Source organism: Pseudomonas sp. P1.8 (assembly GCF_001269805.1).
In the GTDB taxonomy this organism is placed as follows: domain Bacteria; phylum Pseudomonadota; class Gammaproteobacteria; order Pseudomonadales; family Pseudomonadaceae; genus Aquipseudomonas.
This window is the reverse complement of record NZ_LHVM01000023.1, coordinates 285460-342746: the sequence shown is the minus strand read 5'-3', so window position 1 is coordinate 342746 and position 57287 is coordinate 285460. Positions and strand designations below refer to the sequence as shown.

The following is a 57287-nucleotide window of genomic DNA, read 5'->3' as shown; positions in this document are numbered from 1 at the left end:
CGATGGTTTTCGCCCTAATGTCGGGATCATTCTGACGAATGACGCCGGCCAGGTGCTATGGGCTCGCCGTATCAATCAAGATGCCTGGCAGTTTCCGCAGGGGGGAATCAACCCCGAAGAGACGCCGGAAGACGCCTTGTACCGCGAGCTGAACGAAGAAGTTGGCCTGGAGCGCGAAGATGTTGAAATTCTCGCCTGCACCCGGGGCTGGTTGCGCTATCGTTTGCCGCAACGTCTGGTGCGTACCCACAGCCAACCGCTGTGCATCGGCCAGAAACAGAAGTGGTTTCTCCTGCGCCTGGTCTCGAACGAGCAACGGGTGCGGATGGATTTGACCGGTAAACCGGAATTCGATGGCTGGCGCTGGGTCAGTTATTGGTATCCGTTGGGCCAGGTGGTGACATTCAAGCGCGAGGTGTATCGACGCGCTCTCAAAGAGCTTGCCCCGCGCCTTTTAGCGCGCGACTGACGACGGAGTTCGACCCCGAGCCATGCTCAATACGCTGCGCAAGATCGTCCAGGAAGTTAACTCCGCCAAGGATCTCAAGGCGGCGTTGGGGATTATTGTGTTGCGCGTCAAAGAGGCCATGGGCAGTCAGGTCTGCTCGGTCTACCTGCTTGATCCCGAGACCAACCGGTTCGTATTGATGGCCACCGAGGGCTTGAACAAGCGCTCGATCGGCAAGGTCAGCATGGCCCCCAACGAAGGTCTGGTTGGCCTGGTCGGCACGCGTGAAGAACCCCTGAACCTCGAAAACGCCGCGGATCACCCGCGCTACCGCTACTTCGCCGAAACCGGTGAAGAGCGCTACGCCTCCTTCCTCGGGGCGCCGATCATTCACCACCGCCGCGTCGTCGGCGTGTTGGTCATTCAGCAAAAAGAACGCCGTCAGTTTGATGAAGGCGAAGAAGCCTTCCTCGTGACCATGAGCGCGCAGCTCGCCGGGGTTATCGCCCATGCCGAAGCCACCGGTTCGATCCGTGGCCTGGGTCGTCAGGGCAAGGGCATCCAGGAAGCCAAGTTCGTCGGTGTGCCCGGCTCACCCGGTGCAGCGGTCGGTACCGCGGTGGTCATGCTGCCTCCGGCCGATCTGGATGTGGTGCCCGACAAGACCGTCACCGACATCGACGCCGAACTCGGGCTGTTCAAGACGGCCATCGAAGGCGTGCGTGCCGATATGCGCACGCTGTCGGCCAAACTCGCTACGCAGTTGCGCCCGGAAGAGCGCGCGTTGTTCGACGTCTACCTGATGATGCTCGACGATGCCGCGCTGGGCAGCGAAGTCACCACCGTGATCAAGACCGGCCAGTGGGCCCAGGGCGCCTTGCGCCAAGTGGTCACCGATCACGTCAACCGTTTCGAATTGATGGACGACGCCTACCTGCGCGAGCGCGCTTCGGACGTCAAAGACCTCGGCCGCCGACTGCTCGCCTATTTGCAGGAAGAGCGTCAGCAAACCCTGGTCTATCCCGACAACACCATTCTGGTCAGCGAGGAACTGACGCCGGCAATGCTCGGCGAGGTGCCGGAAGACAAGTTGGTGGGTCTGGTGTCGGTACTGGGGTCGGGCAACTCCCACGTCGCGATCCTGGCCCGGGCCATGGGCATCCCGACGGTGATGGGCCTGGTCGACCTGCCGTATTCCAAAGTCGACGGCATCGGCATGATCGTCGACGGTCACCGCGGCGAGGTCTACACCAACCCCAGCGATGTGCTGCGCAAGCAATTCGCCGAGGTGGTGGAAGAAGAGAAACAACTGGCCCTGGGCCTCGATGCATTGCGCGATCTGCCGTGCATCACGGTCGATGGACACCGCATGCCGTTGTGGGTCAACACCGGCCTGCTGGCGGATGTGGCGCGTGCGCAGAAGCGTGGTGCCGAAGGTGTTGGTCTGTACCGCACCGAAGTGCCATTCATGATCAACCAGCGCTTCCCGAGTGAAAAGGAACAACTGGCGATCTACCGCGAACAACTGGCGGCGTTCCACCCGCAACCGGTGACCATGCGTAGCCTGGACATCGGCGGCGACAAGGCGTTGTCGTATTTCCCGATCAAGGAAGACAACCCGTTCCTCGGCTGGCGCGGCATTCGCGTCACCCTCGACCACCCGGAAATCTTCCTGGTGCAGACCCGCGCCATGCTCAAGGCCAGCGAAGGCCTGAATAACCTGCGCATTCTGCTGCCGATGATCTCCGGTACTCACGAACTCGAAGAAGCCCTGCACCTGATTCACCGGGCCTGGGGTGAAGTGCGTGACGAAGGCACCGACGTGCCAATGCCACCGGTTGGGGTAATGATCGAAATTCCGGCGGCGGTCTATCAGACCAAGGAACTGGCGCGCCAAGTGGACTTCCTCTCGGTCGGTTCCAATGACCTGACCCAGTACCTGCTGGCCGTGGACCGCAACAACCCACGGGTGGCCGACCTTTACGATTACCTGCATCCGGCAGTACTTCAAGCGCTGCAGAATGTGGTGCGTGATGCCCATGCCGAAGGCAAACCTGTAAGCATCTGCGGCGAGATGGCCGGTGATCCGGCGGCGGCGGTGCTGTTGATGGCGATGGGTTTCGACAGTTTGTCGATGAACGCCACCAACCTGCCGAAGGTGAAGTGGATGCTGCGTCAGATCAACCTGAGCAAGGCCAAGGAATTGCTCGCCGAACTGATGACCATCGACAATCCGCAAGTTATCCACAGCTCGTTGCAGTTGGCGCTGAAGAATCTCGGGTTGGCGCGGATGATCAATCCGGCGGCGGTGAAGGCACTTTAAAGATTTTGATCTCGACTTCCCCCAAATGCCCGCCAAACGGCCCGAAGCTGCGCTCGACCATATGCCGCGCCCCATCCGCCTGCACAATCAACGCCGTACTCGCCCGTGTCCCATAACTTTGACTGGCGATAAATACACTCGACAACAACGTCTCGGTCGCCAACCCGACACCGGTATCCGGAAGATCGGCAAACGGCGCCGTCTGTGCGTCGCTCAATAACGCCAACAGCGCCTGGGGCTGCGGGTCCAGCAGCACCTCGCTCAGGGCAGCCTTGGCCTTGAGCAGTTTCGGCCATGGCGTGTCCAGTCCGGCGTTCGACAATCCATAGATCCCCGGTTGCAGCATCACAGCCTCAGAATCGCGTGCATTGAAGTGCCAAAGCTCATGACTGTTGCCGACCAGCAAGTTAAAGCCGGCGTATTCGAGCGAACGTCGGACAACGTCGCTTAAATAGTCATCAATCGATTGGTCTCCACTGAGAAAGCCGGCCACCAGTTCGCCGCGAGACTTTCGTGAGGGCGGTTGATGGGGGTCGCGAATATTGGTCAAAGCGGCAAAGCGACCGTTGGCACCGATACCCAGCCAGGTACCGCCGGCTTCCAGGTCGCGACCGGCATGCACATGCGGTGCTTCCGGCCATGGCGCGAGCGGCAGGCTGGGGCGGGCGTAGAATTCATCGCGGTTGGCCGCGACAAGCAGCGGCTGGGCATGACCCGGTCGCCAGGCAAAAACAATCAGGCACATAAGGGCGTCCTAGTGTGTTTTTTGCCCACTCTACGCAGACATCGCTCATCGATCCATCGTCTTGCACAGTGGAGGTCGAGGCCATGCATCCGTTACCATGCCGCTCGGTTTTGGGATCGGCGGGGATGCAAAATGGAATTTCTGCTCTATCTGGCGCTAGGCGCCTGCGCAGGCTTGTTGGCCGGATTGTTTGGAGTGGGCGGCGGGATCATCATTGTCCCGGTGCTGGTGTTCAGTTTTACCTTGCAGGGATTCGATCAGTCGATCCTGACCCATTTGGCGGTCGGTACCTCGCTGGCGACGATCATCTTCACCTCGGTCAATGCCGTACGTGAGCATCACCGTCGAGGCGCGGTGCGCTGGCCGATTTTTGTCTGGATGACGGTCGGCATACTGGTCGGCGCCGGTTTCGGCGCACTGACGGCCGAAGCGATCTCCGGCCCGAACCTGCAAAAAATCATCGGCGTGTTTGCCCTGGTGATCGCCGCGCAGCTGGCGCTGGACGCCAAACCCAAGGCCAGTCGAACCGTGCCAGGTAAACTCGGTCTGACCGTGGCCGGCAGTGTGATTGGCTGGGCTTCGGCGATTTTCGGAATTGGCGGTGGTTCGCTGACCGTGCCGTTCCTGACCTGGCGCAGCGTGCCGATGCAGCAAGCCGTGGCCACGTCTTCGGCCTGTGGCCTGCCGATTGCCCTGGCCAGTGCATTAAGTTTCATGATTCTGGGCTGGCACGATCCGTTGCTGCCGGCTCATAGTCTCGGTTTCATTTATTTACCGGCGTTGTTGGGCATTGCCCTGACCAGCATGGTGTTCGCCCGCTTCGGTGCGCGGTTGGCGCACAATTTATCGCCAAAGTTGCTGAAAAGGTTGTTTGCCGCGTTGCTGTTCTGCGTCGGCCTGAACTTCCTGCTCTGAAGAGCGGCGCAATCCTGGCTTAATCCTGGCGTGACAGCGTCGGCCGGGACATTTTGAGATTTGAACTCTAACGAGGAGTCGCAATGCTGCCTTACCCGCAGATCGACCCGGTGGCCCTGGCCATCGGTCCGCTGAAAATCCACTGGTACGGTCTGATGTACCTGATCGGCATCGGCGGTGCATGGCTGCTGGCTTCCCGTCGGTTGAACCGTTTCGACCCGACCTGGAGCAAGGAGAAACTCTCTGACATGGTGTTCTGGATGTCGATGGGGGTGATCCTCGGCGGACGTTTGGGTTATGTGCTTTTTTACGATCTGAGCGCCTACCTCGCCAACCCGCTGCTGATTTTCGAGGTGTGGAAGGGCGGCATGTCGTTCCACGGCGGATTCATCGGCGTAATGCTGGCGGCATTGTGGTTCGGTAAAAAGAACAACAAGTCGTTCTTCCAGCTGATGGACTTCGTCGCACCGATGGTGCCGATCGGCCTGGGTGCCGGGCGCATCGGTAACTTCATCAACGCCGAGTTGTGGGGCAAGGCAACTGATGTGCCGTGGGCGATGGTCTTTCCTACCGATCCGGCGCAACTGGCGCGTCACCCGTCGCAGCTGTATCAATTCGCCCTGGAAGGCGTGGCATTGTTCCTGATCCTGTGGCTGTTCTCGCGCAAGCCGCGGCCGACCATGGCAGTTTCGGGGATGTTCGCGCTGTTCTATGGCATCTTCCGTTTCATCGTCGAATTCGTTCGCGTGCCGGATGCGCAACTGGGCTATCTGGCCTGGAACTGGCTGACCATGGGTCAGGTGCTGTGCGTGCCGATGATCGTCGGCGGGCTGTTCCTGATCTGGCTGGCGTATCACCGCGCCCCGGCGACGCCAGCGGCAGCCGTATAAAATTCGAATCCTGGGGCTCTGGCTCCGGGTTCAAGGACACAGGTAACTCATGAAGCAATATCTCGAACTGGTCGCCCACGTCATCAAGAACGGCACCAAGCAAGCCAACCGCACTGGCGTGAACACCATCAGCTTTCCCGGCGCGATGCTGCGTTATGACCTGAAGGAAGGTTTTCCGGCAATCACCACGCGCAAGATGGCCTTCAAATCGGCCATCGGCGAAATGTGTGGATTCCTGCGTGGCGTGAACAATGCCGCCGAATTCCGCGCGCTGGGCTGCAAGGTCTGGGACCAGAACGCCAACGAAAACGCCCAGTGGCTGGCCAATCCGTTCCGTCAGGGTGAAGACGATCTCGGCGAGATCTACGGCGTGCAATGGCGCAAGTGGCCGGCGTACAAGCAAATCCCGGTCAGCAACCCGGCTGCCATCGAGCAGACCCTGAGCCAGGGCTATCGCCAGATTGCCGAAGGCGAAGAAAACGGCCAGGCCTACGTGGTGCTGTACAAAGCCATCGACCAGGTTCGCCAATGCGTCGACACCATCATCAACGACCCGGGCAGCCGTCGAATTCTGTTCCACGGCTGGAACTGTGCCCAACTCGATGAAATGGCCCTGCCGCCGTGCCATTTGTTGTATCAGTTCCACCCGAATGTCGAGACGAAAGAGATTTCCCTGACCCTCTACATCCGCTCCAACGACCTGGGCTTTTTATCGGAGCAAGGTGATACTGCACAGTACGCTCTCGCTGCTTAAAAAAATTTCCCTTTCTCCGACGTTTATCCTGACGACCAGTTTCTGCACATAGTGCATACTGTAAGGCTGATGAATGATGGGGGATGGTATGAAGGTGGTAGTGGCGGCTCGCTCAAAGCTTGATCTGAAGCAGTCGCATTTGAATGATGAGGCCTCAACGGTGACCGGTTTGCGCACTGTGCTGGGGGCGGCCCTGTTCGATGACCAAGAGAGAATCGTTCGATTCGCAAGTGAGTATCTTTCCCAAGGTGCGAAGGACAGCACGCTTTCTTTTGAATCCCTCGAGACATATGCTCGTAACCTCGGCTACTTGATCGAACATCACCAGAAGATTGATGAATACAATCATCTCAGTGCGGATGAGATCTTGTTTCGTCTTAGTAGTAGCTCCTTTAGTCAATACTTCCATCATCTCCGAGAAGTGGAGAAGTTGAGTGGTGCGACCATTAGAAACAGAGATGCGTGCTATCTGGCGTTCTATACAAAGTTTCTTTGCAAGTCTGCTCATGGGCGGGAAGCTTATCGAGCTGATAACCCCTATGAGCTTGGCTTGTTCACCCCTGCGCCTAAGAGGCGGTTAGTTCAGCCGTGCGACCCAGCTGAACTTAAAGAGCTTATGTTGTGTTCCAAATTGGAGCGCGAGCGGTGCGTCTTGCAATTTATCTATGATGCCGGACTTCGTAGCTCTGAGGTCGGTCGCGTGACGCTTGCAGCTGTTAAGGAGTCTCTGCATTTTTCGAACACTAAGTTACTTGGCAATGCTGGTACGACAGCTGCGCTGCCCGCGTATTGCCCAGTCTATATTGAGGGTAGTAAGGGGCGTGGCAATCAGACCAAGCCCAGGTATGCCATCGTCAGCAGGCCAACCTTAGAGCGCATTAGAAAATATCATGCCTCACCGCTGTATAAAAAATATGCCCCTCGCTACAAAAGTGCTGAAGATACCCCGTGCTTCTTCAATGCCCAAGGCAACAAATATACTGAGGATTCCATCGAGAAGCTTCTTGAACGGGTGTCTGAGCGTGGGGTTAAGTCCGGTCGACTGAATCGGATGGTGTCGCCTCATAAACTGCGCCATGGCAACGCCTATGCGATCTTGAACAGTAAAGACTTAGGCGAAGATTTTCTGGATCGTATGCTTATCGCACAGAAGTCATTGGGTCATAATAATATCTCTACCTTGGAAACATACACGTCCATCCCGCAGCATATTTATAACAGCTTGTGCGGCGCGGACTCTGATTTGAAAACTAGGGCTGAGCTGATGGGTCAACTGGTAGCCGACACCCGTAAGCGTATTGATCTGAGCGATAATAAGTAATGAATCACGGTGAAAAAATTGCAGCTTGGTATGAGAAAACTTCTGCTGACTCAAAACTCTTGTTTGATGTGGAGTTTGTTTCAAAGGTGGTTGATGGGGGCTTTACTCTCACTCCATCATATATCGCCACTCATGGCATCGGTGGCTGCCAAGAAACGCTTGCGAAGTATACCAGGCTAATTATTATAGACCTTGAGGATAAGGGGATTCTCCAGTTTGGTGAGCTCTCCTCGACTGCGTGCAACTGGCGAATTAAGCTGTTTAAGTGGTACTCAGTGCTTTCAGCAGGCCAAAAACAGATTCTTCCCCTGAATGGCAATAAGATTTCCGCTCGCTACGTCAGTAGGAACGTGCCTCAGCTAGAAGGCATTGAAAGTCCATCAAGGTATTTGAAAGGCGTTAAAGATGCCTTCGAAACGATCAATGCTGAGCATTTGGATGCTGGTTACGCCGATCCTGAGTATAAGACTACCAAGGAGCGTAATGCACCAACTCCAAAGACAGAGTATCTCACTGAGCCACTCCGAGTATTGAGCTCTCAACCTCTGCACTCTGTCAGCGATTTGGCGGTCGGAACTAAACATTTGCCATTTGCACCATTGCTCCACTTGTTGGCGCAAGTATCACTGCGGGGGAAAAACTCTAAGAAGCTTGGTGTCTACTGGGCGGTATACGACCATCTAAAAAAGATGCTTGTTCAGCAGGGCTTTACCGGCGATGAAACCTATGAGCATTTGCTGGATCCGATGCTGCTGGCTAATTATCGTAAATACCTTTCTGAGTTCGTGAACTCCAGGGTTTTTTCACCAGGCTATGCCACAGACCTGTTGAGTAGGCTTAGGGGTTCCCTGAAGATTGCGCGCACGGTAAAAGGGTTGGATAAGTTCAAGTTCTTTGGAGTTCCCGGCTTTTCTAAGGAGCGAGTGACTGATTACTATCGCCCTTACAGCCCATCTGATCGAACGCTGATTTCTGAAACTGTTGGAGCTGATATTGCCAAGTACAATAGCTTGACCGCTCCCTATGTACTCAGTGGTGTGGGCTGTGATCCTAAGCGAGCCGATGGCAAGTTCTCCTGGGTAGGGAACGTAATCGATAATGCTCGCTGGGTGTTTGAGAATAAGCTCGGATGCGAGCATAGGATTCGGCACGATAATATTCAGAGCGACTATGAGAATTTCTTTGTGAAAGCTCTTTCGCTTGAAAGTGAAAATGGAACACGCGCCGTGTTGGAAAGCTGGGGTATTATTTGGAAGATTGATACTTCGGTTATTGCGCCATACATGGTCAGGTTGGCTCAGGTTACGGGGTTGAATGCGAACTCACTTAAGTGCCTGCGTGTCGGAGACTATACCGACCGTCATCCTTTGACACATAGGCCTTGTCTGCGTTACTGGAAGGAGCGATCTGATGGTGAGAAAGAGTACCACCTCGATATTTTCAACGCTGAGATCACCTGGCTAACCTACGCTCAGTCGGTTGAGGTGAAAAAGATCTTCGATGCAGTTTTGCTGCTAACTGCGGACGTCAGATCTCGTGCTCCTGATGAATTAAAGAGTCATCTATTTATTTGGGATTCGGTTGGGCGTAGGAATTTCGGCGTGATCAAGTCGCTGGAATCGTCTCGTGTTGATGTGGTGACTGATTTGTTTGCCGACTATTCCAAGGCCAAGGGCTTGGTGAGTGAAGATGGCAGTTCACTTTCCATCACCCCTTCGCGGCTAAGGCCGAGCTTCATCAGTGAACTGGTGGAGAAGGGTGTACCGTTGAGGGAAGTACAATACATCCTAGGGCACAAGTATATCACCACGACTATCGACTACCTCGATCAGCTTGACTACAACCGGATTGCACGCGGAAAGCTAACTGCCGAAATCGGTGCATTGCACCAGCGTACCTTGACTAAAGCTGAGCATAAAGTAGGGGCTGATGGTACGAGCTCTGTCCCAGCGCCCCCTGACGCCGGAGGCTCAAATATTATTTTTAAAACGCCATTGGCAAGTTGTAGGAATATTTTTAATCCTCCAGAACATGTAAGGAAATCGGCTTATTACGTTCCTGGTAAACCTTGTTCTATATATAACAAGTGCTTGGGCTGCGACAACAGCATGATCACGGCGCTTAACTTGCCGGATATTTTCGCACTGAAGCGTGATTATCTGAAAGCAATCGAAGTCACACGGGTAATGGATACCCCTTACGGCATGGCAATCGCTGAAAATCTTGCCTTGATTGAGGGTATCGTTGGGCCGGATTCTGATTTTTCTCAAGTGGAACTGGCCAAGGCTGAGGCCGAGTCTGAATTCATCTGCTCTACAATTATCGTAGACGGCGTTGCTCTCTGATTTTATCTAAGGTTTAGTACATTGTTAGGTCAAGAAAGTAAGATACTTCCGCTGCTTCAGCTCGCACAGTTCAAAGCCGCAGCTGGTCAAATTTTTACAGGGTACGAGGCTCAGGCAAAAGATCTTGAGCTAACAGCTGAAGCTTACGCATTTTTTGAGTATCTCAAAACGCTTAAGGTGACAAAGACCTCCTCATTTCTAGATTCGGTTTGGGATTGGAATGGAGATAATCCCAATGTTGCGAAAACTATGCGTGGCTCAATGCTGGTACTCGATTTCAGGCGCTTTTCCTCGATCCCTGCTGCGGTAATTCTTGAGGTGAAAGTGGTTGCCCAGTGTTATGCAATTGCGCCGGGTGTACTTACGCCAATTCACGATAAGACGAAATCTAAAAAGCCGTCGAAGAGCGCTACTATCGCTAGGGTTTTTGCGGCAGGGCTATTATTCATTGATGCACTGTATTCGGTATTGTCCAGGGAGCTGGGAGATGAATTTGTCAACGCTGAAATGAATGCTTTGGCTAAAGTTCCTGGTCGGTACTATGAAGCCGCAGCCAAAGAATTTAAGCATTGCTATTCTTCGAAAATTCGCCAGTTTTTCGCAATCCTGTGGTCACCATTTTTCCGAGATACTGTATTTGATGGGGCTCTCGCAGAGGTAAATCCTAACAATCTGAAATGGCATAAGATTGGAAAAGAATTTAACCCTGATGCTGCTCCTGTTAAGGCAAAGCAAAAGGTGATGGCAAATGAATCCTTCAAAAAGGCTTCAATGGTGGGATCCCTAGTTATTGTAGATTTTTTGGATGCCATGAACGAACATGTGATAGACGTTGCCTCGCTTGATCGAAGGAATGATCGAGGATATTTTGCGTCCATTCAACATGGGCTGACCCCGGAATCGTTTGCTGTTTATACCTACAAGCGTCTTCATGGTGGGGGCCATCCCATTGAAGACATCCGCGCAGCTATTGGCAGCGATGAGTCGTATGTCGATGAAATTCTCTCCTGCTGTACGGTTACGGCATTGAAGCGCCATGAAGAGAAACATGGCTTCACTCCAGACGGGCCCTTCTGGCGTTATCTAAACCTCGTCGGCTATGCGTGTATGTATATCATCGGGCAGTACACCGGCATGCGGACATCTGAGCTAGCTGACCTGGTCGGTAAAACGTGCCTCCAGCCAGATGGGGATAATTGGGTAATTAAGAGCAACGTCCACAAACACCAGGATGAGTCCGCACTTCTTTTTGACGACTATTGGGTTGCAATTCCCATCGTTCGTGATGCGGTTCGTGCCAGTGTTATTCTTTCCAGATACAAGAATAACCCTTACGTATATTGCTCGTCATTCACCGTTCCTTATGGAGAGGTGGGAGAGGCGCTGTCGCCAACGGCTTACAACTCCACACTGCAGATATTTATGAAAGAGGTTCTCTCAAGCGATCAATATGCTGAGCTTAACTTCTATCCCTACATGCTGCGTCATACCTTGGCTTATCAGCTGTATAGGGCAGATGTGGGTCTCCCGTTTATCTCGCATCAGTTGAAGCATTTCAGTGGGATCGTAGGCAACTTTGGACTTCATAAAGGCTTTAGTAAAACGACCTTGGCGTATGGTGAGATAGGAGACATGCTTGCGGGCGCGGCACACCATGATTCGAGTTCGGTGCTTAGACATGCCGCTGAGCTTGAGTTGGTGACGAACGTCTATGACCCAGACAAGGGCTTTGCTGGCTCGAACGCAAAAGACCATGTCGCCAGTCTTCGAAGGACATTCGAGGGGTACATGGCGGCGGGCTACTCAAAGGAAGAGATCTTTGAGGCTATCACCCGTCAAAAAATCGCGGTGATCAGCGTGGGACAGGCCTTTTGTTACGGCAACCGTGCGGAAGACTTTGATGCTTCAATCCCCTGCATTGGAGGTTTACGCTGCAATCCTAATCGGTGCTCCAACGCGGTCATCACAGAGGGTAACGCTCCTGCGTGGCGTTCCGTGTACGACCAGAATAAGCTGATCCTGCATAAGCCAGATCTTGAGCATTTGCATGAGGCCGCCAAGGCTGCGATGGATGAGGCACGGAGCGTCCTGCTCACCTTGGGGCATGAGGTAGATGATGAGTGATCGTAACGTAAGCGAAGGCCAGGCCTTCGCCCAAAAGAATCAGGAAGATTTTGATCGCAACACAGGAGTGCTGACAAATGGCCTCATGGAAATTGCAGGTAGCACTAAGCTCAAGCCGACAATTGCAGAGTTGAGTCGAATTACCGGGATACATCGGAATACTATTCGGCAACGAATTTGGCCTGCCCAGAGATTGCTCGCAATTAAGGAGTCTCGGGTTATTGAGACCCTTCGTAAGAAACTTGCTAAAGGGAAAAAAGTTGATCCTCTAAACGTTCTCACGGAAAAGCTCCAAGCCTCTCGGCTTGAAGTATTGCATTGGTTCAACTATTCAAAAGAACTGGCTGACAAAAACAAACACCTTAAGCAAGAAATAAAGATACAAGTTGAATCTAAGAGTTTTTACATTAACCGTCTAGCTGAGATTCAGCAAAAAAACTTGGAATCAGAGAGGGAAATTGATAAGCTTCGCGCCGTAATTGATGTTCTGGAGAATGCCCAGGCGGAGAAAGATTGATGAAAGTTTATTTGGATTTGTTGAGTGATGTTTTAGCCGCTGGTGTAGGGAAAGGTGACCGTACTGGCACCGGTACTGTTAGCGTATTTGGCCGTCAATTTCGGCATGATCTCAAAAGTGGCTTCCCGCTCCTAACAACTAAAAAACTTCATTTTAAAAGCATTGTTAATGAGCTTATTTGGTTCCTCAATGGGGATACCAATATCAAGTGGCTCAATGAGAACGGCGTTAAGATTTGGGACGAATGGGCCACTGAAGAAGGTGATCTTGGCCCGGTCTATGGCAAGCAGTGGACAGCTTGGCCCACGAAGGATGGCGGCACGATTAATCAGATCGATTACGTCGTCGATGCGATTAAAAACAATCCCAATAGCCGTAGAATCATTTTCCACGGTTGGAATGTTGAGTTCCTCCCTGATGAGAAGGTAAGCCCGCAAGAGAATGCGCGACAGGGCAGGATGGCACTCCCTCCATGCCACTTGCTTTATCAGTTTTACGTCGCGAATGGTAAGCTCTCTTCTCACCTGTACATCCGGTCTTCAGACATGTTTCTTGGGTTGCCCTACAACACGGCTTCCTTGGCTTGCTTGACCCATATGCTTGCACAGCAGTGTGATCTGGACGTTGGGGAAATTGTCATCACCTTGAGCGATGCCCATATCTACTCCAACCACATGGAGCAGGTTCAGACGCAGCTCAATCGCGAGCCTCGTTCCTTGCCCAAGCTCCAGTTCAAGCGTAAGCCGGAGTCGATCTACGACTACAAGTTCGAAGATTTCGAGTTGGTTGGCTATGATCCGCATCCGCACATTGCGGCACCTGTCTCTGTCTGATCTCTCTGGGCTCTCATTCCAATACCGGCCCCAGGGCCGGTTTTTTATGCCTGGGCATAGCAGAAGTACACTTCTTCCTTAAAATGCCACATGCGCAGCGCAGGAGCGCTACTGATGGGTGAAAGCTTCTTCGGCGCATGTAGCTCGTCTCATCCAGCGAATGACTGTCGGGCGTGTCATGGTAGACGGGAGAGATAGCATATGAAGCTGGGTCGAAGGTTGTCGTATGATCGCTATTCCTTCGGCCACCACTCCACGGTAGGAGAATGACTTTGAAGCTCCTTTCAAGCCTCTGGAATCGTTTCTATCCAGACCGCCGCCCCGACTGGGAGAAAGCTCGAGATCGCGACTTCATCGCTGCTGTGAATAAGCTGAAGACGCTGTCGGTGACTGACCGGGGTGGCATGTCCATCGATCCCGAAGAGCTGCGCGATCAGATAGTCGCCTCACGTGAGCAGTTGAAGCATCTTGTCCACAAACCATGGGCGCCTAGCAGGCCTTTCAAGGCAGCGGCAGACATCCAGGTGGAGCAGCAGGAGGCGAGTGCCACCGTAGAGTCTCCAGTGGGGGCCTTGGACTGTATCGAGGTGGTGGGTTGGCGTCGGTTGTCCAGCGGCGCAGTCGTGCGCTACGTATGCCTCCAGTCTACGAGCACGGGTAGGTACGCTGTCGCGACGGCCAGCCTGTTCTCAGGCCTCACGGAGAGTCTCCCGCCTTGGGTTGATGCCAATACAAACAGGCAAGTCGCTAGTGCCTTACAGAACCCTGAACTCCATTGGTTCACGACTGTGAGTGAGGCTATGGATGCTTGGGATGCCGAGCTCTGATGGCAGTGAGTGGATTAATGGCACCACGGGTTCCAAGATGGCGGATTTCTTCAGGTTGGTTTGAAGCTCGACGGTTGTTATGGCGTGCCGCCGTTGGCGGAGGGCTGTCGTGAACCGAGCCGTGGCAAGCCACGTCTTGGCCCTTCGGGCTGACATCCTGCACGCCTGCGCGCTCCGCTTGCCTTATGAGTTTAATCACAGACTGTAACGTAACTTTTGACTTGTAACGTAAGCAGCGTTACAGAGCACAAAATTACGTTACAGACCTTCAATCGCATTGCTGCTGAAACCGGATGAGGGCGTCCGTGATCTCACTGGCATTTGTGTCCAGCGTTTCCATGCCAGCTACCGCGTTGTCGGCGACACTCCCCACTCCATGCCCATAAAACCACTTGGTGCCTTATATGGTCGCAGCCAGAGCGTGCTGGTTGTGCAGGAGCAGTGTGTGGGCATCCGCTGTGGCTATGTGGCTTCAGAGGTGTTTGGCATGGGTATTGCCCTTGAGTAGGCCCGTGCCATTCACAGAACTTTTTCATGCACTCCAAATGACACTGGGCGCCTTGCAGTGCCCAGTGCCGTTAATTCTTGCTCGTTACGGTCTTACTTTTTAATGGAAACGATTGTGGCTTTTCCACCCTCTTGCCTAAAGGAAAACGATACACGGTCTCCGACTATCAGCCCTGACAGCTGTTTCTCCGTTACGGAAAAAGCCATTGTCATTGGCGGCCACTGTACGGCTGGAACAGCTCCGTGGGAGATGGTCACCGTATGCTTCGTAGTATCTATAGCCTTGATCGTTCCGTCGGCGGTGGCTACTGGAGCCTGCTTTGTTTCTTGCTTCATCTGCATGCCCTCCATACCGTCCATTTTCATGCCCGGCATATCCTCCGCGTGGACAGAAAGTGAAAGAGAAAATACGGTGCTTGCAACTGCAATCAGGGTCAGTTTCATACGACTTTTCCTTGAGGGTTGATGGGTTCAACTGAGAGGTGGCGGCGCCGCATCAGGCGATAGGCCGCCGGAATGACAAACAGGGACAGCAAGGGTGCTGTGACCATGCCGCCGACCATGGGCGCAGCGATGCGACTCATTACCTCACTTCCGGTTCCGCTGCCCAACAGAATGGGCAGCAGGCCGGCAATGATGACGGCCACGGTCATTGCCTTGGGTCGAACGCGCTGCACAGCACCTTCACGAATCGCCGCAATCAATCCTCGCTCAGTGTTGTCGCCAAGGTCTTCACGTTCCGCCCAGGCGTTCTTCAGATAGAGCAGCATGATCACGCCAAACTCGGCAGAAACCCCGGCTAATGCAATAAAGCCGACACCGGTGGCAACCGACAGGTTGAATCCCAACAGATAGAGGAACCATGCTCCGCCAGTCAGTGCGAATGGCAGAGTGGCCATGATCAGCAACGCCTCATCGAAGCGGCTGAAGGTCAGGTAGAGCAACACGAAGATGATCAACAGCGTGGCAGGCACCACCAGTTTGAGACGTGCATTTGCCCTTTCTAGAAACTCGAACTGTCCTGAGTAGCTCAGACTCATGCCGGGCTGCAATTTTACTTGTTCATTGACGACCAGACGTAGGTCGGCGACCACCGAGGCAATGTCCCGGCCCCGCACATCGACATACACCCAGCCAGAAGGCCGTGCATTCTCGCTCTTGAGCATCGGCGGCCCGTCACTAACCTTGACCTTCGCCACAGTGCCAAGAGTGATCTGGCTGCCTAGCGGGGTGTAGATCGGTAATCGCTCTAGGCTGCCGACCGAGTCACGCCACTCCCGTGGGTAACGCACGTTGATCGGAAAGCGTGCGAGCCCTTCAATGGTCTCCCCGACGTTTTCACCGCCGATAGCACCGGCCACGATGGACTGCACATCAGCGATATTCAATCCGTAGCGGGCGGCAGCCTTTCGGTCGATATCCACGTCAATGTAGCGGCCACCAGTCAATCGCTCGGCTAATGCCGAGCTGACACCGGGCACGCCTTTGGCCACCCGTTCAACCGCTTGGGTCACAGCATCAATGTCCGTCAGATTGGTACCGGCAACTTTCACTCCAATAGGGCTCTTGATACCCGTAGCCAGCATATCGATACGGTTTCGAATCGGGGGTATCCAAATATTGGTTAGCCCAGGAACTCGTACCACTCGATCCAGTTCCTCCACCAATTTTTCCTGCGTCATGCCTGGGCGCCATTGCTCGTGCGGCTTGAATTGAATGGTGGTTTCGAACATCTCCAGCGGTGCCGGATCGGTAGCGGTTTCGGCACGCCCTGCTTTACCGAAGACGTGTTCGACCTCTGGAACTGTCTTGATCAGGCGGTCGGTTTGTTGCAGCAATTGCGCCGCTTTCTGCGCCGACAATCCCGGCAGGGCTGAAGGCATATAGAGCAGGTCGCCCTCGTCTAACGGGGGGAGAAACTCGCCACCCAAGCGCGACATTGGCCATAGCGCACTGACAAAAACCAATAGCGCCACCAGCAGCGTTAACTTAGGTGAACGCAAGACTGCGTCCAGAGCGGGCTGGTAGATCCGGATCAGCCAGCGGTTTAGCGGGTTCTGATGTTCACTGGGAATTCGTCCTCGAATCCAATAGCCCATCAACACTGGCACCAAGGTCACAGACAAGCCCGCCGCTGCGGCCATGGCGTAGGTTTTGGTGAAAGCCAACGGGCCGAACAGCCGTCCCTCCTGGGCCTCCAGGGTGAACACTGGAATGAATGACAGGGTGATGATCAACAAGCAAAAGAACAGTGCAGGGCCTACCTCCGCCGCTGCTTCCGTCATTACGTGCCAATGACGCTCTCCCTTCAGTTCCTGCCCAGGGTTGGCTGCGTGCCAGGCCTCAACCTTCTTGTGGGCGTTCTCAATCATCACCACGGCGGCATCGACCATCGCCCCGATGGCAATGGCAATTCCCCCCAGGGACATGATATTGGCGTTGATCCCTTGGTAACGCATGACGACGAAGGCAATCAACACACCCACCGGCAAGGAGATGATCGCTACCAGCGATGAGCGTAAGTGCCATAGGAAGACCCCACACACCAACGCGACAACGATGAACTCTTCCAATAGCTTATAGCTGAGGTTTTCCACAGCGCGGTCAATCAGCTTGCTCCGGTCGTAGGTAGTGACGATCTCCACTCCAGCCGGCAAACTGCTTTTCAGCTCCTCTAGTTTCGACTTAACCGCAACAATGGTTTCTTGGGCATTCTTGCCGCTGCGTAAAATCACAACACCGCCAACGGTCTCGCCTTCACCGTCGAGTTCAGTGATGCCTCGCCGCATTTCCGGCCCCAACTGAATCGTGGCGACATCTCCGAGGGTCACCGGCACGCCAGCCGCACCCAACTTAAGCGGGATTGCCCTAAAGTCATTGAGCGACTTCAGGTAGCCGGAAGCCCGCACGATGAATTCGGTCTCTGCCATCTCCAGCACGGCCCCACCGGTTTCCTGGTTGGCCTTGCCGATAGCGTCGGTCACTTCAGCCTGAGTGATGCCAAGGCTAGCCAGTTTCAGTGGATCAAGCTGTACCTGATACTGCTTGACCATGCCGCCAACAGTGGCCACCTCGGCCACATTGGGCAAGGTCTTGAGTTCGAACTTGAGAAACCAGTCCTGCAGCGCACGCAATTGCGCCAAGTCGTGTCCACCACTGCGGTCAACCAATGCGTACTGATAGATCCAACCTACCCCCGTCGCATCCGGCCCCAGCGCTGGTTTGGCGCTGGCCGGCAATCGGCTTTGTATCTGGCTTAAGTATTCCAACACTCGCGAGCGGGCCCAGTACATGTCAGTGCCGTCTTCGAACAACACGTAAACGAAGCTGTCACCGAAGAAGGAATAACCCCGCACCGTCTTGGCCCCAGGAACTGAGAGCATGGTGGTGGCCAGCGGATAGGTCACCTGGTTCTCGACAATCTGTGGCGCTTGTCCCGGATAAGGGGTGCGAATGATCACCTGGACATCCGAGAGATCCGGCAGCGCATCGATGGGTGTGCTCTGCACCGACCAGACACCCCAGGCAGAGACGAAAAGCGTCGCCAGTAGCACCAGAAATCGGTTGGCCACCGACCAACGAATCAGGGCCGCAATCATGGCTGGTTCCCCGATTTGTCCAGCCGTTCAACACGCAAACCATCATCGGTCTGGCTCATCGAGATCCGCACCTTATCCCCCGCTTTGAGCCCTTGCCTTAGAGCAGGGTCAGCCAATGGAAAGGTCATGGTCATGCCAGGCATGCCCAGCGTCTTGAAGGGCCCATGGGCGAGCGTGACTTCTTTGTCGTTGATCTCAACGATCTGCCCTTCCGCCTCATGGAAACTGGAGGCTGCTGCTCTGGGTGGCGACTCTTCCTCCGAGCGAGCAACAATGCCCTTAAGACTGGCCTCGGAGTCGAGCAGGAACTGACCAGATGTAACCACTTTCTGGCCTTCTTTCAGACCTTTTACTATCGCTATCTTGCCATCGCTTTCCTGCCCGAGTTGTACTTCCACCGGACGATAGCGACCGGCATCTTCGGCGAGCATCACCAAGGCACGTCGACCAGTGCGAATCACTGCCTCGGTCGGCACCCACAACACACTTTGCTCAGTAGAACGGTTCAGGCGCACCTGTGCCGTCAAACCCGGTCTGAGGCGCCCGTCCGGATTGGTTAGCTCTACCCGTACGCGAAGGGTTCTGCTATCCGGATTGGTTTCAGGCAAAATTGCGCTGACCTTGCCATTGAGGATTGTCCCTGGAAAGGCTGGGAGACGGGCTTCGACCGCCTGCCCCACGGTGATCGCTCCGGCATCCGACTCTGGAACGGCTACAGCTAGCCAGACACTGCTCAAGCCATTGACGCGAGCCAGAGTCTCGCCAGTCGCCACGGTCATACCCGTACGTACACTCAGTTCTTGCAGAACACCACCAATGGGGCTGGTGAGCGCTAGGTAGGGCTGAACCTTACCGGAACGTTCCACCTGAGCAATCAATGCTACCGGCATACCGGTGAGCCTTAGTCGCTGACGGGCCGCAGCCAACAATTCCGCATCCCCGTTGTGCTTCAGTGCAAGAAACTCTGTCTGGGCAGCGGCCCACTCGGGCACCAGGATATCCGCCAATACCGCATTGGCTTTAAGCACATCGCCAGGAGCATGGGCATAAACCCGCTCGACAAAGCCAGGAGTGCGTGCCTGAATCACAGCGACATCACGCTCGTTGAACGCCAGGATGCCCGTCACATCAATACTGGAGCCAAAGCCCCCACGAGTGACTGTCGAAAAACGCAGACCAAGATTCTGGGTCAGACTAGGATCGATGCTGACTGTCGTCCGATCCCCTGTGTCGTCGGCATACTTAGGAACCAATTGCATGTCCATGAAGGGGGACTTTCCCGGCTTATCGAACTTTTGCTGCGGGGACATGGGGTCGTACCAATACAAAGCCTTGCGCTCATCGGGTGAATTGAGACTCTGCTCCGGGGTGTTACTGGGCACTCCGCTCATGCGCTGGTGAGCGAACCAGTAACCACCGACAACACCCAATGTCAGCGTGACGCTTACCAGCAATGCCCCGTTCCATTTTTTAAGGATCATTGGCTGTACTCCCCATAAGCAAAATACAGACGCGCACTGGTCAGTGCTCGCTGCTCTTCCACATCGACCTGTTTGAGACGGGCTTCAATGAGTTCACGTCGGGCGGCAACAACTGCGTTTAAGTCGCCTTTACCGGCGCGATAACTGGCCATACTGAGCTCGACCTTTTCCTTGGCCAGAGGTACCAGGCTGTCCTGATTTCGGCGTACAGCACGATTCAGCCGCTCATAGTCAGCCAGTTCGCTCTCCAGCTGCTCAGTATGTTCGCGTGACAGTGCTTCGCGTTCAGCCTCAAGTTGGTTGAGTTCAGCCTGCTTGGCGGCGATCTTGGGATTTTGGCGAGAATCAGGAAACAGCGGCAGATCCCATGAAAGTTGCACGCTGACCATGTCGCCGAATTGTCGGTCACGATGCTGATAATCAAGCTCCCAACTCCAGTCCGACTGCTTCTCCGCTTCGGCTTCACGAACCTTGGCTTGCGCTTCGCGGGTCATCGGCCCAAACGCTGCCAACTCGGGATGGTGTTGCAGTTTATGGGCGTAGCTTGAGGTATCGACGGGCCATTCAGGCAAGCGGCCCACAGGCTGGTCGTTGGCGGCGGAACCAATCCAGCGTTTGAGGGCCGCTCGGGCCTGTGCTCTTTGGAGAGTCAGATCGTCCTGTTGCTCCGCCAGTTGGGCCGCTTCCTGCTTGGGTGTCACTGCATCGGCGGGTTGAGCGCGGCCACCGGCAATCTGGGCCCGGACGGTATCGGTCAGCAGGCGATTCTCTTTGTAGAACTCCTGGAACAGCGCATCTTTGCGCTCAACCGAGTAGCTACTGATCCAAGCCAATGCCGTGGACTGTCGTACCTTCACACGTTCGACTCGACGCTCTGCAGTCGCACGATCAACAGCTGCATCGGCGACCTCGATTCGTGCTTTACGCTTGTCTTTGTTGGGCATTTCCTGCATGACCCCGACCATTTGCATGGTCATGAAGTCATCATTGAGGCTCCAACGATCCGGCCCCCCAATGGGGTAGTTCTGTACCCCCAACAGCAGCTTGGGGTCAGGTAATTCGCCGGCTGGAACAGCTGCGCTGCTGGCAGCCTGAATTTTTGCGTCTTGAGCGGTCAGCGACGGTGCATTGTTTTCAGCCAGTCGTAATGCTTCATCGAGTGTCAATGCAGCAGCGAAGCTCGGCAATGCCAGTACGCTAGCCACCAGACCGGCCACGAAAGACCAACCTGTGCAATAGCACTTGGAGTTCATGTTTACGATTCCTGTGATCATCCACTGCAGGCGTCAAAAGACATGCGCGCAGCTAGTTCATCTCGCTAACGCGGAATGAGGCTCAATGTGTGACAGGAATCAAACACGAGGCGGTCGCCATACCCCGGACGGGGTCTGTACAGGAAGGGAATCGCTGAAGAAGGAAAGCACTACGGGGCGGAAGACAGTGACAGGCGGTTTGAAGATCGAGACTTGCAGTATGCCGCCTGTCTTGCATTCCTGGCCCGACTTACAATGTTTGCCGTGCTCGGAAGGGCTTTTCATATCGTTGCAGCAGTCCATCCCCATGTCGTCCACCATCGCCATGCCCATCGCCTTCATTGGGCACGGTTCTGTCGGTGCCTGAACGCCTGCCATCCCGCTGAAGGGAAGCGCCAGGCTGATCATGAAAATAAGGCAAAACCGCAGATAGCGTTTCATGGGCTGGAGTGTAGTCGCTGAAAATGGCTCTTACAATTGGACACGTGTCATCAACAACCCGTCGTCAAAATCCGAAGTAGGCGATAACACCTAAGATGAATTAAGTCAGCATTACGCGAGCTGGAAGAACACTGACAACGACTACTCACGCTGTTTCGCGCCATGTTTGTGGCCTAGACCGGGTATACCTATATCTTGTCGGTAACGTCGAAACAGCAAGCTCGTGAGATTGCGCAAGGCATACAAGCGATCTCTACTTTCACTCGTGATCAGCAGGCCACGCGGGTAAGCGGATCATAAAGGTCGTATGGCCTTCTCTGGAAACACATCCGACGGTGCCGTCATGGGCGTCAACCAGTGATTTGACGATTGCCAGCCCTAAGCCCGCATGGTTCGTAGTGCTCTCTCTCCGTGCGGGATCGACTCGGTAAAAACGGTCAAACAGCCGGGGCAGATGCCCTACCGCTATCTCCTCGCCGGGGTTTTCCACTGACAAGCTGATCATGTCACCAAGGGGCTCGATTTTCACGGAGATCGTACAGTCAGGTGGGGTATACCTGAGCGCATTGGACAGCAAATTCGAGATCGTCCGATCCAGCATCGTCCCGTCACCATTCACCGCGCCGTGCCCAACTACCTGCAGCTTTACCCCTGTGTCGTCTGCCAGAAGCTGGTAATACTCGAACAATTTCTCGACGACCGAACGCAATTCGATTTTCTCTTTGGCAGGTAGAACCAGACCGTTGTCCGACTTTGCTAGGAAAAGCATGCCGTCAATAATGCTGGAGAGTCGGTTCAGATCTTCCAGGTTGGAATAGAGATTCTCTTCATAATCCTCTGGTGCACGTTTCTTTGTGAGGATGACTTCGGTATGTGTGCGCAGATTGCTGATAGGGGTACGTAGCTCGTGCGCGATATCGGCTGAAAAGTTAGACAACCGAGCAAATGACTCTTCAAGGCGAGCCAGCATAGCGTTGAACGAAGTGACAAGGAGCTCAAGCTCGCGAGGCACAGAATCCATCGGAATGCGCTCTTTCAGCGATCCGGCTGACATCGAGGCCGCGACTTTCGTTACTTGTGCGACCGGCTTCAGCCCGCTGAGCGCGACCAACCACCCTAAACCTGCGCTGACCAAGGCGCTAATCGCGAGCCCGATCACTAACCACCAGCGCAGAGTTTCGACGAAATGCGTATGGCTTGTAATGTCTAGACTCAGCCACGCGGTCAGTGGCTCAGCTTCATTCGCCAAATGAACTTGGGCTTTCATGCCTCGGTACTTATGGCTTCCAGCTGTCCACTCCCACATATCTTCCTTCGGGTCACCAGAGGAGGAAGAAGGATGTCCAACTGCATTTGAAGTCGCGAAGAACGTCTTCCCGCCCATCGTGATAATTGAGGCTGAGAGTTCCTGGTGAGCACCAAGGAGTGCTTGTAGCTGCAACACAACTTCTGAAGGGTCTGCGGAGCCAGCTTCGCCATCCATTATTTGCCGAATGGATTCGAGCTTTTCCGTCATCGATTGACGGTCGAGGGCCTTGAAGTGATGTTGGCTGAATCCGTCAAAAGTAAAGCCTGCAACTACCAGTACGGCGACCACGGCACAGACAAACATCATGCTTAGACGGAGGGTAAGAGATGCACGCTTCATTCTGTATCCGGAGCATCTAGCATGTAGCCCATTCCCCTCGCGGTCTGAATCATCTTGGTGTCGAAATCGTCATCGATTTTGGCCCGGAGCCGACGAATCGCGACTTCGATCACGTTGGTATCACTGTCGAAGTTCATGTCCCAAACCTGCGATGCGATCAGTGATTTCGGCAAGACTTCTCCCCGACGGCGCATCAGCAGCTCTAACAGCGAAAACTCCTTGGCAGTAAGGTCAATGCGTCGACCTGAGCGCGAGGCCCGTCGCTTTAGAAGATCGACCTCCAGATCCCCAATCTTAATAGATGTCTGGTTGGGTGCGGCGGCACCACGGCGAAGTAAGCTTCTGACGCGGGCAAGCAATTCAGAAAATGCAAACGGTTTGACTAGATAATCGTCTGCACCTAGCTCCAAGCCTTTGACCCGGTCATCAACTCCGTCCCTGGCCGTCAGAAACAGCACAGGTACTGAGCTCCCAGCTGTGCGGACAGATCGAATGACCTCCCAGCCATCCAGGCCCGGCATCATTACGTCCAGGATTAGAAGATCGTAGGCCTCATTTAGCGCCTGGTGCAACGCCTCTGCTCCTGTCACAACTCGGTCGACACTGAAGCCAGCTTCCAAGAGGCCTTGCTGTAGGTACATTCCAATTTTGGGTTCGTCTTCTGCAACCAAGATTTTCATGCATGGGCTCCGGTTTTGCGGTGTTCTAGTGTGCTACCAATCTGACGACTGTGCGGAAGCTTACGCAAATGTAATTGCCCCAACAGCAAACGAAAAACTCCCAGGCAAGACAGAGTCGGGGTGCGCTGGATTTAGGGAGTGCAGCTAGTCGGCAGCTTACAAAAACGTAATCGGCAATCTGAGCTTTCTGCGCTTACAAGCCACCCGAGGACTGGTCTACCATGCCACCACGGCTTGGTTTTACGCAGTGACGCGCCTGGAGAGCTCCGCAATGAGCGGCTGCGACGGGCACGACCCGTTGGTCGCGCTGAACCTGCCGCACGCGGTGCAGGCCCAGGCGCTGACCCCGGCAAGTCTTGAGGGGCTGTAGGTGACTTCGCCGGACGGTTACGAGGGACATGTTCCAGCTGATGAAATCAAGAAGCTGAATGGTCGCTCAGACCTGGCAGGAATTGCGGTGCCAGGTATGCCCGCAGGTTCTCCCGGTATGGACTACGGCCAGAATCATCAACCTTACCAAGTCCTGGGGCTCACCAAGGCAGGTGCGCAAGAAGTGGTCGCGGACTACCCTGTCAGCCGTTAGTCGTTGCTCAGATTTGAGCGCCGTTGGGGTCGCTTGGGTCTAGCTCGTGGATCACCCTTGAGCCATGTCGATTGAGGGGCTCAATGTTCCTAGCCAAGCCACCAAGCAAACGATGACGACAGCACAGGTTGATTCGATCATCACACTTTTTCTCAAAGCAGTTGCCGCTAGCGAAAAATCACCGGCCACCACAGACCGCTCGAGTGAAGGGCTCAGGTAGAAACGATTGAGGGTGGCTAGCCCGATCATGCCCACGAAAAGTAGGATCTTCACGAGTAGGAGAACGCCATAGGTGCTGGTTACGACTCCAATTACTGTCGGCCCGACAATGAAGAGATAATTAGCGACGCCAGTAACTATGACCGTACCAACAATGAATGCGCCCGCTGTTTCGAATCCCCTGAGCGCTCGCGATAGCACTCGCACCAGTTGCTCCGAATCAGCCCCCCTAATCCTCAACATCAGGCCAAACGCCGCGAGAGCTCCGATCCAGCCACCAGCGGCAAGTAGGTGCAAAATATCAGCGGTAAAATGCCAGAACCGCAGGGCGCCTTCATCCATCGCCCCGTGACCTGTCCATGGGATTGTCGCTAAGGCAATGCTGCCCGCTATGGTAGCGACCCAGAGACTGCCCGTCGGCCATCGCCTGTTCTGGCTTCCAGCAAAAATCACCACTGCTAGCGAGATCATGCGTGTCACCCAGCTGTAGCCGACCTCGGTTTCGTACAGCATCATTTCCATGTGAGGTTGCAGCTCCGCCCAGTCGGATGCGCCGCTCATATTTTTTGTCATAACTACAAAAGCTGCTATGGACAAAAACATACCGATAACAGCGGTGCCAGGTAGTAGCGACCCAAAATGCAACAGCGTTCCCGATACACGTTCTTTTCCCCGAAAGCTGTATAGCCCAAAGACGGCAAGACCGAAGAGGAGCATCAGATCCAAATACAGCGCGAGGCGCAGCGCCACGTTAATTGGGTCGCTCATACTTATTTCACTTTGAAGGTGACGCTGCCAGTAATCGGATGGGTATCGGACGACACCGCTCGCCATTCCACTTTGTAGGTGCCCGTTGGGAGAGGAGAGGCCGGGGTCACGACCATGGTTTTTGGATCGACACTGCCGGCTACGCTGGCTTTCATACCCATAGGCGAGTGTGACATACCAGGCATGTCGGTCATGATCAACTTGGCTCCGGAAAACTGGGTAACCAAGTTTTCAGAAAAGTGCAGCTCAATCTTTGCAGGAGCGGGGCCGCTCTCGCCATCGGCGGGAGTGGAGGACACCAGCTTCGGGTGAGCCTGGGCAACTGCACTGAGCAGAAGACTGGTTGAAAGAGCGACGGCCACAACACAGGATTTAAGTACTGACATGCAAGGCTCCTCACAGCGCGTAGCTGTTGTAATGAGGTTAAGTAATTATTTGGTGCCGCTTGCTGTGATTTAGAACCACACCCGGACGCCAAGCACTAGACGTGCTTCGTTATTGTCTTCGCCTTCCTCGCTGGCATAGTCAGCGGTTTTTCCATAAGCCCGATTCCAAGTCACACCTACATAAGGTGCGAACTCTGGACGGATTTCGTACCGAAGCCGTAAACCCACCTCGCTCTCAGATAGCCCCGAACCCACTCCACGTTTGGGATCGTTTTTGCCATAAAAATTGAATTCTGCCGTTGGTTGCAAAATCAGCTTATTGGTTAGGAGAATGTCGTAGTCACCTTCCAGCCGTGCTGCGGTTTGGCCGCCTTCACCAAAATAAGCAGTAGCCTGGGCCTCGAAATTGTAGAGCGCCAAGCCCTGTATACCGAAAGCCGCCCACGTTTGAGGGTCGCCTGGTTTGAAGTCTTGACGAACACCGCCGACTAGATCCCACCAAGGGCTGATGGCGTGTCCCCATAAAGCTTGAACCTCAGCTTCTTCAGTCTTCCCATTGGTGCGCTCGCCTTCGGAGCGCAACCAAAGACGATCAACATCTCCACCTATCCAACCTTGGGCTTCCCAGTTCAGTGCGCTTCCATCGTCAGCATCCTGCCATTCCAATTTCTCAAATATAAAAAATGAGTTGAGGGCTGTGTCATGAACCGCGTGACCACCAGGGGACTTATAGACTGCGGCTCTGTCTGCATCGGTTAGCGGTGGTATCGGAGTCCGGCTTTGGGTTTGTGGTTGCTTGGCGGGCTGCATACCCTCCATTTTGCTGTGATCCATGCCCTGCATTTGGCTGTGATCCATACCTTCCATCTTGCCCTGATCCATGCCCTGCATTTGGCTGTGATCCATGCCTTCCATCTTGCCGTGATCCATGCCCTGCATCTGGCTATGATCCATGGTCTGCATCTGCCCGTCTTCGGTACCCTGGCTTGTTTCAGCGGCTGCGGGGAAGACAAAACCAGCGGTCAGAGCGACCGTAAACACAGCTGAGTGCATGCGAGTCCCGCAAAGAAAATTGCTCATAGTCGACTCCTTATTCCTCTACACGCACTTCGCGGAACATCCCCATTTCCATGTGGTACAGGAGATGGCAGTGATAGGCCCAGCGTCCCAGTGCATCGGCTGTCACTCGGTAACTGCGCTTCGAGCCTGGTGGCATATCAATAGTGTGTTTGCGAACAAGGAATTGGCCATTCTCGTCTTCTAGGTCGCTCCACATGCCATGCAAATGGATGGGGTGAGTCATCATGGTGTCGTTGACAAGAACGATCCGGACTCGCTCGCCGTACTTCAGTTTTAACGGCTCGGCGTCCGAAAACTTCACGCCGTTGAAAGACCAGGAAAACTTCTCCATATGGCCAGTCAAGTGCAGTTCGATAGTCCGACTTGGCTCACGGCCATCTGGATCCTCAAACGTGCTCTTTAGATCAGAATACGTCAGCACTTTTCGACCATTCTCGCGAAGGCCCATGCCAGGATCATCAAGCTTTGGCGACGTTGTCATTGCCTGCATGTCGACGAGAGGGTTGTTGGATTCTGTGGCTGGGTGCGACTGCATTTCTCCCATACCACTCATGCCGTCGATAGACATTTTGCTGTGATCCATCCCAGCCATGCTGTCCATGCCGGACGTGTCTTGCGTAGCGCCATGGTTCATACCTTTCATGGCACCGCCGTCCATGCTTGACATGCTCTCCATTGGGCCGTCACCCATACCGGCCATCTTGCTGTGATCCATTCCAGCCATATCGCCCATACCAGCCATCGAGCCATGATCCATACCGGCCATACCCATGTCAGCCATGGTGACGAGAGGACGTGGGTCTAGCTCAGGTACCGGAGCGGCCAGGCCAGACCGGACGGCCAAGGTGCCTCTTGCGTACCCCGACCGATCCATCGCCTGCGCAAACAGTGTGTAGGCGTCTTGAGTTGGTTCGACGATCACATCGAAAGTCTCGGCAGTGGCGATCCTGAACTCATCCACGCTCACAGGTTTGACATACTGGCCATCGGCAGCCACGACAGTCATCTTCAAACCCGGAATACGGACATCAAAGTAGCTCATGGCTGAACCATTGATGAACCTCAACCTAAGCTTTTCGCCAGGTTTGAAGGTGCCCGTCCAGTTGGAGTTCGGCGCGTGGCCGTTCATCAAGTAGGTGTATGTCGCGCCACTGACGTCTGCAATGTCAGTGGGATTCATCTTCATTTCGGCCCACATCTTGCGGTCAGCGACGGTGGCTGACCAACCTTTGTCAGCTACGTCATGGATGAAATCACTGACTGTGCGTTTGTGGGTGTTGTAGTAGTCAGACTGCTTCTTCAATGTTTTCATCAGCGAAGCCGGATCTTCATCCGTCCAGTCGGTAAGCATCACCACGTATTCACGGTCATACTCAAACGGCTCGGGCTCCTTCGCGTCGATTACCAGTGGGCCGTACACACCTACCTGTTCTTGGAAGCCGGAGTGACTGTGATACCAGTACGTTCCGTTCTGCTTGACCTTGAATTGATAGACATACGTGCCGTTAGGCTCGATCCCATGGAAGCTAAGGCCCGGCACGCCGTCCATATTCGCGGGGAGGATAATCCCGTGCCAGTGGATTGATGTCATATCCTTGAGGCGGTTCTTGACCCGCAAGGTCACGGTATCGCCCTCACGCCAGCGCAGCTGAGGCCCCGGAATCCCACCATTGATTGTCATGGCAGTCCGGGCATTCCCAGTGATATTTACCGGTGTCTCTCCAATAAAGAGGTCGAACTCTGTACCTGACAGGACATTAGTCTCGCCCAAGCTACGGGCCGCCCAAATAGGGGTATGCCAGAGGCCTAAGCCACCGAGAATCCCGCCTGCGGTGAGACCTTTCACAAAGGTGCGCCGAGAAGTTTTGGAATGCATACCGATTTATGTCCCGTCAGTCGGATGTCAGGTGCACGCACGTTGGCATGTTCCCGAGGGTTCACGCTTTGGATAGCTAGAGCGCTTGATACATCGGAAGATGCCATAAGCCAGCAAACGGGGTGATTACATTTCCGTAAGCTGGGCGGCTCAGCATTGATGCTTCTGCTCTTCAGCCGTGGGCTTTTCCTGTGCAATATCCTCTTGCACTTGCACTTGCGCTTGTGAGACGGGTTTGGTGGTGGCCATTGCCGTCTCGCGAGCTCGTTCCATGCGCTCAACCGCACGGTCGCCGCCACCTTCGGCAAAGGCCAGGGACGATATAGCCAAACTGAGTGTAAGAATTACAACTTTGGTTGCTTTCATAGTGCATCTCCTTCAAAGAATTGACTCTCGATGAAACCAGAGAGTTTGAGCGTCAGCTCGATGAGGATGATGAGGGGACGCACCTGTCAGCACGCTTAGCCGGTGATTACACTTTTGACAGCACACGGAGAAGCTCAACATCTGAAAGATCGACGGGCGTCATAAAATTTGACCGCACCACAGAACCGACAGCCGGCTGCATAAATTGATGTAGATCAACTTTGGCACTTCGATGTGCTGTATGTTGATAAATCAAAACCCGTTAATCAGTACCGGAGATTCTCCATGTTCTGGTTTCGCCATCGTCAACCAACGTTCATACGCCTCGCCATCGTGCTGTGGGTGTTAGCGTTTGGTCTGGCAGCGAGCCAGGGATGTCTGTCACAGCCCAGCCACAATCCAGCTACAACGCATGTCTCGCTGAACACTCCGCAAGATAACGAAAGCCACGACGCCCATGCCCTCGGCTGCCTTCAGCACTGCGCCGATGCGGCGATAGCTGTAAGTCCTTCGCTCCATCTTCAAACATTTGATCTGTTCAGTTGGACGTTTCTGCTCCTTATCCCAGCGTTGCTGATTTTGTATCCCGCCAATCCCTCCGCTTTTGCCTTTCTTGCATTACGACGCCCTGTACCTGCCAGACCTCCTGCCCGCTTGATTTTCGTTCGTTTCAACGATTAATCCGACCTTCTGTGCGCCGATCTTCGGCGCATTGTCTGGCTGCGCCTATCTGGTGCGGCTCGGTATTACCTGAGTTGTCCTGACCCTTTGGAGATTGCCATGCATGCCTCATTGAAATTTATCCTCGCCACCCTGCTCGTGAGCAGCCCACTCATGGCCTCGGCAGTTGATGAGCATCACCCGGAGCAGACGCCGACCGCGCCCGCCCAGACAAGCGAAGCAGCTACGCCGATGCAAAACACTGTCATGACCGAGCAAATGCAAAAAATGCAGGCTGCACACGACAAGGCAGCCGCCGCCAAGACCCCTGCCGAGCGACACGCCGCCATGCAGGAGAGCATGAAGACGATGAAGGACAGCATGGCCATGATGCATAAGAACTGTCATGGCATGGGCATGGGCGGCAACAAAGACGGCACGGAGATGGGAATGATGAACATGATGATGAAAATGATGGATCAGCAATCGAGCATGATGAACATGCCGATGAGCAAGTGACGCGCACAAGCCTATAGGCAATGCAGCGACGGTTTTACCTTAGCCAATTATGCCAAGGGTAAAACTGCCGCCCATTACACCTATACGACGTATCACTAAACAGCACTCCTCAGGAGTAAAAACCATGATGAATTCACCACATTCAACTAACAACTCTCCAACATTTTGGAGGAGTAAACCCGGCATAGCGCTGGGCATGCTGCTGGTGATCGCGCTGTTCTATCTGGCTAGAGAACACTACGGCCATATGTTGGGCTTACTGCCTTACATGATTTTGCTGTTGTGCCCGCTGATGCATTTTTTCGGGCACCACCACGGTGGTCACAGTCATCACGGCGACACCTCAGTCTCAACTAAAGATGCGAACAGGAGTTAGCTCATGCACACCCCTGAGGTTCGTCAAGAGCACGGCCCAATACAGAACTCTGAACCCCAACCCACCGGCTCCCATGACCCGGTATGTGGCATGACCGTCAGTAACGACAGCCAGTTCAGCACGGAATATGAGGGGCAAAACTACCGGTTCTGCAGCCAGAAATGCCAAACGACCTTCAGGGCAGCGCCCGAGCGTTATCGAATATCCCAACTGAAAATCGAACCAGTCCCTCAGACAACAGCAGAACCGGTAACGGGTGCCGCTGAATACACATGTCCAATGCATCCGGAAGTTCGCCAGATCGGCCCCGGCGTCTGCCCTAAGTGCGGCATGACCTTAGAGCCGGTGATTCCCGAATTGGAGGAAGAAGAGAACTTAGAACTCAAGGACTTCACCCGGCGCTTCTGGTGGACATTGCCACTGACAGTGATCGTCACCGTGCTGGCTATGGGTGGCCATGCCCTGGAGCTGTTCCATGGCACCACGCAAAATTGGGTCGAGCTGGGATTGGCTACACCCGTCGTGCTGTGGGCTGGCTGGCCGTTTTATGTGCGTGGTGTGCGTTCGGTGATTCAGCGAAGTCCGAACATGTGGACGCTAATCGGCCTCGGCACGGCGGCGGCCTTCCTTTACAGCGTCGTGGCCACCCTGACCCCCGATGTATTCCCCAGCAACTTCATGATGGAGGGTCGCATCGGTGTGTACTTCGAAGCGGCGGCTGTGATCATTTCACTGACCCTTCTCGGCCAGATGCTTGAACTCAAGGCTCGCTCGCAAACCTCGGCTGCCATCAAGTCGCTGCTTGGACTTGCACCCAAAACTGCCCGACGGATCAATGCCGATGGCACGGAAGAAGACATCCCTCTGACACACGTACACAGCGGCGACACATTACGTGTGCGTCCGGGAGAAAAAGTACCTGTCGACGGCCAGGTATTGCAAGGCGAAAGCGCTGTAGATGAGTCGATGCTCACCGGCGAACCGATACCGATCATGAAGAGGGCCGGCGACGCGCTGATCGGCGCCACTCTCAACATCCACGGCAGTCTGGTGATGCAGGCGCAGAAGATAGGGTCGGCGACCCTGCTCGCACAGATTGTGCAGATGGTTGTGCAGGCACAACGCTCAAAAGCGCCGATGCAACGGCTGGCAGACGTGATTGCCAGTTACTTCGTGATCGTTGTGATTGCTATCGCCGCGCTGACTCTACTCGGCTGGGGGCTGTGGGGGCCCGAGCCAAGTTGGGTGTTCGGACTGATCAACGCTGTCGCGGTCATGATCATCGCCTGTCCCTGTGCCCTTGGCCTAGCGACACCGATGTCAGTCATGGTTGCCACCGGCAAGGCTGCTGGCAGCGGCGTATTGTTTCGCGATGCCGCCGCCATCGAAAACCTGCGCAAGATAGACATCTTGATAGTCGACAAAACTGGCACCCTCACTGAAGGTCGACCAGCGTTCCATAGTGTCGAGGCCGTACCCGGATTTACTCAGGATGAAGTGTTGCGCTTGGCCGCAAGTCTCGATCAGGGCAGTGAGCATCCATTGGCCCACGCCATCGTCGAGCAGGCTCGTGCCGCAGGGCTAAAACTGGTGACACCTGAAACCTTCGAGTCAGCCTCAGGTATTGGTGTAAGCGGTCAGGTCGAGGGTCGCAGCCTGATGCTAGGCAATACCGCGTTGATGCAGGAGGCCGGCGTTTCCACAGAGAGCTTGCAAGAACATGCCGAGAAGCTACGCGGCGACGGTACGAGCATCATGTACCTGGCAGTCGATGGCGCCCTAGCGGGTTTGCTGGCTGTTGCCGACCCCATCAAACCCACCACGAAGCTGGCCGTCGAGCGTCTGCAGGCGGATGGCGTCAAGGTCATCATGGCCACTGGCGACGGCCTTACGACTGCTCGCTCGGTAGCTCGCCAGTTGGGCATCGAGGAGGTTCACGGCGAGGTCAAACCGCAAGATAAAGAGCGTCTGGTGGCATCTCTGCAACAAGCCGGACACCGGGTGGCGATGGCCGGCGACGGCATTAATGATGCCCCCGCACTGGCTCGCGCTGATGTAGGTATCGCCATGGGCACTGGCACTGACGTGGCGATGAACAGCGCTCAGGTCACCCTGGTCAAGGGGGATCTGCTCGGTATCCTGCGTGCTCGCAGCCTGTCAGTCGCAACGGTGAGAAATATGCACCAGAACCTGACCTTCGCCTTCCTTTACAACGCCATGGGTATCCCACTGGCTGCCGGCTTGTTCTTTCCACTTACCGGTCACCTTCTGTCACCGCTCATTGCCGCACTGGCCATGAGCGTGAGCTCGGCGTCGGTGGTATTCAACGCCTTGCGTCTGCGCCAGGCTTCCATTGATTGAGTGAAAACGACCGCTTGACCTTGCCATGGCAGCAAGGTTGAGGATAAGCCAACGCCGCAGAAAAGCCTCATGCGTCAGTCTTTCCATGATCAATTTTGTTGTGAGGAGTCACCAATGAAAGCTGTTGAACTGCAAGTCCAGGGCATGAGCTGTGGTTCATGTGTCAAACATGTCACCGAAGCGCTGCGCCCAGTTGAAGGCGTCAGGGACGTAACAGTGGATCTACAAGCCGGACGGGTGAAGGTCAGCGGCGATTCGGACAGCCATGCGCTGCTTGCAGCCCTGGAGAACGCGGGCTATCCAGCACAGCTGGCGACAGTGGAAAGCGTAGCGAGTAAGAAAACCTCGGGCTGTGGCGGGAACGGCGGCGGTTGCTGCTGCCGGTAAGGATTATTTTCAAACTGGAGAACTCCCATGAATAACAGTATGCGTATCGCTGTGTTCACGACACTACTCATGGCCGGAGCGGCACAAGCCGCTGAAGTCATCGACGTTTACCGCGATCCTAACTGCGGCTGCTGCAAGGACTGGATAAAGTATCTTGAAGTCAATGGCTTCAGCGTGCGCGACCATGTTGAGTCCAACATGAGCGAAGTCAAACAGCGCCTCGGCGTCGCTCCGCGCTTGGCCTCCTGTCATACCGCGATGATCGACGGAAAATTTGTCGAAGGGCATGTGCCGGCAGCACAGATTCTCGACCTGAAGAATCACCCCGACCTCGTCGGAATTGCGGTGCCGGGTATGCCCGCTGGTTCGCCTGGAATGGAATACGGCCAAACCAAACAGCCGTATCAGGTGATAGGTCAGACCCTAACGGGTACCGATCAAGTAGTTGCCGATTATCCTAGCCATTGACGACTACGTTATCGGTTCGTCGAAGCCTTGCACCTGGGCCTTTATGATTCGTGTGAGATCGATATCTGTATGACGTTTTCCGTGAAAGTTTACTTCTTCAGTGTTCAGCACAATTGCGCTCCTTGGGCAGCCTGTATGGCGTGACCAGAAGTCCCACGCGGAATCGATCACGCTGATGCCGTGCGGGAGCCTTGGTAAATTTCAGGCCGTGCGAATCATGTCCGCGTGATAGATCGGACGAAGGTTGCCCAGCGCATCGCTGCTAAAGCTAGGTTGGTGTGAACTGTGGTACGTGGAGCCTGTTTCTACTTCTAATAGGCACACCACGCACTCGTCCTTATCCTCACCGACGGTCGCCTTGGTCATTGTCTCCATGCGCCAACTTTTTGTTCCGTTCATATACGCCGGCGTGACCACTTGAACATCGGTAATCATGATCTCGTCGTCCTGGGCGACCAGAATTTCCTGTAGCTGAGGTTCGCTATCGACCATCAGCACTGCCTCATACATTCGGCCCTCATGCTTGGTCTGTACAGTCACGTGATACCAATGTGTGCGGAGTATTCTGGAGACCTGGCGCCAGTGGCACTGACCCTCTCCAAACATACCAGGTAGACCGACCATGTTTGCGTCGTGTGTTCTAAACATCGTGTTTCCTTAAATCCCTAGTTGCTCTGATATGAAGCGCAGTTAGACGAAGGAGAAAACGTCCTTCAGGCTGGAAGGTTGTTCATGACCAGGGCCAACCAAGATGTAGGCGGTGTTCCTGGTTTCGAACACACCGTCTTCAAAACGTGTGCACATAGTCGAACGCACCCAATCACCCCGCTCAAAACGACCCTGACTATCCTCGACCACATTGTGAGCAAACACGATCATCGGGAGCTGGCCCGCTACCTGAATGGTGTTGAGTTCGTCAGGAGTGAATTCGATGCGAAATATTGTCCAGTCCTGAATCAGGCAATACGGCTTCCTAGGAAAGCGCTCGGCCACTAAAGCTAGAGCTTCAGAACTGCTTGATAGACCTTCTAGCGGTGTGCGCGGCCCCTTCATAAATTCGAGTTCTCCGACGCTAGCCATAGGTTTTCCTCTCAGTAATTACGATCAAATTGACAACTCAGCCCTCTGACCGCCGATCACGCTGGCCAGGCTGACCCACGCCAGTGCCGTCTTCTCAGGCCTTTGGCTTGAAGGGGGCGCTATTAAACCTCCACACAACCCAAGAGGCAATCATAATGAACCCATTAGGGTGTGTTATGACGGATTGAGTTGTGGCCTTATCCTCGGTTTTGATTGGGGAGAAACCGATGGAAGCGGCAGAAGCGCTGGCTGTCGTGGTTCGTGGGATTCGCAGAGGGCAAGGTCTCTCTCAAGAGGACATCAACAGCTTGGGCCGCTCCCACTTCAGCCGAATAGAGCGAGGAGAGGTAAATGTCTCGCTTGATGTCCTGATACGGCTCGCCGGGGTACTAGATCTAGATCCGGCCACGCTGGTGCTGATGGTGACCTCGCTGCAAGCTCACGAGTCATTCAGAGACGGTCAAAAACGTATATCGAAGCAACTGGGCAGAATCAAAAAGGCAGGGATCGATCTTGAAATTGAGTCGCAGGCTCGGGCTGGGAAACCACGCCCTGGTCGACCTGCCCGTTCTGGGGCAGCTATTAATGCGCTTGAGGCCTATCGATTGAAGAAGGATGGGAGGCCCGTTGTCGAGATCGCAGAAAAGTTGGAGGTATCTGAAGCGACTGTTCGTAGATATTTGAAAGCAATCACACTCGAACAGTCGTGATTTTCAAATGACCAGCTCCCGACTAAAAATGTCAGAGGAGGGGCTGCTGTGGAAGACTGCTCTGGAACACCTTGGCCCCATAGACCTCCATCAAATGGTGGTCGAATTATGGATAAACGCCCGGCCACCGGTTCGCAGAACTGTCGAGTACCTGGACAGCGACATCGTTGGCGATGATGTACTGAATATACTTAAAATTGCCCAAATCACTGTCGGCGCGGTTGTTCCTTACAGGCCCGTTGAGTCAGGCAGGATCGCGATCTATTCCGCTCACGCCGAGCATCTTGCACATAGGTTATTGCACGCCATGCCGGTCGGAAAGCTTCCGCCCAGTTTGAAGGGGGCTCGGCTTGAGGCTGAGCTGGAAATGTAGATCTCACTTGGCGATGGCAGGCGTCTTGGCGCTATACATATGGCGCAGGAAGGTTACCCATGAGAGATGGCTCTCGAGCATCTGGGCTTAGAGGGTGTGCTTCAATCCTATTAGAAATTGTCGAGCTAAGCTCCGCCCTTTGAGATGTTGTATGAACTCTGAATTAACTGAAGAAGAAATGCGTCGTGCCCTGTTCGGTACGCCTGAGCCCGAAGACCAGGTGTCTGCTCCTGTAGTAGAGGAGCCTGTGCCAGAGGTTGTCTTTACGAAGCCGGTAGCTGCTCCCGTAGCAAAGAAGAAAGCGGCGAAAGCGTTTACGCCCAGGCTTAGGGTCACGCTCCGGGTTGGGAACGAATTTGAGGGGAAGATGCAGGAGTTGACTCACGAGGCCGACACGTTGAGCTCGTTGCTTGCCGAGCAAGAGGCTGTGAAGGGTGCCAGGAAGAAGTACAAGTATGTGGAAGTGGTATCGGTTAAATCGATGTAGACGATGCAGTTGGGCTGATTTAGCTAGAAATTCGTGCGCCTAGCCAGCGTGCCTACCGCGCCCAGTTGGGCGATGCGCCGAGACCTGATGAGCCAGAGCTACACGGCGAAGGTAGACCAGTTACGGGCGGTAAAGGCCAGGTAGCAGATGCGAAGGTCAAGTTGGTACGGCGCTCCGAGAGTGTTCTGATTTTGTCGTGAAAGCGCGGAAGTATCTTATGAGCATTGTTGATGGCTTTTAGCCTCGATGCCAGCTAGATTTGGAGCTTTCTACAATCAAGGATGGATATGAAAAAGCTCATCGCAGTCATGGGGATGTGTGTCGCACTTGGCGGTTGCGCTACGTCTCACTACAACGCAGGCCGAGACTTTCCGTCGGCTAGTGTAGCGAGCATCACCAAAGGCAAAACCACGACTGCTGAGTTGAAGTCGCTGTTTGGTGAGCCCTACGCCAAGAGCGCAGTCAGTGAGACTGACGAGAAGTGGATCTACACCTACACCAACGGCTCAGCCCATGCTCAAAGCTACGTGGTCACCATGAAGGTGACGACTACGGGCACTCAGAAAACTCTCGACGTCTTGATCCGAAATGACGTGGTCATCAACTACACGTTCAGCGAAGGCCCCGCTCCAGGCACTACCACTGCGACGAATTGAGTCGTCACCTTGCCATTGGGCGACCCACTGCGCTCAGTAAGTTGTTGATGGAGCAAGCTCATGGACAGAACGTATGCCTTCGTGGATGAGTCCGGGAATTCCGACCTAGAGACGTCAAAGGGTGGGAGCTCGGGCTTCTTCATCGTGTGCTCCATTCTAGTGGCAGAGAAAGACCTGGAAGCTGCTTATGCCCAAGCTGAAGCACTCCGCAAGCGTCATTTTCAAACAGGCGAGATCAAATCCAGCAATCTGAAGCCCAAGGATTCAGATCGCCGAGGCCGGATCCTTAACGAGCTGGCCGAGCTGCCATTCAAGCTCTATTTCACCGTCGTTGATAAGTCCCGAATTCACAAAGACGGTGGCCTCCGTATCAAGACCTCGTTCATAAAATACGTGAACGGGTTGCTCTATGAACGTTTGTTCCGCGCATACCCTGACCTCCAAATGATCGTAGACGAGCATGGTGGCCAGGAATTTCAGGAGAGCCTCAAAAGCTACGTTGCAGAACGATTCGTGGACGACCTATTTGGCGATAAGGATGCCTTCCAGACGATGGCCAGTAAGGACAACGTTTTGGTTCAGGTTGCAGATTTTTTTGCTGGTTCAGTCGCTCAGATCTACGAAGAGAAAGCATCGGAAGAAGCGGTTTTTGCCTACAAAAAGATCCTGCGCAGTCTGACTCTAGGCATGTTGGAGTGGCCATCGAAGTACCAGTCTCTTCTGCCGCCGCCAACGAATGAGGCTGGATATGCAGACTACCAGATACACCAGGAGGCTCTACGCCAAGCAGACCATTTTAGCGAGCGCGTTGAGGAACATCCCGATGAGAATGAGCATCTGCAGCTAAGCATCTTACGATTCTTGAGATTTCAGAGCGAATTCGTCACCAAAGACTACGTGCCAACTGCAGAGATCATTGCCCACCTCAAAGACAGTGGCTTCGGAGAGGTCAACGACCAGAGAATTCGCTCCAGTGGCGTTGCAAAACTTCGCGACGCGGGGGTAATCATTTCTAGCGCCGTTAAGGGTTATAAAATTCCCCAAACACGTGCGGACATTAATGACTTCCTAGAGCGAGCATCAGGCATCGTCGTTCCTCTTCTCGAACGAGTTAAAAAGGCACGAGAGGTGTATCGGCTGAGTAGTCGAGGAGAATATGACATCGTGACGGCAGCCAACCTGACTGAGCTAGGCAAGCTGCTCGCTGCGCTCGAAGCGTTTGCAGATGACTGAACTCAGTCATGGCAACCCGCCTCCTGTGAGCGCCCCAACGCGCCTGCACAGCCTCAGCCGTACCTATATCCAGTGACGGACATTTTAAAAGGGTAAGTCTTCATCACTGAGGGGCAAGTGCGCTACTGGCGGTTTTGGCGTCAAAGCTTTATGAATGCCCTCAAGCCGACCTAGCATCTCGTCGAAGGTAATCACCAGGACATCCTTTAGGCTGTTCCGATACTGCTCGAAGGCTCGCTGCTCACCAATCTTTGATGGGGTACGGCCAATGATGACAATGGCCGCCACGGCATGTGCGTGGACACGGTCATCGAGATCCTCGCTCAGACCGAGAATGTTCTTCTGCAGAACGCTTCGCTGGCTGATGACCTGGGCCACGGATCCACCGAGCTCGTAAGATGGTACGTAGGTCTTGCGGTAGGCTTTTCCGAGTAGGTCGTGCTGAGGGTGTTTGATCTCGATCAGAGCAAGGTTTCCTGTGGCCTTCGCAGCCATCAGAAAGTCGGAATACTGACCCCCTTGACCTCTGACGTCCTTACCACCGACATAGGGCTGTTCTGCAATCATCTTGACGGGATAACCGAACGCCATGTCGAGTACGAAAGAGTGCTCACTCAGGAAGCGTTGCCACTTGTTCTCGGCGGCGTTGCTTTCCAGCATTTTCCGGTACACCTCAATGAGTTCGCCGAGCGTTATGAACTCGATCTCAGACTTCAGCTGATACAGGGTTTTCGGTGCAGATTTCGCCAGCGCGGGGACGCTTTGCTGGGCAAGCATGACGGCCTGCTTTTGATCTTTGGGTGATAGACGGGGTGCAACTGACCCCAGCGCTACCAGATTTGCAAGCAGATCTGGCGGGAGCTTGCGTTCACGGGGAGGATAAAGCTCGGGGGCCGCTTTGTGCAGGAGCCCCGTGTAGCAAACAAGTTTTTTGTCGGCAGCGGTTTCTCGCTGATGCCGCTGAGTTAGCCGATCAAGGCTTCGCTCCATTTTCTCAAGCTGAGCAACGCCTAAACAGAATTGATTGCCTTCGATTTTCGCATCAAAGTTCCCTGGCCCACCATGCAGAAACAGTGTGTCGATCCCCTCCAAATCATTTAAAGCCTGGATGATGTATCGGTACTCGTAGTGGAAGCCGAGACCGTAGCGCCAGTCTTTGGTGAGCCCTACAGGGAGAAGTCCTAGTAAATCCTCAAGCTCATCCTGATTGTTAGGATGTGGATATTCTTGGAAGACAGGGCGAGTGACCACTATCGACTGGATGGTGTCGTACTTGGGCTTACCGTACTCAGAGTGTTCCGAGCGGGCGTTGATAGGATAAATGGTCAAATACTCGGAGGTGACCATCAATAGGAGATGCCAGCCTGACCCATTGTCCGGCAGAGGTACATCGCTGTAGAAAACGAGTGTGGGGCCATAGAAGTCATTTTCGTCGTATTCGCCCGACTCCAGTGCTTCGACTTCTCCCTCGCTCAACCCTCTCGCTTCGCCATTGTCGAAACGAAGGAATGGGCCGCCATCCGCGCGCTGTTGCATGGTGTACTGTGAGGGGCGCATAGATGGCATGTGCTTTCGTCCTTGATCGAGATATGGTTTCTACTTGCCCGCGCACTGGTGGGGCCAAAGCGAGTCTAGCGAGCCCCTAGTGTCCCGGAAAAGTGATTGATGGGAAGCTGAGGCGGTTCGCTTGCTGTAGCTTCTGCTTCAAGCTCAGCAGTCATCCTGGCAACCCTTGCTAAGCAATTTCGGATACCTGGGTTTGCTCCTGGTGAGTTCGATAGCATATTGAATTGACTCAGGGCCGTCAGTGCCGATTCGAATTCGTATTTTCTTTTTGGGCCAAGATCATTTCGAATGGAGCTATCTAGGTGAGCACCATCACGGCATGCGGCAGCAATCGACCGACAAGGGCCGAATGTATCTACCTTCGATGACGGCATTTCAGCACTATCAAGCGCCGCAACGGCTGCTTTGACCATTTGTTGGATCTCTGCATAAAAGCTTCCATCCAAAATCTTTCTCCAGTGAGCGCTTATCCTTTGATTATGCAGGCTTCCTACTTTTACACAGGTATGCGGGAAGTGTTTTAGAACAAGCAGATACATACCTGCCTACGCGAGGATACAAAAGTGGCCCTGAAAGGCTGCCCATTGGGTCTTCCTTGGCGATGTCGTATGCTCGTCTTGTTGCGCTTGGTCAAGGAAGGGCGGCATGCCTAAAATAAAACCGTTGGATATGAAGTTCCTCGACCTTCTTTTCGAGATGGAACAGGGCTACGTCTTGGACTTCTCGAATCGTACCTTGTCCCAGTTCTTCCTTGGAGAGCTGGAGATTGATATTGATGACCCGCTTTTCGCTGCGGACGGTATTTCCAAAGCGAAGCGCCTCCGTTCTTTCCTCACGCTTGCGGATACGACGACTTGCGTGCGAGCGTTGAACTCCCTCTGGCAGTATCGTCAAGCCACCCTGTCCAACCAGCGCAAAGATGAGCCTGTGGTGAATGCCGAGGGGCGATTCTTGACCCTGATCCAAGGCTTGGAAGCAGGCTCGCCGAGAAATGAAGTCATAGGCGATCCCTTTGCTGCAGTGCGCCAGGTCAGCGTCGATCAGGCGGCTCGTCTGAAGCAGGCTCTACTGGAAGTTCATAAGCTCGCGCCTCAAGCCCGTGGCTACGCTTTCGAAACATTCCTGCAACAGCTCTTCGAAGCCTCGAATCTTCAGCCTCGTGCCCCATTTAGGAATACGGGTGAGCAGATTGACGGTAGTTTCCTCTGTCGCGGTGATATCTACCTCGTGGAGGCTAAGTGGGTGTCCAACCCTGTTGGGGTAGGTGAACTTCATATCCTTCAGGGCAAGATCAACGAGAAGGCAGCTTGGACGCGAGGAGTGTTCATCAGCTATTACGGTTTCACCAATGTAGGGCTCGAAGCTTTTGGGCGCCGTAAAAGCCTAATATGTATTTCAGGAAAGGACATCCACGAAGCGCTGGAGAAACAGATACCTTTCGCAGATGTCATCGACCGGAAGGTGCGAGCAGCCGCTGAGACAGGCTCGGTATTTGTTCAAGTAGCGGAGTTGTTTTAGTAGAAATTTATCTCTTGCGGGGGGCTCTGTGATGAAAGTGTGAATGGCCTATCACGAAGCTGGAGAAGGGGTATTGGCCCAGCGACGTTAGGTGAAATGGTTGTTGACACTGTTGTGTCTCATAGGTAATCTGAAATGGTATGTGTCTGGCACCAAGTCCTCCAGGAGGAAAAGACCTCTTTATCGGCAAACCAAACCCCGTCGTAGAGAGCCAGAGACCCCGAGCAAGACCTCTAAAAAACCGCCTCTATGGGCGGTTTTTTTTGTCTGTCTTTTAGCATTTCTAAATGCTTGATCTTGGGATAGAGGGAGTTGAGTGCTGGCAGTCCTCAACTCTTCCATCATGCGTTGAGAGGCGTAATCCGAAACCTCACACCGCCATGGGCAATGGTGAGCACCGTTTGACCCTTCACTAAGCTTGACAAATTACGCTTGGCCATCGAGAAAGGGATCGATGCGCGACGCTTATAGGCCCGATGGCTGGACAACCCATCCTCACTGCACACCCATTTGAAGTGCTCGTGGTTGTGAGAATCGGTATACCCTGCTGCCAGGTCTTTATCCATCATGGCAAGGAGCGAAAGGGTTCGGTCATATTCTGTGTTCACGCGTTGAATGCTTTGTTCAGGCGTGGACGGTGCCGGCTGTACGACCCTCAGCGGCGCCGATGTCGGACGAATAACGCGCTCTTCCATCAAGTCTCCGCGCTTCCAGATTGGCTCCCAATGGGAGATCCGGTTTCGGATATCGTTGACGAGGCCAACACGTGCTTCTAGCCAATCCAGATTCTTGGCTAAAGAAAAATTTCTGTTGGTGTTTGGGAATACTAGCGGAAGAACGACTCCCCACTGCGTATTGGTTTCCTTGCTGATGTTTGTCCAGAAACCGAAGGTGAGGTTGGACACCACATCGTGGTGGGTGAAGGATGATTTCCTTCGAAGCCTATTTAACGTTTTCGATAAGCCCCCATCGTTATGCTTATTAAGGGATAGATGGTCGTACCAGTCCATCGAGTCTACGATGACTTGGTTCAGCCGCTGCGAATGAAATCGGCTCAGCTCTTGGTGGTACGCGTTTCGCATAACGACTTCGACAAGGTGGATCAATGGTACGAATGACCGGGACACCTCGTTGTTCCACTGATAGCACGCATAGACATCATGGTCATCGACAGCGTTGAAGTAAGTTTTGTAGTTACGTAGGCGCGGGGCGGACAGCGCCTTGATGAAAGGGTCTACATCGAGCGGTCGCATAGACAATCCGTTGAAAGGCAGGCTGATATTATCGAGGCCCACCCAAGCTCCTGACAAGGGGCGGTCTGAGACCATGAGTTCCAGGATGTAGCTTAAGTGCGGCCATTAACCGTTTAGACGGTTTTGAAGGTAGAAAAACTCATGCAGCCACCATCGTGGTAAATCGAAATTGGACTCAACCCTCTTGGCCATGACCAAGAGGGTCGGACGGTCTCAGCAATACCCGTCAGCGCTAGGCCACAGGGTCGGGAACCGCTTTCAGGTTCATCTGGGCTTCAAAGATGAGCAGGTCGCTCTCTTCATTTTCCCTCATGAGCCCAATGACCTTGGAGCTGACCTGGATCTCGCCATTGTTATCGAGGCGAACGTAGCGGGGATATCGATCAAGCAACAGCTCGGAGAGTCCTCGACTGTATCCCTCGCGAATCAGCTTGATCTTCGCGTCGTCGGTGGTGCCATACTTGATCCGTTTGTAAAAATCGGGATCAATCGCACCTACACCATTCAGAACCTCTACAAATTTGAAAATCTTGTTGTCAAAAAAGTCATCTTCTTCTTTGAGTCGTACTATGGCGAGGTTAACTTTCTCAATATCATCTTTGGTTGAGATTCTGACCCAGTATGTGTAATGGCTATCGCCGTATTTAGTGTCCCCCCAATTCGACACGTAAACATAATCTGTCCCTTTCTTCTCGGGGAGTTCGCGCCAGTATTTAAGCGTAGATCGCAGAATTTGTTTGACGCTATATTTTTTCAATTTCCAGTCCAGGAACATGGCGTAGAAATCAATCGTAGCTTTATTCTGGAGTCGCTTCAGATCGCTATACTTTCGCTTGTCATCGAATTTGTCGATGAAGCACTTCTTGATTTCCAGTAGCAGCCGGTCGGCATTGTCGATCAAGCCATTCGCTTCAACCGACATGTTTATGGAATCGTCGATTTCTTCTTCGGAGGTGAAGACATCGATTTCGCTAACGCTGTTGGCTATCAGTAGACGGCCAACCTCCGTTTTCACGTATTTGCATTCTTGGCCAGTGACCACACCCGGCTGAAGGTTTTCAAGCCTTGCAACAGCGTCACGATGACGATCTGCCACCTCGCCATCCAGGATGGTGGTTGCCTCGAGGAGAACGTTACTTACACTGTCTTGGTCAACCTTCGAGACGTTCACGGCCTTTTCGTAAAATGTCAGGAGGTTAGATTTTTTGTTCGTGTAGCCATCTACGCCCAAAAGGTAGATGCTCGACTCAAGTTTTTAAGCGTGGTTCCCGCTTCGGGTGCGAACACCTCACTGAACCTATTCACCCGCCCAATCAGATTCTTGAATTGGGAGGGTGTCAGATTCCCTCTTCCTTTCGAATAGTCAAAGACGAAAAGTCGCTCAATAGGAAGGTTGACACCTTCAAGCAGAGTGGAATTGCACACCAGATATTTCATGGACTTGGACTGGTGGAACAAGTTCTCCAGATACAGTCGAATGGTGTCAGGGATGGAGCCGTGGTGGTACATGACGCCCTTGCGCAAACAAGAGATCAACCGATACCGCTTGTCGAATGCATCTTCAAGCTCATCGCAAGCTGTTTGAACCAGTGGGCACTCAATGTCAGGTAATGTCCCGGCGAGCTCGAGTGCGAACTGCTCAATACGCTTCTTGGTGTTTCCATAAATGATGTTTTTGGCTAGCGATTCGCGTTTAATTAGATCGAAGCAATTCTTGTACTTTCTGTCTATTTCTAACCATTGGTTGAGGAAATGATCATAGAACTTAAGCTTGCCATCGTTTTTGCCAGTCCTGAAGTCTCGAACGTAGAAACGCTCTGACTTGATATATTCGTCAACCCTGAAGCCCTTGGGCGTCATATCCAAGTAGCGAACGCGAACGTTGAGTTCATTGCAGAGGAATGGGGTCAGGAACTTGAATGAGGTCTGGGGGTTTCGAGCGCCCAAAATACATAACATTGTAGCCAAGAGTTCATTGCGGCTATCTCCCTGAAGGAGGTTGTGAGCCTCGTCGACAAAAACCATTTCGAACTTTAGGGTGCTGTATTCGTTAAGTAGCCGATTCAAGCGTTCTTGTGTAAGCACAAAAACCCGGTTATTTCGCTCGGGTGAGTACATCTCGGGGTGGGTTACAACCTTGCCCAGCTTCGGGATGTTTGCATAAATTAGCCGTTTCTTCGTCTGGGCCAATAACGCTTTCGATGGCACCAAAATAAGTATACGTTTTGATGGGTTTTCTTTGACGGACTTTATAATCAGCTCAGACTTTCCGTAAGAGGTCGGAGCGATAACGACTGACGAATTCTCATACTCGTCCTGAACGAAAGTTCTCAGTGTGTCCTGTTGCTCAGTCAGTACCATGCCTTGGTCACGGAAGGTATCTACGTAGCTGCTCACAATGTTTTGGATGAAAGACCTGCTTAGTCGTTCATCTTGCTCAAAAGATTTACCGATAAATGCAGTTACTGGAAGCAGGCCGCTGTTGACTGCTACGTCATAAAGCGGCTCGTATCGTCCTGTAAGATTTCCATAAAACAAAGTGATCCGATAGCCAAGGCGCTTTATTTCGGGCGCTTGGTGGTTAAGTAGTAAAACTGCAATCGCCAGAAGCTTCACAGTGTCCCCATCGGACATCTGGCTTCCGCGAAGAAGCTCCATGTAAATTTCTTTGAAACGGGTCTTCGCCAGTTCCTTGATAGTGAGCTCTTGCATTTAGCATCCTGCCTCTGCCCGGAGAAAGTCTTCCAGCTTCTGGAGTGTTCCTTTATGAAGCGATAACACCAAGACGGTTTTAAAAATAGGAGTCGCTGTCAAGGTAGTGGTGAAATCCGCAATGCTAGTCTCCATGATTTTATGCGAGACATCGTTAAACAAAGCGGATACTAGAACTACATTATTGTCTGATGCTACAGCGGAGTTTCCGTAGGCTTTGTCACCTTCCATGCCCAAGATGGCGAGCACAGATTCTTTGTAGGATTTCTTATCATTGATGGATTTCTGTGCGGCATTCATGGCGTTCAGCCAATGATTCATCTCTGACTCCGCGAGCCGACCTTTAAGGTCATCACGTGCCTTGGCGAGCATGGCCTTGCTGGCTGCGCACGAAGTTTTCTTTCCTGCTGCCCCTGACTTCACTTCAGTAATCCAAACCTCGTTGGTCGCTGGCTGGTAAAGAATGAGATCAAAGCCTTTTCTGATATGTTTTTCTTCCATATTGAAGAAGGGTGAAACCACATCAAAGTCGTCAAGCATCTCGAGGATTACGACATGCGCGAGCAACTCTCCCAGCATGCCAGTGCGGGTATTCTGATCCTTAGTTGAGTAGCGATCCCAGAATGACTTAAGCGTGGCCGCGTACTTGAAGACCACCATGCTTCGGCTGGCCTGGTCGGCACCGTGGCATATCCTGGTGAGGTTTGCCCTGAGAACCTTTTTCAAATCGTCTGAGAAGGTCTCAATGCAGCACATTGCGTACTGACCGGTTTGCTTGAATTTCACGCCATCCATAACACGAATATCCAAAGGGGCCGCAGCCTCTGAAGTCCGTCTCCAAACGCAGCGGTTCTGGGTTTAACCTCATTCCCGTCTGACTAGCGCTTGCTGGCTGGGCAATAGGCACTATACAAGGCAGGGTAGGTGCTGAGAGGGCAATGTGCCACTTAATACAAGGTATGGCGAGAAAACTCTGTTGAATTCTCCTCCTGTTCTAAGCCCCTATCCTTAGAGGATCGCTCCAAAAAGGCTGAGCGGCCACGGTAGGTGGAGCAGCTCTTTCCTTTTGGTTCGTAATGTGCGATATTCGTTTTGCACATAAGAAATATGCCGGCTAGGCCCAATGTTGTCGGTATAAGGTGCAAAAAAGATGTCGGAGGAACGGAGTGGGCACGCCGTTCAACCTCACCGAAGGCGCCGCATTGCTGAGCCTGATCGGTCGCCTGACCGGTTACACGCCGCGCTGGTTCACCTATTTCATCGGTGATGCCCACGTCTACGAAAACCACCTGGACATGCTCAACGAACAGCTCAAGCGCGAGCCGTTCCCGATGCCGAAACTGGTGATTTCCGACCGTGTGCCGGAGTTTGCCAAGACGGGTGTATATCAGCCGCAATGGCTTGAGCTGGTGGAGCCAAGCGACTTCTCGCTGGAAGGTTACGAACACCACGCGCCAATGACCGCGCCGATGGCAGTCTGAAGCCGTACCGCAATCCAGAGTAGGAGCTGGCGAAGGCTGCGATCTTTTGATCTTGCTTTTCAAAATCAAAAGATCGCAGCCTTCGGCAGCTCCTACAGGGGTTTTCGGTGTTGTTAGTGGCCGTGACTACGGCCCACATGGGAATGCTCCACCTCCGTCGCCACCACCCCGCCGCTTACTTCCAGCCGCTGCAAAATCCCGCATTGATCGACATCCGGCCCCTCGCCACAGCGCCGGCGCAGGTCAAGCAACTGTCTCTGCAAGGCCAGCAATCCGTCGATCCGGGCTTTTACATGATGAATGTGCTCGTCGATCAACGCGTTGACGCCGTCGCACTGATCCTGTGGACTGTCGCGAAAAGCCAGCAGGCTGCGGATCTCTTCGAGCGTCATGTCGAGGGTGCGGCAGTTGCGGATGAAGGTCAGGCGTTCGACGTGGGCCTGGGTATAGACACGGTAGTTGCCGTCGCTGCGGGCAGGTTCCGGCAACAGATTTTCGCGCTCGTAGTAACGGATAGTCTCAACGGCGCAGTCCGTGAGTTTCGCCAATTCTCCGATCTTCATGACGACCATTCTCCAAAACGGTGCTTGACCCTGTAGCGGCTACAGGGTCTTAACTAGGCAACAGGCACTCTTATGGACGCAACCAATGAGCGATTCCCTGCATTCCCACAAACCCGGGGCTGAGCACGAACACGGTCACACCCTGAAGCCTGTGCAAAAGCATGGCCACACGGGTCACGGCGACTCCTGCTGTTCATCCAGTGCGGCGGCCCCTTCGTTAATCACACTGAGCGAAGCGCCGACAACCGGGGCCCGACTGAGCAGTTTCCGCATCGAGGCAATGGATTGCCCGACCGAACAGACGCTGATCCAGAACAAGCTAAGCAAACTGACCGGTGTGCATCAGCTGGAGTTCAATCTTATTAATCGGGTTCTCGCAGTGTCCCACGATTTGCCCGGGATCGAGCCGATCGTCGAGGCGATCAAGTCCCTGGGCATGCACGCCGAACCGTTGCAACAAGGCACTCAAGCGCCCGCACAACCGCCTGTCAAAAAGCCTTGGTGGCCATTGGCGTTGTCCGGTGCAGGGGCGTTGCTGGCGGAAATTTTGCACTTTACCAGTGCCGCGCCGAACTGGGTGGTGGCGATTATTGCGCTGCTCTCGATCCTCAGTGGCGGTCTCGGCACTTATAAAAAGGGCTGGATCGCGCTCAAGAACCTCAACCTGAACATCAACGCACTGATGAGCATCGCCGTTACCGGCGCAATCCTTATCGGTCAGTGGCCGGAAGCGGCGATGGTGATGTTCCTGTTCACTGTGGCCGAATTGATCGAAGCCAGGTCCCTGGACCGTGCGCGCAACGCAATCAGTGGCTTGATGCAAATGACGCCGGAACAGGCAACCGTACTGCTGGCTGATGGGAGCTGGGGCGAACAGGATGTCAAAACCATCGCGCTCGGAGCCCGGGTGCGAGTGCGCCCCGGCGAGCGCATTGGTCTGGACGGTGACGTGCTGTCCGGCAACTCGACCATCGATCAGGCGCCGATCACCGGAGAAAGTCTGCCGGTGGAAAAAACCGTCGGTGACAAAGTGTTCGCCGGCACCATCAATCAGGCGGGTTCGCTGGAATATGCGGTCACTGCCGCCGCAGACAACTCGACCCTGGCACGTATCATCCACGCCGTCGAACAGGCCCAGGGCGCGCGGGCGCCGACCCAGCGTTTCGTCGACAGTTTCTCGAAAATCTACACCCCGGCAGTGTTTGTCCTGGCCTTGGCGGTGGCGGTGATTCCACCGCTGTTCATGGGGGCGCTGTGGTTCGACTGGATCTACAGGGCGCTGGTGTTGCTGGTGGTGGCCTGTCCGTGTGCGCTGGTCATTTCCACGCCGGTGACCATCGTCAGTGGCCTCGCAGCGGCGGCGCGCAAAGGCATTCTGGTGAAAGGCGGTGTCTATCTGGAGGGCGGTTACAAGCTCGACTGCCTGGCGCTGGACAAGACCGGCACGATCACCCACGGCAAGCCGGTGCAGACCGATTACCTGTCACTGGACCCCACCGCCGACGAGACGGCCCCGGCCATTGCGGCGGCGTTGGCCGGGCGTTCGGATCATCCTGTATCGCGGGCCATCGCCACAGCGGCTGTGGTTAAACACTCTGCGGTGCTCACTGTGGATAACTTCGAAGCGCTGGGAGGGCGCGGCGTGCGCGGCGAAATCAACGGCCAGATGTATCATCTGGGCAATCATCGACTGGTCGAAGAACTGGGCTTGTGTTCGCCAGCCCTGGAGGAAAAGCTGTTCGCCCTGGAAAAACAGGGCAAGTCGGTGGTGCTGTTGCTCGACCAAGCCGGCCCTTTGGCGCTGTTTGCGGTGGCCGACACCGTCAAGGAGTCCAGCCGCGAAGCGATCCAGCAGTTGCATGATCTGGGTATCAAGACGTTGATGCTCACCGGCGACAACGTTCATACCGCCCGGGCAATCGCTGCGCAAGTCGGCATCGATGAAGCCCGGGGCGATTTGCTGCCGAGCGACAAGTTGCAGGCCATCGAGGCCCTGTATGCACAGGGTCATCACGTTGGAATGGTCGGAGACGGCATCAACGACGCTCCAGCACTGGCGCGATCAGAGATCGGTTTCGCGATGGCGGCGGCCGGTACCGACACAGCGATTGAAACCGCCGACGTTGCCCTCATGGACGACGATCTGCGCAAAATTCCGGCATTCATCCGCCTGTCGCGGCAAACATCGAGCATCCTCAAGCAGAACATTGCGCTGGCATTGGTCATCAAAGCGATCTTTCTTGGGGTAACCTTCGCCGGGCTCGCTACCATGTGGATGGCGGTGTTCGCCGACATGGGCGTGAGCCTGTTGGTGGTGTTCAACGGTTTGCGCCTGCTGCGCAAATAACGGATGAGGGACGGTTGTGCTGAGTGCCGAGCTGAAGGCGTTTTACATGGTTGCCCGATTGGGCAGCATCACCCAGGCGGCAAAGAAACTCGGACTGAGCCAACCGACCGTGACGACCCAGATTCGCCATTTGGAAAGTCAGTATTCGGTCGAACTGTTCTATCGCGGGGGGCGCCGCCTCAGTGTCAGCGAGGAAGGCGCGCGGCTGTTGCCGATGGTCAAGGCGCTGATGCAACAGGAAGCCGACATCGAGTTTTTCCTGCGCAACTGCGGTCACGTCCAAGGCACGTTGCGCATCGCAGCCACAGCGCCGTATTACATCCTGGACCTGGTGAAAACCTTTCGCGAGCGCTTGCCACAGGTGGAGGTATCGGTGGAAATCGGCAACTCCCAGCAGGTGCTCGAAGCGCTGGAGGAGTACCGGGTGGATGTCGCCGCCTCTTCGCAGTTACTGGAGGATGCCAGGTTGGTTCGCCGCGTGCTCGGCAGCGATCCTCTGGTGTTGGCCGTGCACCGCAATCATCCGCTGGCGGTTCATGATCATGTGCCGCTCAGCGCACTGGCCGGGCATACCTTGCTGATGCGTGAGCCGGGTTCGACCACCCGTCGTTTGACCGAAGACCTGCTGGCCAGCGCCGGGGTGAATTTCGGGCCGCTGCTGGAGATCGGCAGTCGCGAATCGATTCGCGAAGCGGTGCTACGCAACATCGGCATCAGCATCATTGCCCGGCAGGAAGTGCCCCACGATCCGCAGTTGCGCGTGCTGACCATCGAACATGCGCCGCAAATCCCCGAATACCTGTACTGCCTCAAGGAGCGCAAAAACGCGCGACTGCCGGCGGCGTTTCTGGGGTTGGCACAGGAAATGGCCCCGGCCTGAGATCTTCGGCCGCTGTTCAGGTCTCTTCGCTGGCAAGCCAGCTCCTACAGGGGAATGCGAAACCTTGTAGGAGCTGGCTTGCCAGCGAAGGCGTCAGTCATGACAGCACAGCAACTGAACCAAAATCCTCGAATACCACTATCGGCAGTTTTTGCCTTACTGCCATATGACGGACTCATTACAACTCTAGGATGGCCTCCATCTGCCAGATGAGGTCCGTCCATGAACAATTCGATCGCAACTGCCCTGACCAACCCCGGCGCACCGATGAAAGTGCGCGGCGTACAGAAGCGTTTTGGCGCTTTCACGGCACTGGATAACGTTTCCCTCGACGTCGCGGCCGGCGAGCTGGTGTGCCTGCTGGGCCCGTCGGGTTGCGGCAAGACCACGTTGCTGCGCTGCATTGCCGGTCTGGAAAAACAGGACAGCGGCGAGTTGTACCTCGGTGATCGCGATGTTTCCCACCTGGCGCCTCAGGCCCGGGACTACGGCATTCTGTTTCAGTCCTACGCGCTGTTTCCCAATCTGACCGTCGAAGCGAACATCGCCTACGGTCTCGCCGGCAGCGGTCGTGACGAAGTGCGTCGGCGTGTCGGTCAGATGCTGGAGCTGGTCGGCCTCAGTGGCAGTGAGAAAAAGTACCCTGGCCAATTGTCCGGCGGTCAGCAGCAACGGGTTGCACTGGCTCGCGCACTCGCGCCGGCACCCTCGCTTTTGTTGTTGGACGAACCGATGTCGGCCCTCGATGCGCGCGTCCGCGAGCATCTGTGCACCGAGTTGCGCCAGCTACAGCGCAACCTCGGCGTCACCACCCTGATGGTCACTCACAATCAGGACGAGGCCATGCTGATGGCCGACCGCATCGCCGTGATGAACAACGGCAAGGTCGAGCAGTACGCCACACCACAGGAAATCTACAACCGCCCGGCCACGCCGTTCGTGGCGGAGTTCGTCGGCCAGGGTAACTGGCTGCCTTTCCAGCGCAGCAGCGACAGCCACGCCCAGGTCGGCGGGATGAACATGCGCCTGGCCGACGGCAGCGCCAAGACCGCGTCGGGCCGGTTGTTCTGCCGCCCGGAAGCTATCAACGTCAACCCGCTGGTGCACGAGGAAAACCTGTTCCCGGCCAAAGTTCGCGAGATCACCTTCCTCGGCAACCGCTGCCGCATGAGCTTTGAACTCGATCATTTGCCGGGCCACGCCTTGCTGGCTGAACTGGCGCCGGAAGCCATGCCGCGCCTTGGCGCCCAGCAGATCATGGTCGCTTTGCCGCCGCGCAGCCTGCAGGTGTTTGCCTGATGAGCGCAAACATCGCGCTGCCGATACCGCACAAGCAGGTTCGGCAGACCTCCCGTGCCGAGATCGGCGACCGTGTATTCGTGGTCGGCGGCAAAGTCCTTCTGCTCGTGTTGCTTGGCGTCGCCGTGTTGATGCCGTTGCTGGCGATCTTCTGGCGCGGTTTCAGCGCCGAAGCCGGGCAGGGCGGTGGTTGGGCGGCCGCCAAAGAATTGGTGACCAGCGAAAACTTCCACTGGTTGCTCGGTAACAGTCTGAAAGTTTCCCTCAGCGTCGCGGCCATTGTTGTACCGCTGGCCTACCTGTTTGCCTACGCGCTGCAACGTACGTTGATTCCCGCAAAGGGCATCTGGCGTGGCATCTCGCTACTGCCATTGATGGCGCCATCGATGCTGCCGGGGATTGCCCTGGTTTATCTGTTCGGCAATCAAGGCATGTTGCGCAGCCTGCTCTCGGACAACATCTACGGCTTCTGGGGCATTGTGCTCGGCGAAGTCATCTACACCTTCCCACACGCGTTGATGATTCTGCTGTCGGCCCTGTCCCTGGCCGATGCGCGACTATTCGACGCCGCGTCCAGCATGGGTGCGAGTCCTGCAAAAGCGTTCCGCAGCATCACCTGGCCGGCGACACGCCAGGCCGTATTCGCTGCGTTCTGTCTGGTGTTCACCCTGACCATCACCGATTTCGGTGTTCCGGTGGTCGTTGGCGGCGACTATCAAGTGCTGGCGCTGGAAGCCTACAAAGCCGTAGTCGGCCAGCAGCAATTCGGTCGCGGTGCATTGATCGGCATGGTGCTGTTGCTGCCGGCGCTGTTCAGCTTCGGCGTCGATGCATGGCTGCGTCGGCGTCACGGCGACTCCATGAGCGGACGGGCGCAAGTCTTCAAACCGGCACCGTCGAAACTGCGCGATGGCTGCTACCTGGCCATCGTCCTGCTGATCTGCGCCGCGTTGCTGCTGGTGTTCGGTATGGCGGTGTTCTCGTCTTTGGTGAAGTTCTGGCCGTACAACCTGTCGCTATCGCTCAATCATTATCAGTTCAATGAAACCGCCGGCGGTGGCTGGCTGGCTTATGCAAACAGCCTGAAGATGGCCTTGGGCACCGCGTTGATCGGCAGCCTGCTGATCTTCACCGGCGCCTATCTGATGGAAAAAACCAAGGGCCAGCGCGGCTTGAATCTGGCCCTGCGCATGCTCAGTTTCGTACCGATGGCGGTGCCGGGTCTGGTGCTGGGCTTGGGTTACGTCTTCTTCTTCAACCTCACCGGCAACCCGTTGCATGTTCTTTACGGGACCATGACGCTCTTGATCGTTTGCACCATTGCGCACTATTTGACCACCGCGCAAATGACCGCGACCACCGCGCTGCGTCAACTCGACGCCGAGTTCGAAGCCGCCGCGCTGTCGCTCAAGGCGCCGCTGTACCGCCATTACCTGCGTGTCACCGTGCCGATCTGCTTGCCGGCATTGCTGGACATCGTGCGCTACCTGTTCGTCTCGGCCATGACCACCGTTTCGGCGGCGATCTTCCTCTACAGCCCCGACACCATCCTCGCGGCGGTGGCGGTGCTGAACATGGACGATGCCGGCAACGTCGGTGGTGCGGCCGCGATGTCGACCCTGATCCTGATTACCTCGGCGGGCGTTTCCCTGCTGCTCGCCTGGGCCTCGCGCGGTTTGCTGCGCCGCTCCCAGGCCTGGCGGCAGACCGCGCCCGGTCATTGAATCTGCACACCCCTCAACTCAACAAACAGGAAAAGATCATGTTCAAGCCTTTGGCCCTGGCCGCTGCTGTCCTCACCGCTTTCAGCCTGAACGCCTTTGCGGCGAAAACCGAGTTGACGGTGTACACCGCCCTCGAAGCCGAACAACTGAAGACCTATAAAGAGGCGTTCGAAAAGGCTAACCCGGACGTCGAAATCAAATGGGTGCGTGATTCCACCGGCATCATCACCGCCAAACTGTTGGCCGAAAAAGCCCGTCCGCAGGCTGACGCCGTGTGGGGCCTGGCCGCTTCGAGCCTGGCGATCCTCGATCAGCAAGGCATGCTGCAAAGCTACGCGCCAAAGGATCTGGGCAAGATCGGCGCGAACTACCGCGACGCCGCCAACCCGCCAGCCTGGGTCGGCATGGACGTCTGGGCCGCGACCATTTGCTTCAACACCGTCGAAGCCGAAAAGCAGGGCCTGAGCAAACCCGTGAGCTGGCAAGACCTGACCAAGCCCGAGTACAAAGGCAAGATCGTCATGCCGAACCCGGCCTCGTCCGGCACCGGTTTCCTCGACGTCAGCGCCTGGCTGCAAACCTTCGGCGACAAGCAGGGCTGGGCCTACATGGACGGCCTGCACCAGAACATCGGCCAGTACGTTCACTCCGGTTCCAAGCCTTGCAAACTGGCGGCGGCGGGTGAATTCCCGATCGGTATTTCTTTCGAATACCCGGCCGTTCAGTTGAAACGCCAGGGCGCGCCGCTGGACATCATCCTGCCGAAGGAAGGCCTTGGCTGGGAGATTGAAGCGACTGCCGTGATCAAGGGCACCGCCCACGAAGAAGCGGCGAAGAAACTGGCTGACTTCTCCGCCAGCCCCGAGGCGATGGAACTCTACAAGGAAAACTTCGCCGTGCTCGCCCAGCCTGGCATCGCCAAACCGCAGACCGAACTGCCGGCTGACTACGAACAGCGCCTGATCAAGAACGACTTTGCCTGGGCGTCGAAAAACCGCGACGAGATCCTGACTGAATGGCGCAAGCGCTATGACGGCAAGTCCGAGAAAGTGGCGGCCAAGTAAGTACTTCATCGGCTGACTGGGCCTCATCGCTGGCAAGCCAGCTCCTACAGGGTTCTCGTCGCACTTGTAGGAGCTGGCTTGCCAGCGATAGCGGCCTTGAATTCAGGACACCTCTAGATGACACAACACAACGACATGCTGATCGTCGGCGCCGGCATCCTGGGTTTGTCTCACGCCTATGCCGCCGCCAAGCGCGGTCTCAAGGTCAAGGTTTTCGAACGCAGCGAAACGCCTCTCGGTGCTTCGGTACGTAACTTCGGTCAGGCACTGGTCACCGGCCAGCCCCCAGGCCAGATGCTGGAACTGGCTCGCGCCAGTCGCGGCATCTGGGGCGATTGGGCGCAACTCGCCGGGCTGCAACTCAAGCGCAACGGCTCGTATCTGTTTGCTCGCACCGAAGCAGAAGAACAACTGCTGGAAGCCTTCTGCGAAGGGCGCGCTGTTGAACACGATTACCGCGTCGACCTGCTGCGCGGCGCTGCATTGCGCGGGCTGTACGGCGGCCAATTCCGCCATCACCGTGCCGCGTTGCATGGCATGGACGACCAGCAGCTGTATTCCCGCGAAGCGATTCCGGCGCTGATCGACTTTCTGCGTCGCGACCTGGGCGTCCAGTTTCACTTCTCCACCCTGGTGCGTGATATCGAGCCGGGTCGCTTGCACAGCACGGCCGGCAGCTTCAGTGCCGAGCAGATCATTGTCTGCTCCGGCCATGATTATCAGACGTTGCTGGCCGAGCAGATCGCTGAGCTCGAGCCACAAATCTGTCGTCTGCAAATGCTCCGCGCCCGCCCGCAAATCAACCTCAACCTGCAACACGCGTTGCTCACCGGTTTGAGTTGCGTGCACTACGGCGCCTTCGCGGATTTACCGGAAGCCGCTGCGGTGCAGGCCGAGATTCTGCGCTACGCACCGCACCTGCATGAAAACGGCATCCACCTGCTGATCAGCCCGACACCCCATGGCGAGTTGATCATCGGCGATTCCCACCATTACGGCTGCGATCCGTCACCCTTCAATGCCGAGCAGGTCGATGACTGGATGATCGAACTGGCCGAGCAAACGCTGGGCTGCAAAGTGCAAGTGGTCGAGCGCTGGCAGGGCGTCTATGGTTCACGGGGGCCGGGGCCATTTTCGCTCCTGAGTCCGGCAAAGGGCCTGAGCGTGGCATTGATGCACTCCGGTGTCGGCATGAGTGTCGGGCCGGCGATAGCCGAACGTAACGTCGCCGCAATATTGGGGGAAGTCTGATGGTGCGCAATGAACAAGTCGTCGCTGAAGTATTCGGCCTGTACGAGCGTTTTGGTGACAGCGATTACATCGGCGAACCGGTGTCGCAAATCGAGCACATGTCCCAGGCCGCTGAACTGGCCATGGCCGAAGGCTTCGATGATGAAGTGGTACTGGCGGCATTTTTCCATGACATCGGACACATCTGTGCCGAGAGCGCCGAAAACATGGGTGGATTCGGCGTGGTCAGCCATGAGCGCCTGGGTGCGGATTACTTGCGTCGCGCAGGTTTCAGCGAACGCATGGCGCGGCTGGTCGAATACCACGTTCAGGCCAAGCGTTATCTGACGCTCAAAGAGCCGGGGTACTACGAGCGCTTGAGCGAAGCCAGTCGCCGGACGCTGGAATATCAGGGCGGGGTGATGACGACTGAAGAGGCGCAGGCGTTCGAGCAGGACCCGTTGTGTGCCGTGAGCTTGCGCATGCGCCAGTGGGATGAAATGGCCAAAGAGATGCACGTGCCGGTGATTGATCTGGCGGTATTGAAGGGCAAAGCGGTGCGTCTGTTGGCGGCGTAAGCCTTTAAATCGAGTCGCTGCCATCGCGAGCAGGCTCGCTCCTACAGGGGATTTGTGTCGATCACAGATCCAATGTAGGAGCGAGCCTGCTCGCGATGGCGTCAGTTCAAACAACACAAATGTTCAGGTGACTACAGCTGCTGAGCCAACACCTCAACCTGCTCCTGCCGTTCTGACTGATTCAACTTCGCCTGCGGGTTCAGCGACGACCACTGAGGATGCGCCCGGGCTTTGTTCAGGGCCTCGGGCAACTTGCCTTCGCGCCAGGTTTTATCCTGTGGTGTGGCGACTTGAATGCTGTCCATCGCCGCATGGCCACGGGCATTCAGCGCTTGCAGCAATTGCCGCTGGCGCAGCGCCAACAGCCGGAGCACGTTGTCATCGACGGTCAGCTCGCGTTGGCCCTTGAGCTTGCCCAGCAAGCGGCTGCCATAACTGCGCGCAGTTTGCAGGGCGCCGCCAGCGATGGCTCCAGCCAATGCCGCCGCACCCAAGGTGATGCCACCCACGAGCAAATCGACCCCGGCCCCGGCGGCTGCACCTGCGGCTATGCCGCTACCCACACGCACACCCAATTGTTTAAGGGTCTCCGGGTTGAACAGATCATCGCCCCAACGACCGTCGAGCAGTGGCAAGTCGCTGGCGGCGGCGTCCTGGGGGCGGAAGGCGTAAAGCTTGAGCAGCGCCTCGACGCAACGCTGTTCGCGTTGACGCACGGCTTTGCGCAATTCGCTGATCGCTTGCTGTTCTTGCTCCGCGTCGGCGACCACACTGCGTCGGCAGGCAGCGCAATCGATCAGTAATTCGGCAATCAACCGCGCCGCACTTTGCTG

At 55.0% G+C, this 57287-nt stretch carries 54 protein-coding genes and 3 pseudogenes (2 of these 57 only partly in view); 33 read left to right on the top strand and 24 right to left on the bottom strand.

Translation table 11 applies throughout. From position 1 onward, the window contains the following. Together AD668_RS25775 and ptsP are read left to right on the top strand one after the other, a co-directional pair. A protein-coding gene (locus AD668_RS25775) for an RNA pyrophosphohydrolase (RefSeq protein ID WP_053163553.1) crosses the window boundary here: on the top strand, positions 1 to 469 show its 3' portion. Its footprint begins 11 nt before the window's first position; the window shows 469 of its 480 coding nt (coding positions 12-480); the start codon falls outside the window, past its left edge; it ends in the stop codon at positions 467 to 469. A gap of 22 nt (positions 470 to 491) precedes the next feature. Then, positions 492 to 2771 carry a phosphoenolpyruvate--protein phosphotransferase gene (ptsP, locus tag AD668_RS25770; RefSeq protein WP_053163550.1) on the top strand — a complete coding sequence of 760 codons (2280 nt, stop codon included), beginning with the start codon at positions 492 to 494 and terminating at the stop codon, positions 2769 to 2771. Here ptsP and AD668_RS25765 read toward each other — a convergent pair. Continuing rightward, positions 2743 to 3516: an NRDE family protein gene (locus AD668_RS25765; RefSeq protein WP_053163547.1), complete on the bottom strand. Its 774-nt coding sequence runs from the start codon at positions 3514 to 3516 to the stop codon at positions 2743 to 2745. The genes ptsP and AD668_RS25765 overlap by 29 nt on opposite strands. Positions 3517 to 3648: 132 nt before the next feature. Here AD668_RS25765 and AD668_RS25760 point away from each other — a divergent pair, with 132 nt between their 5' ends. The 9 genes from AD668_RS25760 (at position 3649) to AD668_RS25720 (ending at position 14042) form a co-directional block, all read left to right on the top strand. Further along, the gene (locus AD668_RS25760; protein ID WP_053163544.1) at positions 3649 to 4431 is read left to right on the top strand and encodes a sulfite exporter TauE/SafE family protein; all 783 of its coding nucleotides are present in this window, start codon (positions 3649 to 3651) and stop codon (positions 4429 to 4431) included. A gap of 83 nt (positions 4432 to 4514) precedes the next feature. After that, positions 4515 to 5321 (top strand): prolipoprotein diacylglyceryl transferase, encoded by an 807-nt coding sequence (lgt, locus tag AD668_RS25755; protein ID WP_053163541.1) that lies wholly within the window; start codon positions 4515 to 4517, stop codon positions 5319 to 5321. Positions 5322 to 5370: 49 nt separating this feature from the next. After that, on the top strand, positions 5371 to 6075 hold the full coding sequence (gene thyA, locus AD668_RS25750) for a thymidylate synthase (protein WP_082344563.1): 705 nt from the start codon (positions 5371 to 5373) through the stop codon (positions 6073 to 6075). 88 nt (positions 6076 to 6163) lie between these two features. Next, the gene (locus AD668_RS25745) at positions 6164 to 7396 is read left to right on the top strand and encodes a site-specific integrase (protein WP_053163832.1); all 1233 of its coding nucleotides are present in this window, start codon (positions 6164 to 6166) and stop codon (positions 7394 to 7396) included. Further along, positions 7396 to 9741, top strand: a complete 2346-nt coding sequence (locus AD668_RS25740; RefSeq protein WP_053163538.1) for a tyrosine-type recombinase/integrase — start codon at positions 7396 to 7398, stop codon at positions 9739 to 9741. Before AD668_RS25745 ends, AD668_RS25740 begins: the two co-directional genes overlap by 1 nt. 21 nt (positions 9742 to 9762) lie before the next feature. Next, positions 9763 to 11865 (top strand): tyrosine-type recombinase/integrase, encoded by a 2103-nt coding sequence (locus tag AD668_RS25735; RefSeq protein ID WP_053163535.1) that lies wholly within the window; start codon positions 9763 to 9765, stop codon positions 11863 to 11865. Then, the gene (locus AD668_RS25730) at positions 11858 to 12382 is read left to right on the top strand and encodes a hypothetical protein (RefSeq protein ID WP_053163533.1); all 525 of its coding nucleotides are present in this window, start codon (positions 11858 to 11860) and stop codon (positions 12380 to 12382) included. The genes AD668_RS25735 and AD668_RS25730 overlap by 8 nt, the downstream gene beginning before the upstream one ends. Then, positions 12382 to 13215 carry a thymidylate synthase gene (locus tag AD668_RS25725; RefSeq protein WP_053163530.1) on the top strand — a complete coding sequence of 278 codons (834 nt, stop codon included), beginning with the start codon at positions 12382 to 12384 and terminating at the stop codon, positions 13213 to 13215. Before AD668_RS25730 ends, AD668_RS25725 begins: the two co-directional genes overlap by 1 nt. Positions 13216 to 13481: 266 nt before the next feature. Next, complete coding sequence (locus AD668_RS25720) at positions 13482 to 14042, top strand: hypothetical protein (RefSeq protein ID WP_053163525.1); 561 nt, start codon at positions 13482 to 13484, stop codon at positions 14040 to 14042. A 268-nt stretch (positions 14043 to 14310) separates the two neighbouring features. On the opposite strand, the pseudogene AD668_RS30115 reads toward AD668_RS25720, so the two are convergent. The 8 genes and pseudogenes from AD668_RS30115 to AD668_RS25685 all read right to left on the bottom strand — a co-directional run bounded on the left by AD668_RS30115 (position 14311) and on the right by AD668_RS25685 (position 23651). Continuing rightward, positions 14311 to 14508 (bottom strand): annotated as a pseudogene (locus tag AD668_RS30115) (hypothetical protein). Positions 14509 to 14642: 134 nt separating this feature from the next. After that, positions 14643 to 14993, bottom strand: coding sequence for a copper-binding protein (locus AD668_RS25715; protein ID WP_053163522.1), 351 nt, complete (start codon positions 14991 to 14993; stop codon positions 14643 to 14645). After that, positions 14990 to 18148 carry an efflux RND transporter permease subunit gene (locus AD668_RS25710; protein WP_053163519.1) on the bottom strand — a complete coding sequence of 1053 codons (3159 nt, stop codon included), beginning with the start codon at positions 18146 to 18148 and terminating at the stop codon, positions 14990 to 14992. Before AD668_RS25710 ends, AD668_RS25715 begins: the two co-directional genes overlap by 4 nt. Continuing rightward, the gene (locus tag AD668_RS25705) at positions 18145 to 19629 is read right to left on the bottom strand and encodes an efflux RND transporter periplasmic adaptor subunit (protein ID WP_053163516.1); all 1485 of its coding nucleotides are present in this window, start codon (positions 19627 to 19629) and stop codon (positions 18145 to 18147) included. The genes AD668_RS25710 and AD668_RS25705 overlap by 4 nt, the downstream gene beginning before the upstream one ends. After that, positions 19626 to 20882 (bottom strand): TolC family protein, encoded by a 1257-nt coding sequence (locus AD668_RS25700; RefSeq protein WP_053163513.1) that lies wholly within the window; start codon positions 20880 to 20882, stop codon positions 19626 to 19628. Before AD668_RS25700 ends, AD668_RS25705 begins: the two co-directional genes overlap by 4 nt. A 99-nt stretch (positions 20883 to 20981) precedes the next feature. Continuing rightward, positions 20982 to 21323: a hypothetical protein gene (locus AD668_RS25695; protein WP_053163510.1), complete on the bottom strand. Its 342-nt coding sequence runs from the start codon at positions 21321 to 21323 to the stop codon at positions 20982 to 20984. 259 nt (positions 21324 to 21582) lie between these two features. After that, positions 21583 to 22971: a heavy metal sensor histidine kinase gene (locus AD668_RS25690; protein WP_053163507.1), complete on the bottom strand. Its 1389-nt coding sequence runs from the start codon at positions 22969 to 22971 to the stop codon at positions 21583 to 21585. Beyond that, positions 22968 to 23651 (bottom strand): heavy metal response regulator transcription factor, encoded by a 684-nt coding sequence (locus tag AD668_RS25685; RefSeq protein WP_053163505.1) that lies wholly within the window; start codon positions 23649 to 23651, stop codon positions 22968 to 22970. Before AD668_RS25685 ends, AD668_RS25690 begins: the two co-directional genes overlap by 4 nt. 391 nt (positions 23652 to 24042) lie before the next feature. On the opposite strand from AD668_RS25685, the pseudogene AD668_RS25680 reads away from it, so the two are divergent. Next, positions 24043 to 24234: pseudogene (locus AD668_RS25680) on the top strand (DUF411 domain-containing protein); the annotation flags it as partial. 51 nt (positions 24235 to 24285) lie between these two features. Here the strand turns inward: AD668_RS25680 and copD are convergent. The 5 genes from copD to AD668_RS25655 form a co-directional block, all read right to left on the bottom strand. Then, positions 24286 to 25221, bottom strand: a complete 936-nt coding sequence (gene copD / locus AD668_RS25675; RefSeq protein ID WP_053163502.1) for a copper homeostasis membrane protein CopD — start codon at positions 25219 to 25221, stop codon at positions 24286 to 24288. A gap of 2 nt (positions 25222 to 25223) precedes the next feature. Further along, a complete protein-coding gene (copC, locus tag AD668_RS25670) occupies positions 25224 to 25607 on the bottom strand; it encodes a copper homeostasis periplasmic binding protein CopC (RefSeq protein ID WP_053163499.1) in 384 nt (127 codons plus the stop codon). Positions 25608 to 25676: 69 nt separating this feature from the next. Beyond that, positions 25677 to 26687, bottom strand: coding sequence for a copper resistance protein B (locus tag AD668_RS25665; protein ID WP_053163496.1), 1011 nt, complete (start codon positions 26685 to 26687; stop codon positions 25677 to 25679). Positions 26688 to 26697: 10 nt separating this feature from the next. After that, positions 26698 to 28563, bottom strand: a complete 1866-nt coding sequence (locus AD668_RS25660; protein WP_053163493.1) for a copper resistance system multicopper oxidase — start codon at positions 28561 to 28563, stop codon at positions 26698 to 26700. Between the two features lie 150 nt (positions 28564 to 28713). Further along, a complete protein-coding gene (locus tag AD668_RS25655) occupies positions 28714 to 28929 on the bottom strand; it encodes a co-regulatory protein PtrA N-terminal domain-containing protein (protein WP_053163490.1) in 216 nt (71 codons plus the stop codon). Positions 28930 to 29214: 285 nt separating this feature from the next. Here AD668_RS25655 and AD668_RS29200 point away from each other — a divergent pair, with 285 nt between their 5' ends. The 6 genes from AD668_RS29200 (at position 29215) to AD668_RS25630 (ending at position 33700) form a co-directional block, all read left to right on the top strand. After that, positions 29215 to 29610 carry a hypothetical protein gene (locus AD668_RS29200; protein WP_082344562.1) on the top strand — a complete coding sequence of 132 codons (396 nt, stop codon included), beginning with the start codon at positions 29215 to 29217 and terminating at the stop codon, positions 29608 to 29610. Between the two features lie 99 nt (positions 29611 to 29709). After that, complete coding sequence (locus tag AD668_RS25650) at positions 29710 to 30108, top strand: hypothetical protein (RefSeq protein ID WP_053163487.1); 399 nt, start codon at positions 29710 to 29712, stop codon at positions 30106 to 30108. 124 nt (positions 30109 to 30232) lie between these two features. Beyond that, positions 30233 to 30484 carry a DUF2933 domain-containing protein gene (locus AD668_RS30110; protein WP_053163485.1) on the top strand — a complete coding sequence of 84 codons (252 nt, stop codon included), beginning with the start codon at positions 30233 to 30235 and terminating at the stop codon, positions 30482 to 30484. A 90-nt stretch (positions 30485 to 30574) separates the two neighbouring features. Next, entirely contained in the window at positions 30575 to 32845 is a 2271-nt protein-coding gene (locus AD668_RS25640; protein WP_371259846.1) for a heavy metal translocating P-type ATPase, read from the top strand. A 114-nt stretch (positions 32846 to 32959) separates the two neighbouring features. Continuing rightward, positions 32960 to 33232: a heavy-metal-associated domain-containing protein gene (locus AD668_RS25635; protein ID WP_053163478.1), complete on the top strand. Its 273-nt coding sequence runs from the start codon at positions 32960 to 32962 to the stop codon at positions 33230 to 33232. Between the two features lie 27 nt (positions 33233 to 33259). Then, positions 33260 to 33700 carry a DUF411 domain-containing protein gene (locus AD668_RS25630; RefSeq protein WP_053163476.1) on the top strand — a complete coding sequence of 147 codons (441 nt, stop codon included), beginning with the start codon at positions 33260 to 33262 and terminating at the stop codon, positions 33698 to 33700. Between the two features lie 201 nt (positions 33701 to 33901). Here AD668_RS25630 and AD668_RS25625 read toward each other — a convergent pair whose 3' ends face one another. Together AD668_RS25625 and AD668_RS25620 are read right to left on the bottom strand one after the other, a co-directional pair. After that, positions 33902 to 34210: a hypothetical protein gene (locus AD668_RS25625; protein WP_256220773.1), complete on the bottom strand. Its 309-nt coding sequence runs from the start codon at positions 34208 to 34210 to the stop codon at positions 33902 to 33904. 180 nt (positions 34211 to 34390) lie between these two features. Beyond that, entirely contained in the window at positions 34391 to 34780 is a 390-nt protein-coding gene (locus AD668_RS25620; protein ID WP_053163469.1) for a hypothetical protein, read from the bottom strand. 227 nt (positions 34781 to 35007) lie between these two features. Here AD668_RS25620 and AD668_RS25615 point away from each other — a divergent pair, with 227 nt between their 5' ends. From AD668_RS25615 to AD668_RS25595, 6 genes and pseudogenes are all read left to right on the top strand, one after another. After that, on the top strand, positions 35008 to 35490 hold the full coding sequence (locus AD668_RS25615; RefSeq protein WP_053163466.1) for a helix-turn-helix domain-containing protein: 483 nt from the start codon (positions 35008 to 35010) through the stop codon (positions 35488 to 35490). Positions 35491 to 35497: 7 nt separating this feature from the next. After that, a complete protein-coding gene (locus tag AD668_RS30105; RefSeq protein WP_053163463.1) occupies positions 35498 to 35863 on the top strand; it encodes a hypothetical protein in 366 nt (121 codons plus the stop codon). A 151-nt stretch (positions 35864 to 36014) separates the two neighbouring features. Then, positions 36015 to 36350 carry a hypothetical protein gene (locus AD668_RS25605; RefSeq protein WP_053163460.1) on the top strand — a complete coding sequence of 112 codons (336 nt, stop codon included), beginning with the start codon at positions 36015 to 36017 and terminating at the stop codon, positions 36348 to 36350. Between the two features lie 33 nt (positions 36351 to 36383). Continuing rightward, positions 36384 to 36494, top strand: a pseudogene (locus tag AD668_RS29190) (DUF4113 domain-containing protein); the annotation flags it as partial. A gap of 143 nt (positions 36495 to 36637) precedes the next feature. Further along, positions 36638 to 37006 (top strand): hypothetical protein, encoded by a 369-nt coding sequence (locus tag AD668_RS25600; protein WP_053163457.1) that lies wholly within the window; start codon positions 36638 to 36640, stop codon positions 37004 to 37006. 60 nt (positions 37007 to 37066) lie between these two features. Beyond that, complete coding sequence (locus tag AD668_RS25595; protein ID WP_053163454.1) at positions 37067 to 38239, top strand: DUF3800 domain-containing protein; 1173 nt, start codon at positions 37067 to 37069, stop codon at positions 38237 to 38239. An 84-nt stretch (positions 38240 to 38323) separates the two neighbouring features. On the opposite strand, the gene AD668_RS25590 is transcribed toward AD668_RS25595, so the two are convergent. Further along, entirely contained in the window at positions 38324 to 39805 is a 1482-nt protein-coding gene (locus AD668_RS25590) for a Shedu immune nuclease family protein (RefSeq protein ID WP_053163451.1), read from the bottom strand. A gap of 65 nt (positions 39806 to 39870) precedes the next feature. Next, on the bottom strand, positions 39871 to 40344 hold the full coding sequence (locus tag AD668_RS29610) for a hypothetical protein (RefSeq protein ID WP_156322395.1): 474 nt from the start codon (positions 40342 to 40344) through the stop codon (positions 39871 to 39873). Between the two features lie 106 nt (positions 40345 to 40450). On the opposite strand from AD668_RS29610, the gene AD668_RS25585 reads away from it, so the two are divergent. Next, a complete protein-coding gene (locus tag AD668_RS25585) occupies positions 40451 to 41323 on the top strand; it encodes a restriction endonuclease (RefSeq protein WP_053163447.1) in 873 nt (290 codons plus the stop codon). 341 nt (positions 41324 to 41664) lie between these two features. Here AD668_RS25585 and AD668_RS25580 read toward each other — a convergent pair whose 3' ends face one another. The 4 genes from AD668_RS25580 to AD668_RS25570 form a co-directional block, all read right to left on the bottom strand. After that, the gene (locus tag AD668_RS25580; protein ID WP_053163444.1) at positions 41665 to 42618 is read right to left on the bottom strand and encodes an Abi family protein; all 954 of its coding nucleotides are present in this window, start codon (positions 42616 to 42618) and stop codon (positions 41665 to 41667) included. Positions 42619 to 42808: 190 nt separating this feature from the next. Then, a complete protein-coding gene (locus AD668_RS30100; RefSeq protein ID WP_256220772.1) occupies positions 42809 to 43747 on the bottom strand; it encodes a hypothetical protein in 939 nt (312 codons plus the stop codon). 50 nt (positions 43748 to 43797) lie between these two features. Next, positions 43798 to 45288, bottom strand: coding sequence for a DEAD/DEAH box helicase (locus AD668_RS30095; RefSeq protein WP_256220771.1), 1491 nt, complete (start codon positions 45286 to 45288; stop codon positions 43798 to 43800). Then, on the bottom strand, positions 45289 to 46083 hold the full coding sequence (locus AD668_RS25570; RefSeq protein WP_053163440.1) for a Hachiman antiphage defense system protein HamA: 795 nt from the start codon (positions 46081 to 46083) through the stop codon (positions 45289 to 45291). 344 nt (positions 46084 to 46427) lie between these two features. On the opposite strand from AD668_RS25570, the gene AD668_RS25565 reads away from it, so the two are divergent. Beyond that, positions 46428 to 46769, top strand: a complete 342-nt coding sequence (locus AD668_RS25565; protein WP_256220770.1) for a thymidylate synthase — start codon at positions 46428 to 46430, stop codon at positions 46767 to 46769. 113 nt (positions 46770 to 46882) lie between these two features. On the opposite strand, the gene cadR is transcribed toward AD668_RS25565, so the two are convergent. Continuing rightward, on the bottom strand, positions 46883 to 47332 hold the full coding sequence (cadR, locus tag AD668_RS25560; protein WP_053163434.1) for a Cd(II)/Pb(II)-responsive transcriptional regulator: 450 nt from the start codon (positions 47330 to 47332) through the stop codon (positions 46883 to 46885). 85 nt (positions 47333 to 47417) lie between these two features. Here cadR and AD668_RS25555 point away from each other — a divergent pair, with 85 nt between their 5' ends. From AD668_RS25555 to AD668_RS25525, 7 genes are all read left to right on the top strand, one after another. Beyond that, positions 47418 to 49679, top strand: coding sequence for a heavy metal translocating P-type ATPase (locus tag AD668_RS25555; protein ID WP_053163433.1), 2262 nt, complete (start codon positions 47418 to 47420; stop codon positions 49677 to 49679). A gap of 16 nt (positions 49680 to 49695) precedes the next feature. Then, positions 49696 to 50559 (top strand): LysR family transcriptional regulator, encoded by an 864-nt coding sequence (locus tag AD668_RS25550; RefSeq protein ID WP_053163429.1) that lies wholly within the window; start codon positions 49696 to 49698, stop codon positions 50557 to 50559. Positions 50560 to 50781: 222 nt separating this feature from the next. Continuing rightward, the gene (locus tag AD668_RS25545) at positions 50782 to 51858 is read left to right on the top strand and encodes a putative 2-aminoethylphosphonate ABC transporter ATP-binding protein (RefSeq protein ID WP_053163426.1); all 1077 of its coding nucleotides are present in this window, start codon (positions 50782 to 50784) and stop codon (positions 51856 to 51858) included. Then, the gene (locus tag AD668_RS25540; protein ID WP_053163422.1) at positions 51858 to 53582 is read left to right on the top strand and encodes a putative 2-aminoethylphosphonate ABC transporter permease subunit; all 1725 of its coding nucleotides are present in this window, start codon (positions 51858 to 51860) and stop codon (positions 53580 to 53582) included. Before AD668_RS25545 ends, AD668_RS25540 begins: the two co-directional genes overlap by 1 nt. 38 nt (positions 53583 to 53620) lie before the next feature. Then, complete coding sequence (locus AD668_RS25535) at positions 53621 to 54646, top strand: putative 2-aminoethylphosphonate ABC transporter substrate-binding protein (RefSeq protein WP_053163418.1); 1026 nt, start codon at positions 53621 to 53623, stop codon at positions 54644 to 54646. A gap of 117 nt (positions 54647 to 54763) precedes the next feature. Further along, positions 54764 to 55897, top strand: a complete 1134-nt coding sequence (locus tag AD668_RS25530) for a TIGR03364 family FAD-dependent oxidoreductase (RefSeq protein ID WP_053163415.1) — start codon at positions 54764 to 54766, stop codon at positions 55895 to 55897. Further along, entirely contained in the window at positions 55897 to 56454 is a 558-nt protein-coding gene (locus AD668_RS25525; RefSeq protein ID WP_053163412.1) for a phosphonate degradation HD-domain oxygenase, read from the top strand. Before AD668_RS25530 ends, AD668_RS25525 begins: the two co-directional genes overlap by 1 nt. A 131-nt stretch (positions 56455 to 56585) precedes the next feature. On the opposite strand, the gene AD668_RS25520 is transcribed toward AD668_RS25525, so the two are convergent. Continuing rightward, positions 56586 to 57287, bottom strand: the 3' portion of a protein-coding gene (locus AD668_RS25520) for a GTPase/DUF3482 domain-containing protein (protein ID WP_053163409.1). It continues 675 nt past the right edge of the window; only the last 702 of its 1377 coding nucleotides appear in the window; its start codon lies off the right edge, out of view — the gene reads right to left on this strand; its stop codon occupies positions 56586 to 56588.

Bases quoted from the DNA above. Each gene is read 5' to 3' on its own strand.
- AD668_RS25685 (WP_053163505.1), bottom strand. From the start codon at position 23,651: ATGAAAATCTTGGTTGCAGAAGACGAACCCAAAATTGGAATGTACCTA.
- AD668_RS25555 (WP_053163433.1), top strand. From the start codon at position 47,418: ATGAGCGATTCCCTGCATTCCCACAAACCCGGGGCTGAGCACGAACAC.
- AD668_RS30110 (WP_053163485.1), top strand. From the start codon at position 30,233: ATGATGAATTCACCACATTCAACTAACAACTCTCCAACATTTTGGAGG.
- AD668_RS25745 (WP_053163832.1), top strand. From the start codon at position 6,164: ATGAAGGTGGTAGTGGCGGCTCGCTCAAAGCTTGATCTGAAGCAGTCG.
- AD668_RS25630 (WP_053163476.1), top strand. From the start codon at position 33,260: ATGAATAACAGTATGCGTATCGCTGTGTTCACGACACTACTCATGGCC.
- AD668_RS25725 (WP_053163530.1), top strand. From the start codon at position 12,382: ATGAAAGTTTATTTGGATTTGTTGAGTGATGTTTTAGCCGCTGGTGTA.
- AD668_RS25620 (WP_053163469.1), bottom strand. From the start codon at position 34,780: ATGGCTAGCGTCGGAGAACTCGAATTTATGAAGGGGCCGCGCACACCG.
- AD668_RS25660 (WP_053163493.1), bottom strand. From the start codon at position 28,563: ATGCATTCCAAAACTTCTCGGCGCACCTTTGTGAAAGGTCTCACCGCA.
- cadR (WP_053163434.1), bottom strand. From the start codon at position 47,332: ATGAAGATCGGAGAATTGGCGAAACTCACGGACTGCGCCGTTGAGACT.
- AD668_RS25695 (WP_053163510.1), bottom strand. From the start codon at position 21,323: ATGAAACGCTATCTGCGGTTTTGCCTTATTTTCATGATCAGCCTGGCG.
- AD668_RS25530 (WP_053163415.1), top strand. From the start codon at position 54,764: ATGACACAACACAACGACATGCTGATCGTCGGCGCCGGCATCCTGGGT.
- AD668_RS25740 (WP_053163538.1), top strand. From the start codon at position 7,396: ATGAATCACGGTGAAAAAATTGCAGCTTGGTATGAGAAAACTTCTGCT.
- AD668_RS25570 (WP_053163440.1), bottom strand. From the start codon at position 46,083: ATGGATGGCGTGAAATTCAAGCAAACCGGTCAGTACGCAATGTGCTGC.
- AD668_RS29200 (WP_082344562.1), top strand. From the start codon at position 29,215: ATGTTCTGGTTTCGCCATCGTCAACCAACGTTCATACGCCTCGCCATC.
- AD668_RS25605 (WP_053163460.1), top strand. From the start codon at position 36,015: ATGAACTCTGAATTAACTGAAGAAGAAATGCGTCGTGCCCTGTTCGGT.
- AD668_RS25525 (WP_053163412.1), top strand. From the start codon at position 55,897: ATGGTGCGCAATGAACAAGTCGTCGCTGAAGTATTCGGCCTGTACGAG.
- AD668_RS25615 (WP_053163466.1), top strand. From the start codon at position 35,008: ATGGAAGCGGCAGAAGCGCTGGCTGTCGTGGTTCGTGGGATTCGCAGA.
- AD668_RS25640 (WP_371259846.1), top strand. From the start codon at position 30,575: ATGACCGTCAGTAACGACAGCCAGTTCAGCACGGAATATGAGGGGCAA.
- AD668_RS25590 (WP_053163451.1), bottom strand. From the start codon at position 39,805: ATGCCATCTATGCGCCCCTCACAGTACACCATGCAACAGCGCGCGGAT.
- AD668_RS25715 (WP_053163522.1), bottom strand. From the start codon at position 14,993: ATGAAACTGACCCTGATTGCAGTTGCAAGCACCGTATTTTCTCTTTCA.
- copD (WP_053163502.1), bottom strand. From the start codon at position 25,221: ATGAGCGACCCAATTAACGTGGCGCTGCGCCTCGCGCTGTATTTGGAT.
- AD668_RS25765 (WP_053163547.1), bottom strand. From the start codon at position 3,516: ATGTGCCTGATTGTTTTTGCCTGGCGACCGGGTCATGCCCAGCCGCTG.
- AD668_RS25720 (WP_053163525.1), top strand. From the start codon at position 13,482: ATGACTTTGAAGCTCCTTTCAAGCCTCTGGAATCGTTTCTATCCAGAC.
- lgt (WP_053163541.1), top strand. From the start codon at position 4,515: ATGCTGCCTTACCCGCAGATCGACCCGGTGGCCCTGGCCATCGGTCCG.
- AD668_RS29610 (WP_156322395.1), bottom strand. From the start codon at position 40,344: ATGTATCTGCTTGTTCTAAAACACTTCCCGCATACCTGTGTAAAAGTA.
- AD668_RS25690 (WP_053163507.1), bottom strand. From the start codon at position 22,971: ATGAAGCGTGCATCTCTTACCCTCCGTCTAAGCATGATGTTTGTCTGT.
- AD668_RS25760 (WP_053163544.1), top strand. From the start codon at position 3,649: ATGGAATTTCTGCTCTATCTGGCGCTAGGCGCCTGCGCAGGCTTGTTG.
- AD668_RS25600 (WP_053163457.1), top strand. From the start codon at position 36,638: ATGAAAAAGCTCATCGCAGTCATGGGGATGTGTGTCGCACTTGGCGGT.
- AD668_RS30105 (WP_053163463.1), top strand. From the start codon at position 35,498: ATGACCAGCTCCCGACTAAAAATGTCAGAGGAGGGGCTGCTGTGGAAG.
- AD668_RS25730 (WP_053163533.1), top strand. From the start codon at position 11,858: ATGAGTGATCGTAACGTAAGCGAAGGCCAGGCCTTCGCCCAAAAGAAT.
- AD668_RS25535 (WP_053163418.1), top strand. From the start codon at position 53,621: ATGTTCAAGCCTTTGGCCCTGGCCGCTGCTGTCCTCACCGCTTTCAGC.
- ptsP (WP_053163550.1), top strand. From the start codon at position 492: ATGCTCAATACGCTGCGCAAGATCGTCCAGGAAGTTAACTCCGCCAAG.
- AD668_RS25625 (WP_256220773.1), bottom strand. From the start codon at position 34,210: ATGTATGAGGCAGTGCTGATGGTCGATAGCGAACCTCAGCTACAGGAA.
- AD668_RS25700 (WP_053163513.1), bottom strand. From the start codon at position 20,882: ATGAACTCCAAGTGCTATTGCACAGGTTGGTCTTTCGTGGCCGGTCTG.
- AD668_RS30095 (WP_256220771.1), bottom strand. From the start codon at position 45,288: ATGCAAGAGCTCACTATCAAGGAACTGGCGAAGACCCGTTTCAAAGAA.
- AD668_RS25710 (WP_053163519.1), bottom strand. From the start codon at position 18,148: ATGATTGCGGCCCTGATTCGTTGGTCGGTGGCCAACCGATTTCTGGTG.
- thyA (WP_082344563.1), top strand. From the start codon at position 5,371: ATGAAGCAATATCTCGAACTGGTCGCCCACGTCATCAAGAACGGCACC.
- AD668_RS25540 (WP_053163422.1), top strand. From the start codon at position 51,858: ATGAGCGCAAACATCGCGCTGCCGATACCGCACAAGCAGGTTCGGCAG.
- copC (WP_053163499.1), bottom strand. From the start codon at position 25,607: ATGTCAGTACTTAAATCCTGTGTTGTGGCCGTCGCTCTTTCAACCAGT.
- AD668_RS25545 (WP_053163426.1), top strand. From the start codon at position 50,782: ATGAACAATTCGATCGCAACTGCCCTGACCAACCCCGGCGCACCGATG.
- AD668_RS25705 (WP_053163516.1), bottom strand. From the start codon at position 19,629: ATGATCCTTAAAAAATGGAACGGGGCATTGCTGGTAAGCGTCACGCTG.
- AD668_RS25635 (WP_053163478.1), top strand. From the start codon at position 32,960: ATGAAAGCTGTTGAACTGCAAGTCCAGGGCATGAGCTGTGGTTCATGT.
- AD668_RS25650 (WP_053163487.1), top strand. From the start codon at position 29,710: ATGCATGCCTCATTGAAATTTATCCTCGCCACCCTGCTCGTGAGCAGC.
- AD668_RS25655 (WP_053163490.1), bottom strand. From the start codon at position 28,929: ATGAAAGCAACCAAAGTTGTAATTCTTACACTCAGTTTGGCTATATCG.
- AD668_RS25595 (WP_053163454.1), top strand. From the start codon at position 37,067: ATGGACAGAACGTATGCCTTCGTGGATGAGTCCGGGAATTCCGACCTA.
- AD668_RS25665 (WP_053163496.1), bottom strand. From the start codon at position 26,687: ATGAGCAATTTTCTTTGCGGGACTCGCATGCACTCAGCTGTGTTTACG.
- AD668_RS25585 (WP_053163447.1), top strand. From the start codon at position 40,451: ATGCCTAAAATAAAACCGTTGGATATGAAGTTCCTCGACCTTCTTTTC.